43 protein-coding genes and 1 pseudogene (1 of these 44 running past the window's edge) are annotated in these 57,671 nt (G+C 67.0%); 16 read left to right on the top strand and 28 right to left on the bottom strand.

From position 1 onward, the window contains the following. The 6 genes and pseudogenes from G4G00_RS17885 to G4G00_RS17860 all read left to right on the top strand — a co-directional run. Positions 1–210: pseudogene (locus G4G00_RS17885) on the top strand (helix-turn-helix transcriptional regulator); it begins 572 nt to the left of the window's first position. A gap of 716 nt (positions 211–926) precedes the next feature. Further along, positions 927–2,312, top strand: a complete 1,386-nt coding sequence (locus G4G00_RS17880) for an NAD-dependent succinate-semialdehyde dehydrogenase (RefSeq protein WP_164275452.1) — start codon at positions 927–929, stop codon at positions 2,310–2,312. A 63-nt stretch (positions 2,313–2,375) separates the two neighbouring features. Beyond that, a complete protein-coding gene (locus G4G00_RS17875) occupies positions 2,376–4,016 on the top strand; it encodes an acetolactate synthase large subunit (protein ID WP_164275449.1) in 1,641 nt (546 codons plus the stop codon). A gap of 262 nt (positions 4,017–4,278) precedes the next feature. Further along, entirely contained in the window at positions 4,279–5,790 is a 1,512-nt protein-coding gene (lysS, locus tag G4G00_RS17870) for a lysine--tRNA ligase (RefSeq protein WP_108752989.1), read from the top strand. A gap of 201 nt (positions 5,791–5,991) precedes the next feature. Further along, positions 5,992–7,137 carry a two-component system response regulator gene (locus tag G4G00_RS17865; protein ID WP_108752990.1) on the top strand — a complete coding sequence of 382 codons (1,146 nt, stop codon included), beginning with the start codon at positions 5,992–5,994 and terminating at the stop codon, positions 7,135–7,137. Continuing rightward, positions 7,134–9,302 (top strand): response regulator, encoded by a 2,169-nt coding sequence (locus tag G4G00_RS17860; protein ID WP_164275446.1) that lies wholly within the window; start codon positions 7,134–7,136, stop codon positions 9,300–9,302. Before G4G00_RS17865 ends, G4G00_RS17860 begins: the two co-directional genes overlap by 4 nt. A gap of 140 nt (positions 9,303–9,442) precedes the next feature. Here the strand turns inward: G4G00_RS17860 and G4G00_RS17855 are convergent, their stop codons facing one another. The 7 genes from G4G00_RS17855 to G4G00_RS17825 form a co-directional block, all read right to left on the bottom strand. Then, positions 9,443–10,315 carry a crotonase/enoyl-CoA hydratase family protein gene (locus tag G4G00_RS17855; protein ID WP_164275443.1) on the bottom strand — a complete coding sequence of 291 codons (873 nt, stop codon included), beginning with the start codon at positions 10,313–10,315 and terminating at the stop codon, positions 9,443–9,445. Positions 10,316–10,475: 160 nt separating this feature from the next. Next, positions 10,476–12,152, bottom strand: a complete 1,677-nt coding sequence (locus G4G00_RS17850; RefSeq protein ID WP_108756093.1) for a long-chain fatty acid--CoA ligase — start codon at positions 12,150–12,152, stop codon at positions 10,476–10,478. 259 nt (positions 12,153–12,411) lie between these two features. Continuing rightward, positions 12,412–14,094, bottom strand: a complete 1,683-nt coding sequence (betA, locus tag G4G00_RS17845; protein ID WP_164275440.1) for a choline dehydrogenase — start codon at positions 14,092–14,094, stop codon at positions 12,412–12,414. A 29-nt stretch (positions 14,095–14,123) separates the two neighbouring features. Then, positions 14,124–15,596: a betaine-aldehyde dehydrogenase gene (gene betB, locus G4G00_RS17840; protein ID WP_108752995.1), complete on the bottom strand. Its 1,473-nt coding sequence runs from the start codon at positions 15,594–15,596 to the stop codon at positions 14,124–14,126. Between the two features lie 37 nt (positions 15,597–15,633). Next, positions 15,634–16,224: a transcriptional regulator BetI gene (betI, locus tag G4G00_RS17835; RefSeq protein ID WP_164275437.1), complete on the bottom strand. Its 591-nt coding sequence runs from the start codon at positions 16,222–16,224 to the stop codon at positions 15,634–15,636. A 440-nt stretch (positions 16,225–16,664) separates the two neighbouring features. Then, positions 16,665–17,297 carry an AAA family ATPase gene (locus tag G4G00_RS17830; protein ID WP_164275435.1) on the bottom strand — a complete coding sequence of 211 codons (633 nt, stop codon included), beginning with the start codon at positions 17,295–17,297 and terminating at the stop codon, positions 16,665–16,667. Further along, positions 17,297–17,671 carry a type II toxin-antitoxin system Phd/YefM family antitoxin gene (locus tag G4G00_RS17825; protein ID WP_108752998.1) on the bottom strand — a complete coding sequence of 125 codons (375 nt, stop codon included), beginning with the start codon at positions 17,669–17,671 and terminating at the stop codon, positions 17,297–17,299. Before G4G00_RS17825 ends, G4G00_RS17830 begins: the two co-directional genes overlap by 1 nt. Positions 17,672–17,849: 178 nt before the next feature. On the opposite strand from G4G00_RS17825, the gene G4G00_RS17820 reads away from it, so the two are divergent. After that, on the top strand, positions 17,850–18,302 hold the full coding sequence (locus G4G00_RS17820; RefSeq protein WP_108752999.1) for a hypothetical protein: 453 nt from the start codon (positions 17,850–17,852) through the stop codon (positions 18,300–18,302). A gap of 266 nt (positions 18,303–18,568) precedes the next feature. Here G4G00_RS17820 and acnA read toward each other — a convergent pair whose 3' ends face one another. After that, entirely contained in the window at positions 18,569–21,322 is a 2,754-nt protein-coding gene (gene acnA / locus G4G00_RS17815; protein WP_164275432.1) for an aconitate hydratase AcnA, read from the bottom strand. 289 nt (positions 21,323–21,611) lie between these two features. Between acnA and G4G00_RS17810 the strand changes: the two genes are divergently transcribed. Genes G4G00_RS17810 through acnB form a run of 3 tightly spaced genes read left to right on the top strand, consistent with a single transcriptional unit; the run spans position 21,612 to position 24,876 of the window. Continuing rightward, complete coding sequence (locus tag G4G00_RS17810) at positions 21,612–21,836, top strand: AbrB/MazE/SpoVT family DNA-binding domain-containing protein (RefSeq protein WP_108749517.1); 225 nt, start codon at positions 21,612–21,614, stop codon at positions 21,834–21,836. 6 nt (positions 21,837–21,842) lie between these two features. After that, positions 21,843–22,241 (top strand): type II toxin-antitoxin system VapC family toxin, encoded by a 399-nt coding sequence (locus G4G00_RS17805; protein ID WP_008267153.1) that lies wholly within the window; start codon positions 21,843–21,845, stop codon positions 22,239–22,241. Between the two features lie 43 nt (positions 22,242–22,284). Beyond that, complete coding sequence (gene acnB / locus G4G00_RS17800; RefSeq protein ID WP_108756099.1) at positions 22,285–24,876, top strand: bifunctional aconitate hydratase 2/2-methylisocitrate dehydratase; 2,592 nt, start codon at positions 22,285–22,287, stop codon at positions 24,874–24,876. Positions 24,877–24,949: 73 nt separating this feature from the next. On the opposite strand, the gene G4G00_RS17795 is transcribed toward acnB, so the two are convergent. After that, complete coding sequence (locus G4G00_RS17795; protein WP_159093956.1) at positions 24,950–25,330, bottom strand: hypothetical protein; 381 nt, start codon at positions 25,328–25,330, stop codon at positions 24,950–24,952. A 108-nt stretch (positions 25,331–25,438) separates the two neighbouring features. After that, the gene (locus tag G4G00_RS17790; RefSeq protein ID WP_164275430.1) at positions 25,439–26,686 is read right to left on the bottom strand and encodes a LysR substrate-binding domain-containing protein; all 1,248 of its coding nucleotides are present in this window, start codon (positions 26,684–26,686) and stop codon (positions 25,439–25,441) included. Positions 26,687–26,786: 100 nt separating this feature from the next. On the opposite strand from G4G00_RS17790, the gene G4G00_RS17785 reads away from it, so the two are divergent. The 6 genes from G4G00_RS17785 (at position 26,787) to G4G00_RS17760 (ending at position 33,171) form a co-directional block, all read left to right on the top strand. Then, positions 26,787–27,458, top strand: a complete 672-nt coding sequence (locus tag G4G00_RS17785; RefSeq protein WP_108749521.1) for a 4-carboxy-4-hydroxy-2-oxoadipate aldolase/oxaloacetate decarboxylase — start codon at positions 26,787–26,789, stop codon at positions 27,456–27,458. Then, the gene (locus G4G00_RS17780) at positions 27,451–28,506 is read left to right on the top strand and encodes a 4-oxalomesaconate tautomerase (RefSeq protein ID WP_164275427.1); all 1,056 of its coding nucleotides are present in this window, start codon (positions 27,451–27,453) and stop codon (positions 28,504–28,506) included. The genes G4G00_RS17785 and G4G00_RS17780 overlap by 8 nt, the downstream gene beginning before the upstream one ends. A 43-nt stretch (positions 28,507–28,549) precedes the next feature. Further along, positions 28,550–29,863 carry a C4-dicarboxylate transporter DctA gene (gene dctA, locus G4G00_RS17775; RefSeq protein ID WP_108756102.1) on the top strand — a complete coding sequence of 438 codons (1,314 nt, stop codon included), beginning with the start codon at positions 28,550–28,552 and terminating at the stop codon, positions 29,861–29,863. 88 nt (positions 29,864–29,951) lie between these two features. After that, a complete protein-coding gene (locus tag G4G00_RS17770; RefSeq protein ID WP_164275424.1) occupies positions 29,952–31,235 on the top strand; it encodes a carbohydrate porin in 1,284 nt (427 codons plus the stop codon). Positions 31,236–31,258: 23 nt separating this feature from the next. After that, complete coding sequence (locus tag G4G00_RS17765; RefSeq protein WP_164275421.1) at positions 31,259–32,281, top strand: amidohydrolase family protein; 1,023 nt, start codon at positions 31,259–31,261, stop codon at positions 32,279–32,281. Next, the gene (locus G4G00_RS17760) at positions 32,281–33,171 is read left to right on the top strand and encodes an amidohydrolase family protein (RefSeq protein WP_164275418.1); all 891 of its coding nucleotides are present in this window, start codon (positions 32,281–32,283) and stop codon (positions 33,169–33,171) included. The genes G4G00_RS17765 and G4G00_RS17760 overlap by 1 nt, the downstream gene beginning before the upstream one ends. Positions 33,172–33,259: 88 nt before the next feature. On the opposite strand, the gene G4G00_RS17755 is transcribed toward G4G00_RS17760, so the two are convergent. From G4G00_RS17755 to G4G00_RS22030, 18 genes are all read right to left on the bottom strand, one after another. After that, the gene (locus G4G00_RS17755) at positions 33,260–34,183 is read right to left on the bottom strand and encodes a hypothetical protein (protein ID WP_164275416.1); all 924 of its coding nucleotides are present in this window, start codon (positions 34,181–34,183) and stop codon (positions 33,260–33,262) included. 40 nt (positions 34,184–34,223) lie between these two features. Beyond that, the gene (locus tag G4G00_RS17750; RefSeq protein ID WP_164275413.1) at positions 34,224–35,798 is read right to left on the bottom strand and encodes a hypothetical protein; all 1,575 of its coding nucleotides are present in this window, start codon (positions 35,796–35,798) and stop codon (positions 34,224–34,226) included. A gap of 129 nt (positions 35,799–35,927) precedes the next feature. Continuing rightward, positions 35,928–37,520, bottom strand: a complete 1,593-nt coding sequence (locus G4G00_RS17745; RefSeq protein ID WP_164275411.1) for a hypothetical protein — start codon at positions 37,518–37,520, stop codon at positions 35,928–35,930. 93 nt (positions 37,521–37,613) lie between these two features. Next, positions 37,614–38,687: a chemotaxis response regulator protein-glutamate methylesterase gene (locus tag G4G00_RS17740; protein WP_108753011.1), complete on the bottom strand. Its 1,074-nt coding sequence runs from the start codon at positions 38,685–38,687 to the stop codon at positions 37,614–37,616. Beyond that, positions 38,684–39,280: a chemoreceptor glutamine deamidase CheD gene (cheD, locus tag G4G00_RS17735; protein WP_079221788.1), complete on the bottom strand. Its 597-nt coding sequence runs from the start codon at positions 39,278–39,280 to the stop codon at positions 38,684–38,686. The genes G4G00_RS17740 and cheD overlap by 4 nt, the downstream gene beginning before the upstream one ends. Further along, positions 39,277–40,146 carry a CheR family methyltransferase gene (locus tag G4G00_RS17730; RefSeq protein ID WP_108749530.1) on the bottom strand — a complete coding sequence of 290 codons (870 nt, stop codon included), beginning with the start codon at positions 40,144–40,146 and terminating at the stop codon, positions 39,277–39,279. Before G4G00_RS17730 ends, cheD begins: the two co-directional genes overlap by 4 nt. Before the next feature lie 33 nt (positions 40,147–40,179). After that, positions 40,180–42,450, bottom strand: coding sequence for a methyl-accepting chemotaxis protein (locus G4G00_RS17725; RefSeq protein WP_164275408.1), 2,271 nt, complete (start codon positions 42,448–42,450; stop codon positions 40,180–40,182). Positions 42,451–43,860: 1,410 nt separating this feature from the next. Beyond that, entirely contained in the window at positions 43,861–46,230 is a 2,370-nt protein-coding gene (locus G4G00_RS17720; protein WP_164275405.1) for a methyl-accepting chemotaxis protein, read from the bottom strand. Positions 46,231–46,327: 97 nt separating this feature from the next. After that, a complete protein-coding gene (locus G4G00_RS17715; protein ID WP_234412378.1) occupies positions 46,328–46,633 on the bottom strand; it encodes a hypothetical protein in 306 nt (101 codons plus the stop codon). 217 nt (positions 46,634–46,850) lie between these two features. Then, on the bottom strand, positions 46,851–47,342 hold the full coding sequence (locus G4G00_RS17710; protein ID WP_108749534.1) for a chemotaxis protein CheW: 492 nt from the start codon (positions 47,340–47,342) through the stop codon (positions 46,851–46,853). A 150-nt stretch (positions 47,343–47,492) separates the two neighbouring features. Then, positions 47,493–48,266: a flagellar brake protein gene (locus tag G4G00_RS17705; RefSeq protein ID WP_108753014.1), complete on the bottom strand. Its 774-nt coding sequence runs from the start codon at positions 48,264–48,266 to the stop codon at positions 47,493–47,495. A 105-nt stretch (positions 48,267–48,371) separates the two neighbouring features. Next, positions 48,372–50,564: a methyl-accepting chemotaxis protein gene (locus tag G4G00_RS17700; RefSeq protein WP_164275402.1), complete on the bottom strand. Its 2,193-nt coding sequence runs from the start codon at positions 50,562–50,564 to the stop codon at positions 48,372–48,374. Positions 50,565–50,567: 3 nt separating this feature from the next. Then, complete coding sequence (locus G4G00_RS17695; RefSeq protein WP_159093959.1) at positions 50,568–51,041, bottom strand: hypothetical protein; 474 nt, start codon at positions 51,039–51,041, stop codon at positions 50,568–50,570. Between the two features lie 164 nt (positions 51,042–51,205). Next, entirely contained in the window at positions 51,206–53,449 is a 2,244-nt protein-coding gene (locus G4G00_RS17690; protein WP_164275400.1) for a methyl-accepting chemotaxis protein, read from the bottom strand. Positions 53,450–53,819: 370 nt separating this feature from the next. Continuing rightward, entirely contained in the window at positions 53,820–55,814 is a 1,995-nt protein-coding gene (locus tag G4G00_RS17685; RefSeq protein WP_164275397.1) for a chemotaxis protein CheA, read from the bottom strand. A 53-nt stretch (positions 55,815–55,867) separates the two neighbouring features. Then, positions 55,868–56,233, bottom strand: a complete 366-nt coding sequence (locus G4G00_RS17680; protein WP_038688521.1) for a response regulator — start codon at positions 56,231–56,233, stop codon at positions 55,868–55,870. Continuing rightward, entirely contained in the window at positions 56,230–56,538 is a 309-nt protein-coding gene (locus tag G4G00_RS17675) for an STAS domain-containing protein (RefSeq protein ID WP_108749540.1), read from the bottom strand. Before G4G00_RS17675 ends, G4G00_RS17680 begins: the two co-directional genes overlap by 4 nt. Positions 56,539–56,740: 202 nt before the next feature. Further along, positions 56,741–57,671, bottom strand: a 931-nt coding sequence (locus tag G4G00_RS22030; protein WP_164275394.1) for a chemotaxis protein CheW, incomplete at its 5' end; no start/stop codon positions are given.

Here is a 57,671-nt window from a genome sequence, read left to right as displayed (position 1 = left end):
AAGGCGCCGTTCCTGGCACTGGTCGAGGACCTTGCTGCACACAGCGAGGAGTTCCGGCTGTGGTGGCCGGAGCACGATGTGCGCCGTTTCGACGAGGGTGCGAAGAAGCTGAACCACCCCGTGCGTGGGTTGCTGGACCTGCAGTACGTGGCGCTGGTGCCGGAGAGCCGCCATGACCTTTCGCTGGTGACCTACCTGCCGCGGAAGTAGGGGGTGTTCGGCAGGGCTTGCAGCCCTGCACCTGCTGCGATCAACGTCAAAAGCCAGAGCGGGTTTCCGTGGTTGGGCGGGGCGGTGTCGGATTGCGGGGACGCCGCAAGTACGTCCTTGTAGGCTTGGCAGCCGCATCCATGCGGCTGACACCCCGCAATCCGACACCGCCCCACCTTCGACAGGTTCACGCGGCTGTTGGTAGGTGTCGACCTTGGTCGACACATCTGTCAGGTATCGAATGGATTCATCCGTGTCGACCAAGGTCGACACCTACCGGATCAGAGCGCCATGCGTGGATGAATCTGTCAAACATAGAAATCGATCCGGGGTCAGAGCCCGTTGCGCAGCAACGGGATCCGACCCCATGCCGTTCCGACAGATCGCGAGGAACTGTCAAAGGCGGGGCGGTGTGGGTAGGCAGGACCGCAGGCGCCATGGATGGCGCCTACGAGCCCCCATGGATGGGTTAACGGCGTGTCCTGCCTACCCACACCGCCCCGCCAACCCACGGAATGCCCGCTGTTGCTGTTGCTTCAGTCGAGCATGGCTCGACTCTACAGCAGGTGCAGGGCTGCAAGCCCTGCCGCACCCCCCTATACAGGTAAGTGCAGGTCACAGGATAAGCAGACGCCTTGTTGCTGCCCTCGAACAGGTCCACATTCCTGTGCAGGACACGGGCTGCCCGCCCGCTGTCGAGACAACAGGAGACCTGCATGTCCGCTGCCCCCACCACCGCCACCTCCCGCGACCCGGCCACCGGCCAGGTGATCGCCGAGCACCCCTTCGCCAGCGCCGCCGAACTGGAAACGATCCTGCAGCGCGGCCAGGCCGGCTTCGCCGCCTGGAGCGGCTACACCCTGGAACAGCGCGCGGGCGTGCTGCGTGCCATGGCCGCGGTGCTGCGCCGTGATCGCGAACCGCTGGCCGCGCTGGCCACCGCCGAAATGGGCAAGGTGCAGGCCGAGGCCTTGGCCGAGATCGAGAAATGCGCTGTGCTGTGCGACTGGTACGCCGACCATGGCGCGCCGTTCCTGCGCGATGAACCGACCCTGGTGCCGGGCGACCAGGCCTATGTGTCCTACCTTCCGCTGGGCGTGGTGCTGGGCATCATGCCGTGGAATTTCCCGTACTGGCAGGTGATGCGCGCGGCGGTGCCGATCCTGATGGGCGGCAATGGCTTCCTGCTGAAGCCGGCCGAGAACATCGTCGGTACCGCGCTGCTGCTCGACGCCGCCTGGCGTGAGGCCGGCCTGCCCGAGGGCACGTTCATCGCCGCCAACATCAGCCGCGACGGCACCAGTGCCGCGATTGCCGACGACCGCATTGCCGCCGTCACCCTGACCGGCAGCGTGGCCGCCGGCCGCAGCATCGCCGCCCAGGCGGGGCAGGCGCTGAAGAAGGTCGTGCTGGAGCTGGGCGGCTCGGACCCGTTCATCGTGCTGGCTGACGCCGATCTGGACGCTGCAGTCGATGCGGCCGTGGCTTCGCGCTTCCAGAACACCGGGCAGGTCTGCATCGCCGGCAAGCGCATCATCGTTGAAGAGGCGGTCTACGACCGCTTCGTCGCGCAGTTCTGCCAGAAGGTGCAGGCGCTGACCATCGGCGATGGGCGCGAGCCGGGCAACCGCATTGGCCCGATGGCCCGCCAGGACCTGCTGGACCAGCTGCATGCGCAGGTGCAGGCGTCGGTGGACGCCGGTGCCCAGCTGCGGGTGGGTGGCCATCAATTGGATCGCCCCGGTGCCTTCTACGCGCCGACGGTGCTGGTGGACGTCGAGCCCGGCATGCAGGCCTTCGATACCGAAACCTTCGGCCCGGTGGCTTCGATCAGCCGCGCCCGCGATGCCGACCATGCGGTGGAACTGGCCAACCAGAGCGAGTTCGGCCTGAGCGGCAACCTGTGGAGCGCCGACCGTGCGCGCGCCATGCAGCTGGCGCGCCGGCTGCAGACCGGGGGCGTGTTCGTCAACGGCTTCTCGGCCTCCGACCCGCGCGTGCCCATTGGCGGGGTGAAGAAGAGTGGCTTCGGCCGCGAGCTCTCGCACTTCGGCATCCGTGAATTCGTCAACGCGCAGACGGTCTGGTTCGACAAGCGTTGACACCCGGCTCCCACCCCACCTGCAACCATTCCCCCCACAGTCCAGCGAAAGGACGGCATTCCGATGTCCAAGGGTTCAGATCTGCTTGTCGCCGCACTTGAGAACGAAGGCGTCGAGCGTATTTTCGGTATTCCCGGCGAAGAAAACCTCGACGTGGTCGAGTCGCTGCGCCATTCCAGCATCGAGCTGGTCATCACCCGCCACGAACAGGCGGCGGTGTTCATGGCCGCCACCTACGGCCGCCTGACCGGCAAGCCGGGCGTGTGCCTGGCCACGCTGGGGCCGGGCGCGCTGAACTTCACCACTGGCGCCGCCTACGCGCTGCTGGGCGCATGGCCGGTGATCATGATCACCGGGCAGAAGGGCATCGTGGCCAGCAAGCAGGCGCGGTTCCAGATCGTGGATATCGTCAGCACTATGAAGCCGCTGACCAAGCTGGCGCGGCAGATCGTGTCGGCGCGTACGATCCCGACCATCGTGCGCGAGGCCTTCCGGGTGGCCCGGGAAGAGCGCCCCGGCCCGGTGCTGCTGGAGCTGCCCGAGGACATCGCCGCCACCGAGGTGGAAGGGGTATCGCTCATTCCCACCCATGCGGTGGATCGGCCCATTGCCAGCCCCGAAGCGCTGGACCGGGCGGCGCAGCTCATCCGCGCGGCGAAGCGGCCGCTGCTGATGATCGCCTCGGCGGCCTCGCGGCCGCAGTCCAGCGAGGCACTGTCGGCCTTCGTGCTGCGTGCGGGCATTCCGTTCTTCACCACGCAGATGGGCAAGGGCGCGGTGGCCGGCGGCTCGGGCCTGTACATGGGCACGGCCGCGCTGACCGAGCGCGACTACGTGCACATGGCCATCGACCAGGCCGATGTGATCGTGACCATCGGGCACGAGGTGACCGAGAAGCCGCCGTTCGTGATGCGTCCCGGTGGCCCCACGGTCATCCATATCGGCTATTCGCAGGCGGCGGTGGAGCAGGTGTACTTCCCGCAGGTGGAAGTGATCGGTGACATCGGCCGCTCGCTGACCCAGCTGGCTGATCGCATCGAAGGCCAGGTGCCCCATGCCGATGCGCTGCTGCCGCTGCGCGCGACCATCCTGGACCATCTGGCCGACCGTGCCGAGGAGCCGGGCTTCACCCCACAGCGGCTGGTGCATGACGTGCGCCAGGTGATGCCGCCGGACGGCATCGTGGCGCTGGACAACGGCATGTACAAGATCTGGTTTGCGCGCAATTACCGCACCCAGGTGGCCAATACGCTGCTGCTGGACAATGCGCTGGCGACCATGGGTGCGGGCCTGCCGTCGGCGATCATGGCGTCGATCCTGTATCCGCAGCGGCGGGTGCTGGCGGTGTGTGGCGATGGCGGCTTCATGATGAACAGCCAAGAGCTGGAGACCGCGCGGCGGCTGGGCCTGAACCTGGTGGTGCTGATCCTCAACGATGGGGCCTATGGCATGATCCGCTGGAAGCAGGCGGTGGATGGTTTCACCGACTACGGTATGACCTTCAGCAACCCCGATTTCGTGAAGTACGCGCAGGCCTATGGCTGCCAGGGCCATGAGGTGACGGCCATCGAGCAGTTCATTCCGACCCTGGAAGCGGCCTTCAACGAGGGCGGGGTGCACCTGGTATCGGTGCCGGTGGATTACTCGGAAAACCAGCGGGTGCTGGTGGACGAGCTGCGGCAGGCGTTTCCGGGGAACGGTTGACGATTACCGGCGCCCGGGATCTGGTAGGTGTCGACCCCGCGGACTGGTAGGTGTCGACCCCGCGGACTGGTAGGTGTCGACCTTGGTCGACACAGAGAACGCCAACCAAGGTTGGCGGCTACCAGGACGAGGAACGCCAACCAAGGTTGGCGACTACCAGGGCGGGGGCGCTGCCGGGGCCGGGGCAGGGCGGTTTTGGTATGCTGTGCAGCCGGCTGTGCCGGCGCAGCATCCCCCCTCACTACACGATTCCCGCAGATCCATGAGCGAAGCTACCGATACCCCCCCCGTCGACGAAAACAAGTTGATCGCCGAGCGCCGTGAGAAACTCAAAGCGCTGCGTGGGCAGGGCATCGCGTACCCGAACGATTTCCGTCGCCAGGACTTCGCCGGGCGCCTGCAGGAAGAATTTGCCGATGCCGAGCAGTGGACCGCCGAGGCGCTGGAAGCCACCGGCCGCACGGTGAAGATGGCCGGCCGCCTGATGGCCAAGCGCATCATGGGCAAGGCCAGCTTCGCCCAGATCCAGGACGAATCCGGCCGCATCCAGCTGTTCCTGCAGGGCGCCGTGCTGGGCGATGCCTACACTGCCTTCAAGGGCTGGGACGTGGGCGACATCATCGCCGTGGAAGGCGGCCTGACCCGCACCAAGACCGGCGAACTGTCGGTCAAGGCCGAATCGATCCGCCTGCTGACCAAGTCGCTGCGCCCCCTGCCGGACAAGTGGCACGGCCTTTCCGACGTGGAACAGCGCTACCGCCAGCGCTACGTCGACCTGATCGTGACCCCGGAATCGCGCGCGGTGTTCATCAAGCGCTCGAAGATCATCCGTGCCATGCGTGCCTGGCTGGACAACCGCGACTTCCTGGAAGTCGAAACGCCGATGATGCATTACATCCCCGGCGGCGCGGCGGCCAAGCCGTTCACCACCCACCACAACGCGCTGGACCTGGACCTGTACCTGCGCGTGGCGCCGGAGCTGTACCTGAAGCGCCTGACCGTGGGCGGCCTGGAGCGGGTCTACGAGATCAACCGCAACTTCCGCAACGAAGGCGTCAGCACCCGCCACAACCCGGAATTCACCATGATGGAGCTGTACGAGGCCTATGCCACGTACAACGAGATCATGGACCTGACCGAGGGCGTGATCCGCGATGTGGCGCAGACCGTCAACGGCGGCACCACGGTGGAATGGGACGGCGCCAACATCGACCTGGGCCCGGCGTTCCGCCGCTGGCGCATGGACGAGGCGGTGCGCCACCACAATCCGGAAATCTCCGCGGCCGACTGCACTGACCGCGAGGCCCTGCTGCGTCATTGCGAGCGCTTGAAGATCCGCGTCAAGCCGTCTTACGGCTGGGGCAAGCTGCTGCTGGAAATCTTCGAGGCCACCGTCGAACACACCCTGATCCAGCCGACCTTCATCACCGATCACCCGGTGGAGGTTTCGCCGTTGGCCCGCGCCAACGACAACGATCCGGGCTACACCGACCGCTTCGAGCTGTTCATCAACGGCAAGGAGCTGGCCAACGGCTTCTCCGAGTTGAACGACCCGGAAGACCAGGCGCAGCGCTTCCAGGCGCAGGTGGCCGCCAAGGAAGGTGGCGACGACGAGGCCATGCACTACGACGCTGACTACATCCGTGCGCTGGAGTACGGTATGGCCCCGACCGGTGGCCTGGGCATCGGCGTGGACCGTCTGGTGATGCTGCTGACCGGCAGCAGTTCGATCCGTGACGTCCTGCTGTTCCCTTACATGCGTCCGGAGCACTAAGCTCGGGTTCGCACTCTGCATGTGCGCGCCGTCCCGGAATGAGATGGCGCGATTGACGCTTTCCGCACACGGCGTATGGTGATTGCACCGCCTTGACATCCCCTGTGGCAAACAGGGGCTGGGGTGGAGGCAATGCGAAGGACCGGCTTCACATTGTGATGACGATCATGAACCGGCGACATCGTGACGGGAGTGGGGCCGATGCAGGGTGCCAGTGTGCACAGCGGCGGAGTATCCTCGCCGGCTGAGTTTCCAGCGTGGTCGAGAAGGAAGGCAGAGAGCGCGTTGAATATCGTCATTGTCGACGACCAGACTTCTGCACGGACGATGTTGCGGCATGTCATTGAAGACATCGCACCAGAACTGTCCGTGTACGACTTTGGCGATCCGCTTACGGCCCTGGCCTGGTGCGAAGCGCACCCGGTCGATCTGTTGCTGCTGGATTACCGCATGCCGGAAATGGACGGGCTGGAGTTCGCCCGCCGCTTCCGCCGCCTGCCCAAGCATCGCGACATTCCGGTGATCCTGATCACCGTGGTGGGCGATGAACCGATCCGCCAGGCCGCACTGGAAGCCGGGGTGATCGATTTCCTGGTCAAGCCGATCCGCCCGCGTGAACTGCGCGCACGCTGCTACAACCTGCTGCAGCTGCGCCAGCAGAGCGAGAACGTGAAGCAACGTGCCCTGTCGCTGGAGCAGCGCCTGCTGGCCAGCATGCACGAGGTGGAAGAGCGCGAGCGCGAAACCCTTTCCCGGCTGGCGCGGGCGATCGAGTTCCGTGATGCCGGCACCAGTGCCTATCTTGAGCGCATGGCGCGCGTGGCCGGGCTGATTGCCGAGCAGCTGGGCCTGCCCGAAGACGAAGTGAAGCTGATCGAGATGGCCGCGCCCCTGCACGACATGGGCAAGATCGCCATTCCCGATGCGGTGCTGCTGAAACAGGGCAAGCTGACCGATGACGAGCTGGCGATCATGCGCCGGCACCCGCGTATCGGCCACGAACTGCTGAGCGGCAGCCAGAACCGCTTCATCCAGGTCGGCGCGCTGATCGCGCTGCGCCACCACGAGCGCTACGACGGCAGTGGCTACCCCGACGGCCTGGTGGGCGACGCGATTCCGCTGGAGGCGCGCATCGTGGCCGTGGCCGATGTATTCGACGCGCTGATTTCGCCGCGCCCGTACAAAGAGGCGTGGACCTTCGAAGCGACCCTGGCCTATCTGTACGCCCAGCGCGGGCGCCTGTTCGACCCGCGCTGCGTGGACGCGCTGCTGCGCGGGCGCAATCAGCTGGAACAGATCTGCGCCGAGCACTCCACCGCCTCGGCGCGGCCGGGGATGGGCACGTGAAGCGGCTGCTGTCGCGGCTGCGCCAGCGCCTGTCGAACCGGCAGGACAGCGAGCATGGGCAGCAGATCGTCCGCATCGTGCTGATCAGCTTGATCCTGGGCTACGTGCTGCTGCCCAGCGTGCGTTTCGACCTGCCGCATGACCAGTACGTGGGCGTGCTGGCCATCGTGCTGACCGGTCTGAGCCTGTCGCTGCTGGCGTTCGGCTGGTTGCTATGGCGGCCCGGCCGCTCCGACCCGCGCCGCGTGCTGGGCATGCTGGCCGACTACGGGTTGATCGCCGCCGGCATGATCCAGATGGGTGAGCCGCTGTCGTGGGTCTACATCGTGGTGATGTGGGTAACCGTCGGTAACGGCATGCGCTTTGGCAATACCTATCTTTACGTGGCCGTGGCGATGGCCATGGTCAGCTTCGGCGCCACCGCGCTGCTGACCCCGTACTGGCAGCAGAACCTGCGCCTGGCCATTGGCCTGTGGCTGGGCCTGGCGGCGGTACCGCTGTATTTTTCGACGCTGCTGCGTCAGTTGACCCATGCGATGGCCGAAGCGCGCCGGGCCAGTGAGGCCAAGAGCCGCTTCCTGGCCAACATGAGTCACGAATTCCGCACCCCACTCAATGGATTGAATGGCATGACCGAAGTGTTGGCGACCACGCGCCTGGATGAAGAACAGCGCGAGTGCCTGAATACCATCCAGGCCTCTTCCCGCAGCCTGCTGGCGCTGGTGGAGGAAGTGCTGGACATCTCGGCCATCGAGGCCGGCAAGCTGCGCGTGGTGGCCGAGGATTTCGTGCTGTCCGACGTGATCCAGGCCATCGGGCTGATCCTGTTGCCGCAGGCCAAGGCCAAGCGGTTGGATTACCGGGTGAAGGTGGCCGCGACCGTGCCGCAGACCCTGCGGGGCGACGTGGGCCACCTGCGGCAGATCCTGCTGAACCTGGCCGGCAACGCGGTGAAGTTCACCGACCAGGGCCGGGTGGAGATCCGGGTGAACGTGGTGCACGCCGACACCCACGGTGCGGTGCGCCTGCGCTTTGACATCATCGATACCGGCATTGGCGTGCCGGTGGCCATGCGCCCGCGCCTGTTCGAGGCCTTCGAGCAGGCCGACGTGAGCATGGCCCGCCGCCACGAAGGTACCGGCCTGGGCACCACCATCGCCAAGGGTCTGGTCGAGGCCATGGACGGGCAGATCGGCTACCTGGACAACCCGCCGCAGGGCAGTCACTTCTGGGTGGAACTGCCGTTCGCGCCGCCGCAGCCGGTCGAGCCGGGCCTGGTGCCCAGCGTGGCCGCCGGCGAGGACATCGGCCCGGGCGGCAACGTGATCGCCTTCGCCGATCCGTTCCTGCGCCACCGTGCGCGCGTGCGCAGCATGCAGATCCTGGTGGCCGACGACCACGAAGCCAATCGCATGGTGCTGCAGCGCCTGCTGCAGAAGGCCGGCCACCGGGTGATGTGCGTGGACGGCGGCGAAGCGGTGCTCGATGCGCTGGCCGAGAGCGAATTCGATGCGGCCATCGTCGACCTGCACATGCCCGGCATGAGTGGCCTGGACATGCTGAAGGAACTGCGGGTGATGCAATCCGGTGGCGGCCCGCGCACGCCGGTGATGGTGCTCAGTGCCGATGTCACCCCCGAAGCGATCCAGCGCTGCACACAGGCCGGCGCACATGCCTTCCTGGCCAAGCCCGTGGTGGCCGCGCGCCTGCTGGATACGCTGGCGGAGATCGCCAACAACGCGAACCTGAAGAATGCCGCGCCGCTGGTGGTGCGTGCGCCGGTACAGCTCGATGGCGTGCTCGATACCGGTGTGCTGGACGAACTGGCATCACTGGGCATGGGCGATGGCTTCGAGCGTGAGTTCATCCGCCAATGCCTGGAAGATGCCGAGGCCTGCCTGCGCAAGGCAGAGGCCGATGGCGAAGCCGGCCGCTGGGGCCAGTTCCGCGAGCAGTCGCATGCGATCAAGGGTGTGTCCGGCAACCTGGGGCTGGTGCGCGCGGCCAACCGTGCCGGTGAGCTGATGCGCATGGCCGACTGGCAGTTGAAGGCCGAATGGCAGGCGCGACTGTCGGTGCTGCAGGGGGCGGTCAAGGAAGGCCGGCAGGCGCTGGACGCACGCGCCGAACGCAAGGCGCGCGGCGCGGCCGACGACGCGCCGTAGCGTCGAGCCTCAGCTCCGTCGAGTCGAGCTTGCTCGACTGCCGTCGATAGTCGAGCAAGCTCGACTCTACGGGGTAGCGATCGCGCGAAAAAAAGCCCGGTGGCCAGCCGGGCTCCAAGCCAGCAGGGGGAGGGCTGGAATCAGGCCGCATCCATCGACGCACGACGCGTCTGTGCCTTGATCAATCGATCCATCGTGCGCAGCGAGCGGTCGCCCAATGCCAGCGCCGAATCCACCCAGACCTTGGTGATTTCCAGCAGCTCGTCGTAGCTCACCGCCTGGGCCAGGTTGCGTGCGGCGTTCATGGCCAGGTACGACTGCGGCAGGCGCTGCTGGTAGCGGATCATCTCCTGCACGGCGGCACGGCCTTCGCCCTTCTTCACCAGCACGTCCACCACCCCCAGCGCATGCATTTCCTCGGCACTGTAGATGCGGCCGTCCAGGATGATCTTTTCGGCCAGCTGCGGGGCCACGCGGCGGCACAGGAACGAGTACGCGCCCATGCCCGGGAACAGCCCGAACAGCACTTCGGGCAGGCCCATGCCGCTGCCTTCCTCGGCCACGATGGTGTGGCAGGCCAGGGCCATTTCCAGGCCGCCGCCCAGGGCATCACCCTGGATCAGCGCGATGGAGCGCACATCGCCGCCAAAGCCGGTGTGCAGGTGGTGCACGCCTTCCACGCAGCGTTGGGCGTAGGTCAGCAGCAGGTCGCGGTTGCCTTCGCGGATCAGGCGGGTGAACAGGTCCAGGTCACCGCCCAGGTTGTAGGCGATGGCGTCGGAGGCCAGCACGAAGTGCCGCAGTTGGCCGCTGTGACGCTGGGCCGGGCTGCGGGTGATGGCGTTCATGTAGCTCCACATTTCGTCCAGCATGTCCTTGCGGCAGCACGGGCGGATGCCCGTGGACGCATCGGCATGCATGAACAGCCAGTGGGCAGCGCCGTCGTCGCTGTCTTCGGTACGGATGGCGGCAAACGGTGAACCGCTGGTCGGCAGTTTTTCGATGGTGCTCATGGAAGGGTCCTCGGCAGGCGGCCCGCGTGAAAACGTGGTGGCCGGCGGGCCGAACGGTCCACACACGACGCGATGCTACAACGGGTGCAGCCTTTCACATGCGAAAAGGCCCGGGGCGTTTCCGACCCGGGCCTTGCGGCGTTGAAACCTGTGGAAACCCTTACGTGGCGGGCGTATCGCGCAGCTCGCGACGCAGGATCTTGCCGACGTTGGTCTTCGGCAGCTCTTTTCGGAATTCTACGATTCTGGGGTGCTTGTAGCCGGTCAGGTTGGCCCGGGCGTGTTCCTTGACCATTTCGGCGGTCAGGTTCGGGTCCTTCTTCACGATCACGACCTTCACCACTTCGCCGGACTTTTCGTCCGGAACGCCCACGGCGGCCACTTCCAGCACGCCCGGCATCATCGCGATCACGTCTTCCACTTCGTTGGGGTACACGTTGAAGCCGGACACCAGGATCATGTCCTTCTTGCGGTCGACGATGTAGAAGAAGCCCTGCTCATCCATGCGCGCCATGTCACCGGTGTGCAGCCAGCCGTCGGCGTCGATGGCCTGGCGGGTTTCGTCCGGGCGCTGCCAGTAGCCCTTCATCACCTGCGGGCCCTTGATGCACAGCTCGCCCACTTCGCCCAGCGGCAGGGTGTTGCTGTTGTCGTCCTTGATGCAGGCATCGGTGGACGGAATCGGCAGGCCGATGGCGCCGTTGTATTCCTTCAGGTCCAGCGGGTTGATGCAGGCGGCCGGCGAGGTTTCGGTCAGGCCATAGGCCTCCACCAGGGTCACCCCGGTCACCTTCTTCCAGCGCTCGGCCACCGCACGCTGCACGGCCATGCCGCCGCCCAGGGTGACCTTCAACGAGGAGAAATCCACGGTGTCGAAGCCGGGGGTGTTCAGCAGACCGTTGAACAGCGTGTTGACGCCGGTGATGGCGGTGAAGCGCACCGACTTGAGCTCCTTGACGAAGCCCTTCATGTCGCGCGGGTTGGTGATCAGGTGGTTGCAGCCACCGAACTTCATGAAGACCAGGCCGTTCGCGGTCAATGCGAAGATGTGGTACAGCGGCAGGGCGGTGATGATCCATTCCTTGCCCGGCTCGATGCCCGATGCGCCGATCCAGGCCGAGGCCTGCTGCATGTTGGCGATCAGGTTGCGGTTGGTCAGCATGGCGCCCTTGGCCACGCCGGTGGTGCCGCCAGTGTACTGCAGGAATGCCACGTCATCGTGGTCGATCTCGACTTTGGGCAGGGTGTGGCGGCTGCCCAGCTTGAGCGCCTGCTTGAAGCGGATGGCGCCCTTCAGATGGTAGTTGGGCACCATCTTCTTGACGTACTTCAGTACGAAATTGACGATCGCACCCTTGGCGCCGAGCAGGTCGCCCAGGCCGGTGGTGATGACCTGCTTGACCTGGGTTTCGGCGATGACCTGCTGCACGGTGTCGCCGAAGTTGTCCACGACCACCAGCGCGGTGACACCGGCATCGACCAGCTGATGCTTCAGCTCGCGGGCGGTGTACAGCGGGTTGACGTTGACCACGGTGAGGCCGGCGCGCAGCACGCCGAAGGTCGCGATGGGGTACTGCAGGCAGTTGGGCATCATCAGGGCAACGCGGTCACCCTTTTTCAGCTTCAGTTCGCCCAGCAGGTAGGCCGCGAACTGCTCGACCAGAGCATCGGTTTCACCATAGGTGAGCACCTTGCCGAAACTGGAGTAGGCGGGGCGGTCGCGGAACTTCGCCACGGAGGCGTCGAAGACCGAAGCTACCGAATGGAACTCGTTGACGTCGATTTCGGCGGGAACGCCTTTCGGATAGCTCTGCAGCCAGGGACGATCCAGACTCATATTCCCCCTCCAGGAATCGTTGTGATGGGTGCGGCGCGGACAGTATCCGCCAGAACCGCTCGCAGCAGCATACCGTTCCGTAGGGAAAACGCGAAGAGGGCGTGACGGTCAGTGCGCCGGCGGCTGGTAGCTGCCGACCTTGGTCGGCAGGATGGGATGGCGCGTGCCCACCAAGGTGGGCACCTACCGGGCATTGGGATGGGATGGCGTGTGCCCACCAAGGTGGGCACCTACCGGGCGCACGGGCGTGGCATTCGCGTCAGCGCTGGCGGCGTACCGGGGCGCCGTTGGCCTGGTAGTACGGGGCCGTGCTGCGGGCCAGCGCGGGGCGGCCGCGGATCACGTCGGCCAGCTTCTCGGCCATCATGATGGTCGGCGCGTTGAGGTTGCCGGTCACCACCTGCGGCATGATCGAGGCATCGACGATGCGTAGGCCGTCCAGGCCGTGCACGCGGCCCTGGCCATCGACCACCGCCATCGGGTCGTCGGCGTGGCCCATCTTGTTGGTGCACGAGGGGTGGTAGGCGGTCTCGGCATGCTCGCGCACGAAGCCATCGATCTGTGCATCGGTCTGCAGCTCGCGGCCGGGCGAAATCTCGCGGCCGCTGTAGGGGGCCAGCGCCGGCTGCGCGAAGATCTCGCGGGTGATGCGGATGGCGGCGCGGAACTCGCGCCAGTCCTGTTCGTGCGACATGTAGTTGAACAGGATGCTGGGATGTTCGCGCGGGTCCTTGGAACGCACGTGGATGCGGCCGCGGCTGGGCGAACGCATCGAGCCCACGTGCATCTGGAAGCTGTGCGCCTTGATCGGGTTGGAGCCGTTGTAATTGATGGCCACCGGCAGGAAGTGGTACTGCAGGTTCGGCCAGTCGAATTCGGCATCGCTGCGGATGAAGCCGCCGGCCTCGAACTGGTTGCTGGCGCCGATGCCGGTGCCCAGGAACAGCCACTCCGCGCCGATGGCCGGCTGGTTGTACAGCTTCAGTGCCGGCGCCAGCGATACCGGCTTCTTGCATTCGTACTGCAGGTACATTTCCAGATGGTCCTGCAAGTTGGCGCCGACGCCGGGCAGGTGGTGCACCAGGTCGATGTCCAGGCTGCGCAGCAGGTCGGCCGGGCCCACGCCCGAGCGCTGCAGGATCTGCGGCGAAGCAATGGCGCCGCCGCAGAGCAGCACCTCGCGGCGGGCGGTGGCGCGCTGCGGCTGGTCGTTGTACAGCCACTGCACGCCCACCGCGCGCTTGCCCGAGAACAGGATGCGGTCGGTCAGCGCGTGGGTGACGATGGTCAGGTTCGGGCGCGGCTTGGCCTGGTCCAGGTAGCCACGGGCGGTGCTGGAACGACGGCCCTTGGCGGTGACCGTGCGGTCCATCGGGCCGAAGCCTTCCTGCTGGTAGCCGTTCAGATCATCGGTGCGCGGGTAGCCGGCCTGCACGCCGGCTTCGATCATGGCGGCGAACAGTTCGTTGTTGCCGGCCTTGGGCGTGGTGACCTGCAGCGGGCCCTGGTCGCCGTGGTAGTCGTTGGCCCCGATGTCGCGGGTTTCGGCCTTGCGGAAATAGGGCAGGCAGTCCAGGTAGGTCCAGTCTTCCAGGCCCGGCATGCTGGCCCAGTTGTCATAGTCCATCGCGTTGCCGCGGATGTAGCACATGCCGTTGATGAGCGACGAGCCGCCCAGGCCCTTGCCGCGGCCGCAGTCCATGCGCCGGTTGTTCATGAAGGGCTCCGGGTCGGTCTTGTACGCCCAGTTGTAGCGCTTGCCCTGCAGCGGATAGGCCAGTGCGGCCGGCATCTGCGTGCGGAAATCGAGCCGGTAGTCGGGGCCGCCGGCTTCCAGCAGCAGAACGCGCACATCGGCGTCTTCGGTCAGGCGGGTGGCCAGCACGTTGCCGGCCGAACCGGCGCCGATGATGATGTAGTCGTACTCGTTGGTGGTGCTCATGGTTGTCTCCTGCGGTCGGGGCGCGCTGCTCAGAACACGCTGGCGAAGTCGCCCAGTTCCACCTGGACCGATTTGATGCGGGTGTAGTGGCCCAGCGTGGACAGGCCGTTCTCGCGGCCCACGCCGGATTCCTTGTAGCCGCCCACCGGCATTTCGGCCGGCGATTCGCCCCAGGTGTTGATCCAGCAGATGCCGGCCTGCAGGCGGTGGATGATGCGGTGGGCGCGGCTGATATCGCCGCTGACCACGCCGGCGGCCAGGCCGAACGGGGTGTCGTTGGCGCGCCGCACCGCTTCGTCTTCATCGTCGTAGGCCAGGATGCTCATCACTGGCCCGAAGATTTCCTCGCGCACGATCTTCATGTCGTCGCGGCAGTCGGAAAACACGGTGGGCTGCACGTACGCGCCCTCGGCCAGCGCACCCTCGGTGGCGCGGCCGCCACCGGTCAGCAGGCGGGCGCCTTCGGCCTTGCCGCTGTCGATGTAGCGCAGCACGTTGTCCATGTGCGGGAAGCTGACCATCGGCCCGAAGTTGGTGTCCTGGGCGGTCGGGTCGCCCATGCGGATGCGCTGCACGCGCTGCACCACCGCCGCTTCGAAGGCTGCCAGCATGGCGCGCGGCACGAACACGCGGGTGCCGTTGGTGCAGACCTGGCCGGAGCTGAAGAAGTTGGCCATGACCGCGATATCGGCGGCACGGTCCAGGTTGGCGTCCTGACAGATCAGCAGCGGCGACTTGCCGCCCAGTTCCATGGTCACTTCTTTCAGTGACGAGGACGCAGCGGCCGCCATCACCTTCTTGCCGGTGGTCACGCCGCCGGTGAAGGAGATCTTCTCGATCACCGGGTGTTCGGTCAGCCAGTTGCCGATCTCGCCACCGGGGCCCTGCAGCACGTTGAACACACCGTCGGGCACGCCGGCTTCGGTGTAGATCTCGGCCAGCTTCAGCGCGGTCAGCGGGGTCACTTCGGAGGGCTTGAACACCATCGCGTTGCCCGCGGCCAATGCCGGGGCCGATTTCCACAGCGCGATCTGGATCGGGTAGTTCCAGGCGCCGATGCCGGCCACCACGCCCAGCGGTTCGCGGCGGGTGTAGAAAAAGCTCGATTCGCGCAACGGCAGCTGGATGCCTTCGATGGCCGTGGCCAGGCCGGCGTAGTACTCCAGCACGTCCGCGCCGGTGACGATGTCCACGGTGGTGGTTTCGGCCAGCGCCTTGCCGGTATCCAGGGTTTCCAGATGGGCAAGCTCGTCATTGCGTTCGCGCAGGATCTCGACCGCGCGGCGCAGGATGCGCGAGCGTTCCATGGCGGTCATCGCGGCCCACGCCTGCTGGCCTTCGCTGGCGCTGCGTACGGCGCGCTCCACATCGGCCTGGCTGGCAATCTGCACCTCGGCCAGCACCTGGCCGTTGGCCGGGTTCACGGTCTGGAAGGTCTTGCCGCTGGTGGCGTCGACCCGGCGGCCATGGATGTAGAGCTGTTGAACGGGCAGGGTGGGCATGGGGGTACTCCTTGGAAGGGGCAGGGTCCTGCAGCGCTTATAGCGCGTTGGGCTGCAACTGGAAGTCGATGTAGGCGTAGGCGATGTGACGGGCGTTGTCGCCGTTGATCTGGCCGCCGACCAGGCTGCCGCGCAGCCACAGGCCGTCGATGAGTGCGGCAAGGCCGCGGGCGGCCTGGCGCGCGGGTTCGGCCGGCAGGCTGCGGTGGAACTGGTAGGCCAGGTTGGAATACAGGCGCTGGTCGTTGATGCGCTGCAGTCGGGCCAGTTCGGGCTGGTGCATGCTGGCTGCCCAGAAGGTCAGCCAGACGCGCATGGCCGGCCCGCTGGTCTGGCTGGGGTCGAAGTTCGCATCCACCAGTGCGCGCAGTTGTGAGCGCGGATCTGTGGCGGCCTGCCCGCGGTGCTGGGCGAAGGCATCCTTGAGCTGGCTCAGGATCTGCCGCATGGCGGCGTTGAGCAGACCGGCCTTGTCGCCGAAGTAGTGGGCGACGATGCCGGTGGACAGGCCTGCCTTGCGCGCGATGGTGGCTACGGTGGCGTCGGCCAGGCCGATCTCGTGGATGACCTGGAAGGTGGCGTCGATCAGCTGTTGGCGGCGCAGGGATTCGATGCCTTTCTTGGGCATGGGCCGGGTGGCGTAGGGGGAAAGGCGACCAGTATGCGGGTTATTGATTGAACGTCCAATCAATAAAAAGTGAAGGCCGCGTCATCGCGCGGTCTGGTGGCGTCGAGCTTGCTCGACGAGCCTTTGGGATCGGGGTCTGAGCCCTTTCCCCTGGAAAGGGATCCGACCCCTGGCGAGGGCTTTGGTAGCGTCGAGCTTGCTCGACGAGCTTTTGGGATCGGGGTCTGAGCCCTTTCCTCTGGAAAGGGATCCGACCCCTGGCGAGGGCTTTGGTAGCGTCGAGCTTGCTCGACGAGCTTTTGGGGTCGGGGTCAGAGCCCTTTCCTTCGGAAAGGGATCCGACCCCTTGGCGGGGGCTTTGGAAGCGTCGAGCTTGCTCGACGAGCCTTTGGGGTCGGGGTCAGAGCCCTTTCCTCTGGAAAGGGATCCGACCCCTTGGGTCACAGGCGCAATGCGGCTTCCAGCAGGGGCGTGGCCCAGGCCGGGGTGGCGGCCAGCTGTGTCAGATCGTCCGGCTGCGGGAAATGCACCTGGCCATCTTCCATCTGCAGCAGCAGCCGGGGGTCGGGCACGGCTTCGCCGGGGGCGGCTTCGGCGCTGTTGTCGTAGACCTGCAGCTGGGCCAGCACCGGCATCAGCCGGATCAGGTTCTGCTGCGCCAGTGGCCAGCGGCGTCGGATGTCGGCTTCGTTGATCGGGTGCCCGCCCGAGCGCACGCGGGCCTGGACCCGGGCGATGTGCTGTTCCGGGCTGGACAGGCCGCAGAACCACATCAGCACATCGTGGCTGTGGCTGGCTTCATGCAGCAGGGCGGCGATTGAATTGCCGCCCAGGGTGGTTTCAAAGGCGTGGTTGCGGCGCCGGTCCAGCGCATCGCGGATGCGGTTGACGCCTTCCTGCCAGGCCTGGGCATTGGCCTCGGCCTGCGACAGCCCGGTGATGCCGCGCAGATCGCGGGCGAAGGTGTCGGGGTTGAACCAGTTCAGCCCGGCCTCGCGCAGCACATGGCCGCCCACCGAACTCTTGCCGGCGCCATTGACGCCGGCAAGGACGTACAGGAATGGCCGCGCCATCAGTGGCCGGTGCCGGCCTTGACCTGCCCGCCAAGGCGGGCGGGGCGGCGCAGCAGGTCGCGTGCGCTGCTGCCGGCCTGGGCCTGCTGCAGTACCGCCAGGCGCTGGTCGAAGCCGGCACGCAGTTCAGCCAGGCCCGGGGCCTGGTCGCGCAGCTCCTCAAGCGAGGCTTCCAGCGCCTCCACGCGCGCCTGCAGGGCGCGGTACTGCTCGATGGAGACGATGACCGCCTGCGGTTCGTTATGGTTGGTGACCACCACCATGCGCTGGTCGCGGACCTCCTGCATGACCTTGCGCCAGTGTTCCTTCACCGACGAGGCGGTGGTGTGGGTCAGCTCGTTGATGGGGTCGAAGCGGACGGGCAGGTGAAGCATGGCGGGCTCCAGAAGGGGTGACCTGTGGCGCCAGCCTACACCGGATGTGGACGAATTTCATGAATGATGAAAAACATCATAAATATGAAAAATAGAGGCGGGTATTTCGTGTCATTCCTAAAGACGCCATACGCCGCCGTATTGCACCATCACGGGCCATTCCGTAAGGGAGAGTGCGATGCGCATTGTCGTGAGTTGCCTGCTGTTCTGTAGTTCCGCCGTGGCCATGGCGCAGACGCCGCCACCGATGCAGCAGTTGGATTACCCGGTGCTGGCGATCGGCGACACCGGCCAATTCCGGGTACAGGTGCCGGCCTACGCCGGCGGCCAGGGCCGGGTGTCGTACGCGGCCCGCGCGCTGATGCCGGGCAGCAGCGAGGACCGGGGCTACCGGTTCGTGGCCGTGCACTGCGAAGATCCCGGGTTCACCCCGGTCGTGCACTACGAGAATCGTGGGGTGGTGTGTTCGCGCATTGGCCAGGCGCCGCACCCGGCGTTCGAGATGGTGGTGACGGTGGTCAATACCGGCGCCGCTGAGGGCGAGACCGTGATGGAAGAGGGGCTGCGCGGGCTGGTGTACGACGTGGGGCCGACGGCGGCCCCGTGGCGGATCTATGGCGTGCGGCCGTAGCGGCTGACGCCCTGGTGGGTGCCAACCTTGGTTGGCACTCCATGCCTTGGTAGGTGCCAACCTTGGTTGGTACGCCATGCCTTGGTAGGTGCCAACCTTGGTTGGCACGTTGGGATCAGTCGAGCATGGCTCGACTCTACAGAGGGCGGCCCGTTGCCTTGGTAGGTGCCAACCTTGGTTGGCACGCCGTGCGTCGACCAAGGTCGACGCCTACCAGGGCAAATTGCCGCCCCGACGCCCGGTAGGTGTCAACCCTGGTTGGCACATTACCGGCTGGCGAGCTGGCGCAGCACGTACTGCAGCAGGCCGCCGTGGCGGAAGTACTCAACCTCCTTCGGGGTCAGCAGCATCACCGACACGTCGAAGGTCTTCTGGGTGCCGTCTGCCTTGGTTGCGGTAACGGTGGCGCGCTTGCTTGCGCCATCCTGCAGGCCGGTGATGTCGATCACTTCCGAACCGTCCAGGCCCAGCGATTGTGCGTTCTCGCCGTTGCGGAACTGCAGCGGCAGCACGCCCATGCCCACCAGGTTGGAACGGTGGATACGTTCGAAGCTTTCGGCAACCACGGCCTTCACCCCCAGCAGCAGGGTGCCCTTGGCCGCCCAGTCGCGCGACGAGCCGGTGCCGTATTCCTTGCCGGCCAGCACGACCAGCGGCACCTTGTCGGCCTTGTACTTCATCGCCGCATCGTAGATGGCCAGCTTTTCCGGCTGGCCGCCAGCGGCGGGATAGTACAGGGTGTTGCCACCTTCTTCGCCACCGAACATCAGGTTCTTGATGCGGATGTTGGCGAAGGTGCCGCGCACCATCACATCGTCGTTGCCGCGGCGGCTGCCGTAGCTGTTGAAGTCGGCCGGCTGTACACCGCGTTCCTGCAGGAAGCGGCCAGCAGGCGAATCCTTCTTGATGTTGCCGGCCGGGGAGATGTGGTCGGTGGTGATCGAATCGCCGAACAGGCCCATCACGCGTGCGCCGTGCACGTCGTCGATGCTGCCGGTCTGCATGGTCATGCCATCGAAGTAGGGCGGGTTCTTGATGTAGGTGGAAGCATCGCTCCACTCGTACAGATTGCCGTCCGGCGAGGCGATGGTGTTCCAGCGGCTGTCGCCCTTGAACACGTCGGCGTAGTTCTGCTTGAACATGTCCGGGCCCAGGGTGGCGGCGATGACATCGCCGATTTCCTTGTTGCTGGGCCAGATGTCGCGCAGGTACACCGGCTGGCCATCGCTGCCGGTGCCCAGCGGTTCGGTGGTCAGGTCGATGTCGGTGGTGCCGGCGATTGCATAGGCCACCACCAGCGGCGGGCTGGCCAGGTAGTTCATCTTTACTTCAGGGTGCACGCGGCCTTCGAAGTTGCGGTTGCCCGACAGCACCGAGGTGACCGCCAGGTCGCCCGCGGCGATACCGGCGCTGACTTCGGTCGGCAGCGGGCCGGAATTGCCGATGCAGGTGGTGCAGCCATAGCCGACCACGTAGAAGCCGATCTTCTCCAGCTCCTTCAGCACGCCGGCCTTTTCCAGGTAATCGGTAACCACGCGCGAGCCCGGGCCGAGCGAGGTCTTCACCCACGGCTGGCGGTTCAGGCCCTTGGCCGCCGCGGTGCGCGCCAGCAGGCCGGCACCGATCATCACCGCCGGGTTGGACGTGTTGGTGCAGGAGGTGATGGCGGCGATGACCACCGCGCCATCCTTCAGCCGCACCTTGCGACCTTCGATCTCGATGTCGGCCTGGCCCTTGGCCAGTTGCTCGTTGCCGACCGCCGTGCCGCCACCTTCATTGGTGAAGTTGGCGATGGCCGCGTCCTTGCGGTCGCGGTTGGCGGTCAGGCCGACCAGGGCTTCGCGGTAGTTCTTCTGCACGTCTTCCAGCAGCACGCGGTCCTGCGGGCGCTTGGGGCCGGCCAGCGACGGCTTCACCGTGCCCATGTCCAGCTCCAGCGTGGTGCTGTACTGCGCCGGCGCGCTGCCCGGTTCGTGCCACAGGCCCTGCGCCTTGGCATAGGCTTCGACCAGGTTGATCTGTTCTTCGCTGCGGCCGGACAGGCGCAGGTAGTTCAGCGATTCGTGATCGATCGGGAAGATGCCGCAGGTGGCGCCGTATTCGGGGGCCATGTTGCCGATGGTGGCACGGTCGGCCAGCGGCAGGTGCTGCAGGCCGTCACCGAAGAATTCGACGAACTTGCCGACCACGCCCAGCTTGCGCAGCATCTGGGTGACGGTCAGCACCAGGTCGGTTGCGGTAGCGCCTTCGGGCAGCTTGCCGGTCAGCTTGAAGCCGACCACCTGCGGAATCAGCATGGAGGAGGGCTGGCCGAGCATGGCCGCCTCGGCTTCGATGCCGCCCACGCCCCAGCCGAGCACGCCGATGCCATTGATCATGGTGGTGTGGCTGTCGGTACCGAAGACGGTATCGGGGTAGGCCACGTCCTTACCGTCCTTCTGCGCGGTCATCACCACGCGGGCCAGGTTTTCCAGGTTCACCTGGTGGACGATGCCGGTGTTGGGCGGCACCACCTTGAAGTTGTCGAACGCCTTCTGGCCCCAGCGCAGGAAGCCGTAGCGTTCCTGGTTGCGCTGGAATTCGATCTTGCCGTTCAAGTCCAGCGCGTCGGGCTTGCCGAACACATCCACCTGCACCGAGTGGTCGATGACCAGTTCGGAGGGGATCTGCGGGTTGATCTGTTCCGGCTTGCCGCCCAGCTTGACCACTGCGTCGCGCATGGCGGCCAGGTCGACCACGCAGGGCACGCCGGTGAAGTCCTGCAGCACCACGCGTGCGGGCATGAAGGCAATTTCGGTGTCCGGCTCGGCGCTTGGCTGCCAGCGGGCGACCGCTTCGATGTGCTCGGGGCCCACGGTGGCGCCACCATCCTCGTGCCGGAGCAGGTTCTCCAGCAGGATCTTCATCGAATAGGGCAGGTGGGAGATGTCGAAGCGCTGGCCCAGCTTGGGCAGGCTGAAGTAATCGTAGGCCTTGCCGCCAACATCGAGCTGGCTGCGGGTGGAGAACGAATCGCTCATGCGGATGACTCCTCTTGCGGATGGCTTGCTCTGGCCCGTGCGTATACGGGCCTGCTTGCGGTCGCCGCGGGCCTGCTGGCCCCGGTGCACTCCAGTATGAACGCATTCACCTGGGCGCGGGCCGGCCTGCGGCATCGGGTCCAGACTACAGCGGCAGTTGTATGGCGTATGTCATGAATGTGGCGGATCCTTTGCGGCTGTAGGGGCCGGGGCGGGCCCGGCCGGGTTCGGGGTGGAAGTATGCCCGGCAAAGTATGTATAATTTGTGCATACCGAAGAGGGCCTACCGATGGAAGCCACTGTTGCAGAGCGCGGACAGATCACCCTGCCCAAGGCGGTGCGTGATGCCCTGGGCCTGACCAAGGGCACCCAGTTGAAGGTGGAGCTGGACGGCAGCCGTATCATCCTGCGCAAGAGCGTGGACGATGCGATCTCCCGCGCCCGCGGCAAGTTCGCGCTGGACGGCTTCGAGTCGGCCGAATCGGCGGTACGCGCGGTGCGCGACGAGGAATAAGGCGTGATGATTGCCGTCGATTCACCGGTGCTGGTGGAACTGCTGAGCAACGGCCCGCAGGCCGATGCGGTCGAAGCGATCCTGCGGCAGAGCCTGGTCGGTGGCCGCGTGGTGGTCTGCGGTGCCACCCTGGCCGAAGTCTGCGCATCGCTGCGCGGCGGCGCCGAAGTGCTGGAAGCGCTGGAAGAAATGGGCGTGCACTTCAACCCGATGGAAGCCAAGTCGGCCCTGCGCGCCGGCGAGATGCACCGCCGCCACCGCCAGCGCAGCGGCAGCCGCCGCAGCCTGGACGAATTCATGGTCGGCGCCCACGCATTGCTGCAATGCGACGGCCTGATCACCTGGAACGACACGTTTTACCGCGACTACTTCAAGGGCCTGAAGCTGATCGTGCCGCAAGCCTGAGCCCACTTTGTTTTTTCAACCTACGCATTACCCGGGAGTTGTCATGTTGGAAGCCTACCGCCACCACGTCGCCGAGCGCGCTGCGCTTGGCATCCCGCCGCTGCCGCTGAGCGCGCAGCAGACGGCCGATGTCATCGAACTGCTGAAGAACCCGCCGCAGGGCGAGGCCGAGTTCCTGCTCGACCTGCTGACCCACCGCGTGCCGGCCGGCGTGGATGACGCTGCCAAGGTCAAGGCCTCGTACCTGGCCGCCATTGCGCTGGGCAGCGAGCAGAACCCGCTGATCAGCCGCGAGCGCGCCACCGAACTGCTGGGCACCATGCTGGGCGGTTACAACGTGGCCCCGCTGGTGCAGCTGCTGGACGACGCCAGCGTTGGCACCATCGCCGCTGACGGCCTGAAGAAGACCCTGCTGGTCTTCGATGCCTTCCACGATGTGCAGGAAAAGGCCAAGGCCGGCAATGCCAACGCACAGTCCGTGCTGCAGAGCTGGGCCGATGCCGAGTGGTTCACCAACAACCCGGAAGTGCCGCAGAGCCTGACCGTCACCGTGTTCAAGGTGCCGGGCGAAACCAACACCGACGACCTGTCGCCGGCGCCGGATGCAACCACCCGCCCCGACATTCCGATGCACGCCCTGGCGATGCTGAAGAACAAGCGCGACGACGCGCCGTTCACCCCGGAAGAAGACGGCAAGCGCGGTCCGATCCAGCAGATCCTGGACCTGAAGGACAAGGGCCACCTGGTTGCCTACGTGGGCGACGTGGTCGGTACCGGTTCCTCGCGCAAGTCGGCCACCAACAGCGTGCTGTGGTGGACGGGCGATGACATTCCGTTCATCCCGAACAAGCGCGCCGGTGGCGTCTGCCTGGGTTCGAAGATCGCCCCGATCTTCTACAACACCATGGAAGATGCCGGCGCACTGCCGATCGAGCTGGACGTGTCGAAGATGGAGCACGGCGATGTGGTCGAGCTGCGTCCGTACGAAGGCAAGGCGCTGAAGAACGGCGAAGTGATCGCCGAATTCCAGGTCAAGTCCGAAGTACTGTTCGACGAAGTGCGCGCCGGTGGCCGCATTCCGCTGATCATCGGCCGCGGCCTGACCGGCAAGGCGCGTGAAGCGCTGGGCCTGGCCCCGACCGATCTGTTCCGCCTGCCGGTGCAGCCGGCCGACACCGGCAAGGGCTTCTCGCTGGCACAGAAGATGGTCGGCCGCGCCTGTGGCCTGGCCGAAGGCCAGGGCATGCGCCCGGGCACCTACTGCGAACCGAAGATGACCTCGGTCGGCTCGCAGGACACCACCGGCCCGATGACCCGCGACGAGCTGAAGGACCTGGCCTGCCTGGGCTTCTCGGCCGACCTGGTGATGCAGTCGTTCTGCCACACCGCCGCTTACCCGAAGCCGGTGGACGTGAAGACCCACCACACCCTGCCGGAGTTCATCTCCACCCGCGGCGGCATCTCGCTGCGCCCGGGCGACGGCGTGATCCACAGCTGGCTGAACCGCATGCTGCTGCCGGACACCGTCGGTACCGGTGGTGACTCTCACACCCGTTTCCCGGTGGGCATTTCGTTCCCGGCCGGCTCGGGCCTGGTGGCCTTCGCTGCCGCCACCGGCGTCATGCCGCTGGACATGCCCGAATCGGTGCTGGTGCGCTTCAAGGGCCAGATGCAGCCGGGCGTGACCCTGCGTGACCTGGTCAATGCCATTCCGCTGTACGCCATCAAGTCGGGCCTGCTGACCGTGGCCAAGGCCGGCAAGAAGAACATCTTCTCCGGTCGCATCCTGGAAATCGAAGGTCTGCCGGAACTGAAGGTCGAACAGGCCTTCGAACTGTCCGATGCGTCGGCCGAACGTTCGGCTGCCGGTTGCTCGGTGCGCCTGAACAAGGAACCGATCATCGAGTACCTGACCAGCAACATCACCCTGCTGAAGTGGATGATTGCCGAGGGTTACCAGGATCCGCGTTCGCTGCAGCGCCGTATCGAAAAGATGGAAGCGTGGCTGGCCAACCCGGAGCTGCTGGAGCCGGATGCCGACGCCGAATACGCTGCCGTCATCGAGATCGACCTGGCCGACATCCACGAGCCGATCGTGGCCTGCCCGAACGACCCGGACGACGTGAAGACCCTGTCCGAAGTGGCCGGCGCCAAGATCGACGAAGTGTTCATCGGTTCGTGCATGACCAACATCGGTCACTTCCGCGCCGCGGCCAAGCTGCTGGACGGCAAGCGTGATCTGCCGACCCGCCTGTGGGTGGCCCCGCCGACCAAGATGGATGCTTCGGAGCTGACCAAGGAAGGCGTGTACGGCACCTTCGGCGCCACCGGCGCACGCATGGAGATGCCGGGCTGCTCGCTGTGCATGGGCAACCAGGCGCAGATCCGCGAAGGTTCCACCGCGATGTCGACCTCGACCCGCAACTTCCCGAACCGTCTGGGCCGCAACACCAACGTGTACCTGGGTTCGGCCGAACTGGCCGCGATCTGCTCGCGTCTGGGCCGCATTCCGACCAAGGAAGAGTACATGGCCGATATTGGCGTGATCGCCAAGAGCGGTGCGGAAATCTACCGCTACATGAACTTCGACCAGATCGAGGAGTACCAGGACGTGGCCAAGACGGTCGCTGCCTGATCCTGCTGATCGGTTGATGCGGTAAACGAAGAACCCCCGGTGCGAGCCGGGGGTTTTTTGTGCGCGGAGCCCGTTACTGCCTGGTCCAGTCTGCGTTGCCTTGCAGCCGACGGCCGCCGATCAGCACGTTGCCGCGCTTTCCAGATACGTCCATTTCAAACCATGGCAGTCCGTCGCGGCGGAGCGGACGCACATAGGCCTGGCGGCGGGCGCGGTCGAATTCGATGTAATAGCGGCGCTGCACGTTGGGAGGCTGCGGAATCGACAGGCCTTTCCAGCTGACCTCGACCGCGCCGGGATCCTCACGGCCGATCAGCATCAGCGTAAAGACCACGTCCCCCTGACCGGCCTCGAAGTAGAACAGATCGCCGCTGGCGTTGGCCGGTACCAGGGGCAGTGACAATAGTGCGGCCGCCAGCGCGGCCTTCCAGTTCCTTCTGATCATGCGCGGCATTCCTTGTGCAGTGCTGACATCAAAGCACACTGTAGAGCCTGGTCGATGCTTGGCGACTTGTTGGCTCGATGGGGCAGCCGAGCGTGGGCAAGGGCGCCCCACGCGGCTTCAGCGATAGCGGAATGGCCAGGCGTCAGGGCCATCGCTGCTGCGTTCGGCGCACACCTCGCGGAAGACCTGCAGGAAGGCCTGCTGCGGCCGCGTCGGGTGCCAGTCCGCTCGGGTGGTCAGGCCGATGCGGCGGCGCAGGGCCTGACCGGCCAGGCCCAGGTCGGCCAGCAGGCCAGCCTGGCGTTCGATCAGGAACTGGTCGCGTGACATCAGGGTCAGCCAGTCGTCTTCCAGCAGCAGCCCGCGGGTGATCACCAGCGAGCCACATTCAATGCGCAGCACTGGCGGTTCGTGGCCGTTGTCGCGGAACATCCGTTCCCAGCGTGCGCGCACCGGTGCGCCGGTGGCCGGGATCACCCAGGGGTAGTCGAGCAGCTGCGCAAAGCGCCACGGCTGCTGTGCCGCCAGCGGATGACCGGCGCGGCCCACGATCACCGGATCATCGTCGAACAAGCCTTCCTGCACCACGTCGGGCACCGCGCTGAGATCGCGCATGGCGCCCACCAGCAGGTCCAGGCTGCCTTGGCGCAGGTCGGACAGCAGTTCCGAGAACGGGCCTTCCACCACGTTCACCGTGGCGCCCGGCCAGGCCCGGGCGAAGCGTGCCAGTGCCTGTGGCAGCAGCAGTGCGCGGGCCAGCGGCATCACCCCGATGGCCAGGCGCCCGCCATGCTGGTCGCGCAGGGCGGCCAGCTCGTCCACGCCGGTGGCCAGTTCGGACAGCGCCAGCCGCACCCAGCGCAGCAGGCGGGTGGCGGCCGGCGTGGCCAGCAATGCCTTGCCGCGCCGCTGCAGCAGTGGCATTTCGATCACCGCTTCCAGCTCGCGCACGGCGCGATGCATGGCCGGTTGCGAGACACCGGCGCGCGCTGCAGCCAGGGTGAAGCTGCCGGCGCTGTCGACCGCAGTGAGTGCGCGCAGCTGGCTGAGGGTCAGCCGGCGCTCGACCGCGGCCAGTGCCGGAAGCCGTGCGGCGCGACGGGCGGCGCGCACGCCGCGGGCCAGGTAGGCCAGGGCACGCTCGATGCGTGGCACCAGCAGCACCGTGGCCTCGGTGGCGACCATGCCGCCGGGCTGCCGGTCGAACAGCGCTGCATCCAGTTGCCGCTCCAGCCGTGCGATGGCCTGGGTGAGCGCCGGCTGGGACAGATTGATGTGCGGCGCCGCCGCGCTGATGCCGCCGTGGGTGTGCACCGCCAGCAGCGCGTGCAGATGCTTCAGGTTCAGCTCGGGCAGCGCGTTCATGGCACAACTATATCCAGATTGAATGGCATGGACGAAAAACGATCTTGAGTGGCTGTGGGCCGCGGAACAGACTGCGCCATCGCCAACGAAGGATGGATGGATGTCCCGCGTCATCACCCGCATCGAGCGCGCCGCACCGGCGCTGATCCAGTCACTGGCCGAGGCCGGCGTGGCCACCGTGCACGAGGCGCAGGGCCGCAGCGGCCTGCTGCACCCGCGGCTGCGCCCGATCTACAGCGGCGCGCGCATTGCGGGCAGCGCAGTGACCGTGTCGGTGCCGCCGGGCGACAACTGGATGATGCATGTGGCCATCGAGCAGCTTGGCGAGGGCGACATCCTGGTGGTGGCGCCGACCAGCGACTGCAGTGATGGCTACTTCGGCGATCTGCTGGCCACCTCGGCACAGGCGCGCGGTTGCCGCGGCCTGGTGATCGATGCCGGGGTGCGCGATGTGCGTGAGCTGACCGCGATGGGCTTCCCGGTCTGGAGCCGCGCGATCCATGCGCAGGGCACGGTGAAGGAAACGCTGGGCTCGGTGAACGTGCCGCTGGTCTGTGGTGGCGCCTTGGTGAACGCCGGCGACGTGGTGATCGCCGACGACGATGGTGTCTGCATCGTGCCGCGTGCCGAGGCGGCACGGGTGGCTGCCGAGGCGCAGGCCCGCGAAGCACGCGAGGCCGACAAGCGCGAGCGCCTGGCCCGTGGCGAACTGGGCCTGGACATCTACGCGATGCGTGAGCGCCTGGCAGCCAAGGGCCTGCGCTATGAGTAAGGGCGTGCGCGCGATGTGGATGCGCGGTGGCACGTCCAAGGGCGGGTTCTTCCTGGCCCAGGACCTGCCGGCGGACACTGCCGCGCGCGATGCCTTCCTGCTGCGCGCCTATGGTTCGCCGGACGTGCGGCAGATAGATGGCATGGGCGGCGGCGACCCGCTCACCTCGAAGGTGGCGGTCGTATCGCCCTCGCAGCGCGAGGATGCCGATGTTGATTACCTGTTCCTGCAGGTCTTCGTGGACCAGGCGCTGGTAAGCGACGCCCAGAACTGCGGCAACATGCTGGCCGGCGTGGGCCCGTTCGCGATTGAACGCGGGCTGGTGCCGGCACGCGATGGGGTGACCGAGGTGCGCATCTTCATGGCCAACACCGGCACCCTGGCCACGGCCAGCGTGCAGACACCGGGTGGCGTGGTGAGCTATGCCGGTGACGCGCGCATCGACGGGGTGCCGGGCAGCGCCGCGCCGGTACCGCTGGCGTTCGAGGACACCGCCGGTTCCAGCTGCGGCGCGCTGTTGCCGACCGGCAACGCGGTGGACCAGATTGACGGTGTGCCGATGACCCTGATCGACAACGGCATGCCCTGCGTGGTGCTGCGGGCCTCCGATCTGGGCATCAGCGGGCATGAGGACCGCGCCACGCTGGATGCCGACGACGCACTGAAGGCGCGGCTGGAGGCGATCCGCCTGCAGGCGGGGCCGAAGATGAACCTGGGCGACGTGGCGGAAAAGTCGGTGCCCAAGATGATGCTGGTGGCCGCACCGGCCGACGGCGGCGCGATCTGCGTGCGCTCGTTCATTCCGCACCGCTGCCACGCCTCCATCGGCGTGCTGGGCGCGGTGACGGTGGCCACGGCCTGCCTGTTGCCGGGTTCGCCGGCCCACGCCCTGGCCCGCCTGCCGGGTGGGCAGGTGCAGACGCTGGCGGTGGAGCACCCCAGCGGGGCGACCGCCTGCGTGATTGAACTGAAAGAGGACGGGCAGGTGGCCCGCGCGGCGATGCTGCGCACCGCACGGAAGCTGTTCGACGGCGAACTGTTCGACTGAACAGGCGACGCCTTTCTATTCTCTGCGACCTGGGAGGGTTGTTATGACCGTGGTAGGGAAGCGGCCGGGCCGCTTTGGAATATTGGGCCAGTTGTGGTTCCAGGTGTTGGCCGGCACCGTGATCGGCGTGTTGCTGGGCTGGCTGCAGCCGGACCTGGGTTCGGCGATGAAGCCGCTGGGTGATGGCTTCATCAAGCTGATCCGGATGATGATCGGGCCGATCATCTTCGTCACCGTGGTGCACGGCATCGCCGGCATGCGCGACATGCGCAGCGTGGGCCGGCTGGCGCTGAAGTCGCTGATCTACTTCGAGGTGATCACCATCCTGGCGCTGATCGTCGGCCTGGTGGCGGTGGATCTGTGGCAGCCCGGCGCCGGCATGAACATCGATGCGGCGACCATCGACATGGCCAGCATCCAGGGCTACGTGCACACCGCCCACGACCAGTCGATCGTGGCCTACATCATGGCCATCATTCCCAACACCCTGGTCAGTGCCTTCACTGAAGCGCATGTGCTGCAGGTGCTGTTCGTGGCGGTGCTGTTCGGCGTGGCACTGGCCGCCGTCGGTGAACGCGGCAAGCCGGTGATGGACGTGATCGAGAGTGCTTCCGGCGCGCTGTTCAAGATCATCGGCTACATCATGTATGTGGCGCCCATCGGTGCATTCGGCGCCATCGCCTTCACCGTGGGCCAGTTCGGTGCCGCCTCGCTGCTGTCACTGGGCGAGCTGATCATCGAGTTCTTCGTGGTCTGCGGGCTGTTCACCGTATTGGTGCTTGGCACGGTGTGCTGGTGGACCGGGGCCAGCCTGTGGCGCCTGCTGGGCTACCTGCGCGACGAGATCATCATCGTGGCGGCCACCACCAGCACCGAGACCGTGCTGCCGCGCCTGATCGAGAAGATGAAGAAGCTGGGCTGCGAGGAAGGGGTGGTCGGTTTCGTGATTCCTGCCGGTTACTCGTTCAACCTGGATGGCACCTGCCTGTACCTGACCACGGTGGCGATCTTCCTGGCCCAGGCCACCAACACCGAACTGACCGTGTGGCACCAGCTGGGGCTGATCGCCGTGCTGCTGTTGACGTCCAAGGGCGCGGCCGGCGTGGCCGGCGCGGCATTCGTGGTCCTGGCGGCCACTCTGGGCACCACCGGCACCATTCCGGTGGCCAGCATTGCCCTGATCCTGGGCATCCACCGCATCCTGGCCGAAGGGCTGACCTTCGTGAACCTGATCGGCAACGCGATTGCGGTGCTGGTGATCGCCAAGTGGGAAGGCAAGCTGGATGAAAAGACCATGGCGGCGCAGATCGGCACCCGCCGCACGCGCCAGCGTCTGCTGGGCGCACAGCCTGCCTGAGGCCATGGCCTGAGCCCTGACGGCCACCGCGGGTGGCCTCCATCGAATGCAACACCCTGGCGCCGGCGGCGCCGGGAAGGGAGAGAACATGTCGCAGTTCCTGCGTACCCCGCTGTACCTGCTGCTGGCCAGTGTGCTGGCCGCGCCGGCCTTCGCCGCTGAACGCAGCGTGCCCGAGGGCATCGACCTGACCCTGGACCTGGTCGGCAACGTGGCCCACAACCCGGTGGGCGGTGTCGAACAGGGTACCGAAGGCTCGTACTGGGTGATGGCCCAATCGAAGTTCGACCTGGACAAACTGTTCGGCGTACACGGCACCGAGGTCGACGCACAGTGGGCCTGGTTTGCCGGGCGCAACCTGGCGCGCGAGAAGATCGGCAATTCGATCAGCGCGCAGCAGACCTGGCGGCCCGTGGCCGGCGGCCGCCTGACCCGGTTGACCCTGCGCCACCGCTTCGACAACGGGTTGAGCATCACCGCCGGTCGCGCGCCGGTGAACAGCTACTTCAACAACTCGCCGCTCAACTGCGTGTTCATGAGCAATGCGATGTGCCTGACCCCCTACGGTGCGATCACCGACCTGGGCATCACCGCCTATCCGAATTCTTCGTGGGCGGGCATCGTGCGCTACGACGTGGATGATCGCTGGTACGCCCAGGCTGGCGTGTTCGATTACAACAACACGCTGAACGAGGCCGGCAAGAACGGCCTGGATTTCTCGGTGGGCGAGGGCACCGGCACGATCAGTGCCTACGAAGTGGGTTACCAGACCAGCTTCGCCAACGATCGCCTGCCGCGCGCGTACCGGCTGGGCATGTACCGCAACAGCGATGGTGGCAAGAGCCCGTACTTCGATGCCAACGGCAACTCGGCGGCGCTGACCGGCAAGCCGACCGCGGCGCAGGATGGCGCACGCATGGGCTGGTACGCGATGGGCGACCAGACCGTGTGGCGCGGCGAGGGCAAGCGCAACCTGGCGGTGTTCGGGCGTGTCTACCTCAACACCGGCAACGAGGCGCCGGTCGATCATTTCGTGTCGGCCGGCTTCGTCAAGACCGGCACGTTTGCCAGCCGCGACCAGGACACCCTGGCCCTGTTCGTGTCCAACACCCACTTCAGCGACGAACAGATCGGCTTCCTGCGTGATCGCCGCAGCCGCAATGGCGGCACGGGCGCGCCGCATGCCGATGAAATCATCACCGAACTCAGCTACGGCTGGGCGGTGAAGAAGGGCATCCGACTGATGCCCAACCTGCAGTACGTCATCAACCCCGACCCGATCTACGCGCCCACGCGCACGACCAACATTCCCGATGCGCTGATTGTTGGCCTGCGCGTGGATGTGCATTTCGCCCAGCTGTTTGGCTGGTGATCCATCGCCCCAGGAGATCCCCCATGATCATCGACTGCCACGGCCACTACACCACGGCCCCGACCGGCCACGATGCGTTTCGCAAGGCGCAGGTGGCCCACTACAACGATCGCTCGCTGCCGGCGGCGGTCTATCCGACCATCAGCGACGATGAACTGCGCGACAGTGTGGGGGCCAACCAGCTGCGCCTGCTGCGCGAGCGTGGCGCGGACATGACCATCTTCTCGCCGCGTGCCAGCACCATGGCGCACCACATCGGCGATGAGCAGGTAAGTGCCGAGTGGACGCGGCACTGCAACGACCTGATCGCGCGGGTGGTGCAGCTGTATCCCGAGCAGTTCATTGGCGTCTGCCAGCTGCCGCAGTCGCCGGGCGTGCCGATCGCCCACGCGGTGGCCGAGCTGGAGCGCTGCGTGAACGAGCTCGGTTTCGTCGGCTGCAATCTGAACCCCGATCCGTCCGGCGGCCATTGGGATGGCCTGCCGCTGACCGACCGTTCCTGGTACCCGTTCTTCGAGAAGATGGTGGAGCTGGACGTGCCGGCCATGGTGCATGTGTCGGGCAGCTGCAACGCCAACTTCCATGCCACCGGCGCGCACTACCTGAACGCCGATACCACCGCCTTCATGCAGTTCCTGCAGGGTGACCTGTTCCGTGACTTCCCCACGCTGCGCTTCATCATCCCGCATGGCGGCGGTGCGGTGCCGTACCATTGGGGGCGCTTCCGTGGCCTGGCGGACATGCTGGGCAAGCCGCCGCTGGCCGAGCATGTGATGAAGAACGTGTACTTCGATACCTGCGTCTACCACCAGCCCGGCATCGACCTGCTGTTCGAGGTGATCGACATCGACAACATCCTGTTCGGCTCGGAAATGGTCGGCGCGGTGCGCGGCATCGACCCGCAGACCGGCCACTTCTTCGATGACACCCGCCGCTACGTCGATGCCCTGGCGATTTCGGCGCAGGACCGTTACAAGGTGTTCGAAGGCAATGCACGCCGTGTCTACCCGCGGCTGGATGCCCAGCTGAAGGCCAGGGGGCTGTGATGGCCGCATTCCAGAAAGATGCCGACTGGCTGGATTACTGTGCCCACCCGAGCCGCCCACAATTCGTGCCGCCGCCCGGTGCGGTGGATGCACACTGCCATGTGTTCGGGCCGGGCGATGTGTTTCCGTATGCGCCCGAACGCAAGTACACCCCTTGCGACGCCGGCAAGGCGCAGCTGTTCGCGCTGCGCGATTTCCTGGGCTTCAGCCGCAACGTGATCGTGCAGGCCACCTGCCATGGCGCCGACAACCGTGCCCTGGTGGACGCGCTGCAGGCCAGCGACGGCCTGGCCCGGGGCGTGGCCACGGTGCGCGACAGCGTGAGCGATGAGGAACTGCAGCTGTTGCATGCCGCCGGTGTGCGGGGTGTGCGCTTCAACTTCGTGCGCCGGCTGGTCGATCCGAAGCCGGATGCCTATTACCACGCGATCATCGATCGCATCGCGCCGCTGGGCTGGCATGTGGTGGTGTACTTCGAAGCGGCCGATCTGGCCGAGCGCTGGAGTTTCTTCACCACGTTGCCGACCACCGTGGTGGTGGACCACATGGGCCGCCCCGACGTGAGCCAGCCGGTGGATGGGCCGGAGTTCCAGCGCTTCGTGCGACTGATGGCCGAGCACGGCAACGTGTGGAGCAAGGTCAGCTGCCCCGAGCGGCTGTCACGTGTGGGGCCGCCCGGGTACGCCGATGTGGTGCCGTTCGCCCGGCACCTGGTGCGGCAGTTCCCGGACCGGGTGCTATGGGGGACCGACTGGCCGCACCCGAACATGAAGGGCCACATGCCCGACGACGGCCATCTGGTGGACGTGATTCCGCACATCGCCCCCACGCCCGAGTTGCAGCGCAGGCTGCTGGTGGACAACCCGATGCGGCTGTACTGGGGCGAGTAGATCCACGCCATGCGTGGATGGCGGCGCGCGCGATGCACCCGGGGTCAGAGCCCTTGCCTGCGGCAAGGGGTCCGACCCTGGGCTGGGGTCAGGCCTGGGTGACGGCGGTCGCGTGTTCGGCTAGCGCCGGCGCGTCTGCCGGCGGCTCCGGTTCGGCGGCGGTCTCCGGCAACACGCCATGGTCGGGGAACAGGCGCGGCAGTTCGGCAACGAAGCGGGCGATGCAGGCCTCGGCGAAGTCGCGCGAGGCGGCTTTCGCCTTGGCATAGTCGTCGGCCTGCCAATCCTGCAGCGGGGCCACCTGTGCCTCGTCCTGGCAGTGCACGCCCTGGCCGCCGCTTGCGCTGCGGAACATCCTGCGCACCACCGGGAAGCCGATGGTGGCGTCGTGGCGCAGCTCGTACGGCGTGTCCGCATCACCGAGCTTCTGGTACACCAGCGACCACTGACCGGCGCTGGCTTCGACGGTGCGCTCGTCGCTGGGGATGGCGCCGGGATGGGCGGCGAAGTAGATCGCCAGCTGTTCGCGGATCATGGCCGGCAACAGCCCAAACGCGGGGCTGGGCACGGCACCGATGCTGTCGCCGCGCACGTTGTTCTTGCTGAAGGTGCTGGTCTGGCCACCGATGCCGGCCAACGTGCCCAGCGCAAACAGACCGACCTTGGCGGCGGTAGCGCCGGCGGTGTCACCGCGCATCACCAGGCGCAGGGTCGGATCTCCGTAGCGATTGCCGTCGGGCCCGGTGCCCAGCCCGGAGGTGATCTTGATGCGCTGCAGGCTGCTGTAGTCCAGCACGGCGGCCGCAACCGGCGCAGCAACGGCCTGGGCGGCCGGTTCCGGCATGGCCTCGGTTGCCGGTTCGGCCGCGGGTTCGGGCGTCGCCACGAGGGTGGTTGCCGCGGTGGTGTCGGACGCGGGTGCTGGGTCCCTGGCATGGGCCGATGCGGATAGCAGGAGGCTGGCGGCGATCGCGGCGATCGCGGCGGTGAGACAGGCGGGGCGTACTGCCATGGTGATACTCCTTGGAAAAGCGGAACGGGCGCGCTGCGGCTTACTGCCCAGCGAACTCTTTGATCGGGAAGGCCTTGCAGCGTTCGACGGCGGCGGTGATATCAACCGGCGCATCGGCGGCGGCACCACGGCGCTGGTTCACCGACGCGGTCTCTTCCCACAGGCTGGGCAGCACCTGCGGCGCGTCCAGCACGCGTTCGCGCACGGCATCGTGCAGCACGCTGCTGTAGTCCGATGACGGCGCCACCACGCACAGGCGGGTGCCGGGCGTGCTGCTGGCCTGCTGCAGCATCTGCTGCAGTGCTTCGCTGCTGCCTGCTTCGTCAGGCAGCTGCTGTGCGGCACTGCCTTGGCTCGCGTCCTGGATCTGCAGCTGGCCGGGGTTGAACAGCAGGACCTGCATCTCCTGGCGTGGCTCGATGCGCACCGGCGCACGCGTGCGCTCGCAGATGGTGGGGGTGGGTCGGGCCTGCTGCGGCGTCACGCTGCCATCGGCGTGAACCTGGCGGACATGCAGCCGGCACATCTTGTCGGCCACTTCAAACTCCACTTCATAGTCCTGGCCCGGCTTGGGCACGAACTGGCCGGACAGCGTGCCCGTGCAGTACAGGCCGCTCTTGGGATCAAAGGCCGCCTCGAAGATCAGCGGCTTGCCACCTGGGACTTCGTATTCCTGGTAACTGAGCGTGGAGAACCGTTGGCTCTGCTTGCTGCGCAGCGCTTCGGTGCTGGGAATGCCGAGCAGGCCCTTGTCACCGGCATTGTTGTACTTGACGTCGATGCGGTCGCGGTAGTCGTCGCGGCACGAGGCATCGGTAAGCAGGGTGGTGGTCCGGCCGAAATCGGCGTACACGCGCACCCGTGCCGGCGGCACGACACCACCGGCGTAGGCGCTGAGATCTTCAGCCGCCAGCGGGCGCGGATACATGGCCGGAATGCGCTTGATCAGCTTTTCGATGCACTTCATGGTGATCATCTGCGCGGCGCTCTTCAGCCGGGCGTAGTCGTTGGCCTGCCAGTTGCCCAACGTCGCGCGTTCGTCGCTGTCGCTGCAGCGGATGATCTCGGCCAGGCTGCCATCGGCGCGGCGCTGCTGGATGGTGCTGGTGTGGTTGAGCCGGTACAGCGGATCCTTGCGGGTGTTGCCCTGGTGTACCAGCGCCCAGGTTTCGGCATTGAAGCGCAGGGTGCTGGTCTGGGTCGGTAGTGCGTCGGGCGCATAACGGAAATAGCCGCCCACCAGCGCCTTGGCCACGTTCGGCATCAGCGTGATGGCCGGGCTGGCCTGGCCTTCGATGATGGTGCCGGGCAGCTGGTTGCGGCGGCTGTAGTCGGGCTCGTTGCCACTGAACAGCAGGGACAGTCCCTTCGGCGTCAGTGCCTCGCTGTCATCGGGGGTGACGATGCGCAGCGCCACGTCCGGTGCGTGCAGCGGCTTGGCGGCGGTGTCCGGACCGCTGAGGATCTGCACGCGTTCGCTCCACGCATCGGCAGCGTCGGTGGCGGGCGAGGGCGCCTGCGGAGATGCCGGCTGGGTGGCCGCGGTGGCCAGCAGCGGTGCAAGCAGGGCCGCTGCCAGCAGCGTGGTTCGGGAGGGGAAGCGGCGCAGGGCCATGGTCAAGCTCCTTGAGAAACAGAAACAGCCATGCCGGCCCTTCCGGTGCCGGCATTCGAACGAGGTGTTGTCGAGGGGGTGCTGCGGTCCGGTCAGTCCTGGGCCAGCCCTACCGTCGCAGGCGATGGGTTACTGCACGCGGAAGTCCAGGCGGGGCAGGGTCTGGCAGTGCTGCACGGCGGCCTGCAGATCCAGCGGTGCTGCCGGGGCTGCGTGGCGCGCCTGATTGACCGTCTCGGCGGCCTCCCACAGGCCAGGCAATGCCGCCCCACGCTCGAGCACGTAGTCGCGCAGCAGCGTGTTCAATGGGCTGGCGTGATCCTGCGCAGGCACGATCACGCAGGCGCGGGTTCCCGGCGTGGCCACCATCTGCTGCAACAGCGTCTGCAGTCGCGCAGCATCGGCAGGACCGTCGGCCAGCTGCAGCGGTGGACTGTCCCTGTCTGCGGGTTGCACCTGCAACGCGTTGTCGGTGAACAGAAAGACGCCCATGGCGTCCAGCGGCTCGCGCGGGGTCTTCGTGGTGAGGTTGGTGTAGTCCACGTCAGGACGCGTGCACGTCTCCGGCGCGCGCCGGGCTGGCACTGCGAGCCGGACACCTTCGGCATCGACGCTATGGACGTTCAACCTGCAGACCTGGCCGACGATATCCATCTTCACTTCGTAATCCACACCGGTGACCGGCACGATCTGTACAGCCAGCGTGCCGGTGCAGAACGCGCCGCGGTGGCGGACGTCCGCGTCGAAGATCAACGGCTGCCCGGCCTGCACGGCATATTCGCGATACTTCGGCGACTTCAGGCTACGCAGGGTTTCGGTTTCGGCGATGCCGAGGCTGAGGTTGCCCGCCTCGCTGTCCAGCGCATTGGCGTTGCTTTCGGCTGGCCAACGCGGGTCATCGAAGCGTCGGCTGCCGTCGGCCAGGCAGTAGGCATCGCCGAGCATGGTGACCCGTTCTGTTGCCGAGTTGAAAACCCGCACGCGTGCCGTGCCGTCACCGCTGCCTGCGGTGGGGAGCGGCTGCGGGAAGAACTGTGGCAGCTTGCTGACAAAGCGCTGCACGCAGGCAGCGGCCAGTTCGCGGGCACTGGCGCGCAATCGCGCGTAGTCATTGGCCTGCCATTGTTCGAGCGTGGCCTCGCGCCCGGGGTCGTTGCAGTACGCAGCGTCCACCGTGCTGCCGTCCGGTTGCTGCAGGCGCAGGCGGGTGAAGTGGCTGAGCTGATAGAGCTGTTGCCCTGCCTTGGGCTTCTGGTAGACCAGGGCCCACTCATTCGCCTCTACCTTCAACAGCGTGCGGCCCTGGGGAATCGCACCGGGGAACAGGGTGAAGTACTGCTGCAGCCAGTCATTGAACAGGCTGGGCATGAGGTCCATGGCTGGGCTGGGTACTGCCTGGACGTCGGTCCCGCGCAGATGCTTGGGATCCAGCCGGGTAGTGGAGCTGGCGCCGAAGACCTGGCGTACAAACTGCCCGGCCTTGGCCGCGCCGGTGATGCGCTCGCCATCTTCGGGGGTGACGATGCGCAGTACGACGTCCGGGTGGTGATCGTGGATGTGCTGACCGGCGCCGGCGCTGATCGCCACGTGCTCTGTCCAGCCTGCGGGGGGCAGTGTGGGTGCCGCTGGCGGAGCATCGGTTCGACCGGTGCCGCTGGCGAGCATCGGCAGCAGGCAGGTGGCGGCAAGCGCGCCGCGCAGTGGAATCAGGCGTAATGCCATGGTGAAACTCCTTGAAAGTGGAACAGCACAGGCGGCCCTGGGCGGGCCGCCTGTGGATGACGTTGCATTGTGAGGGGGAAGGCGCTTGCGCGGTCAGCCGCGGGCCAGCGCCAGCAGGCGCTCGGCGATACGCTCCAGCGGCACCTGCTCTTCGGCGGCGCCCAACTTGAACGCGGCACCGGGCATGCCCCAGACCACGCTGGTGGCCTCGTCCTGCACCAGCGTGGGCGCGCCGGCCTGGCGCATTTCCAGCAGGCCGCGCGCGCCGTCGTCGCCCATGCCGGTGAGGATGGCGCCGATGGCATTGCCACCGGCGCTCTGCGCGACCGAGCGGAACAGCACATCCACGGCCGGCTTGTGCCGGTTCACCGCCGGGCCGTCGTCGATGCGGCAGCGCCAGCGGGCACCGTCGCGGATGATGCGCAGGTGCTTGCCGCCCGGCGGCAGGTAGGCGTGGCCTGGCAGCACGGCTTCGCCATCGCTGGCCTCGCGCACGGCCATGGCCGAATGGCGGTCCAGGCGTTCGGCGAAGGCGGTGCTGAAGCTGGCCGGCAGATGCTGGGTCATCACCACGGCCGGGGCATCGGCGGGCATGCCTTCCAGCACCACGCGCAGCGCCTCGGTGCCGCCGGCCGAGGAGCCGATGGCAATCAGCCGGTCGGTGGTGCGGAACTGCGGTGCGGCCGGGCGCAGCGACGGTGCCGCGTCCAGCAGCACCTTCGGCGCCGCCGCACGCACCAGCGGTCGCACCCGCGAGCGCGCGGCCATCTTGACCTTGCCGATGATCTCCTCGGCGTAGCCCTGCAGCCCACGCGCCACGTCAAGCTTGGGTTTGGAAACGAAATCCACCGCGCCCAGTGCAAGCGCCTGCAGCGTGGTGTCCGCGCCGCGCTCGGTCAGCGAGGAAATCATCACCACCGGCAACGGATGCAGGCGCATCAGGTTTTCCAGGAACGCCAGGCCGTCCATGCGTGGCATTTCCACGTCCAGGGTGATCACATCCGGGGCCAGGCGCTTGATCTTCTCGCGCGCCAGCAGCGGGTCGGCGGCGGTGCCGACCACGTCGATGCCCGGATCGCTGGACAGGATTTCGGTGAGCATCTGCCGGACCACGGCAGAGTCGTCGACGATCAGTACCCGGCAGGGGGCGTTGCCGGGCGCGTTCATTCGAACAGCTCCACGCCGCCGGTGACCGGGGCCTTGGACAGGCGGGCACGCACGGCCGATTCGGTGGCGGCCACTTCGGCCTCGTGCGCGTGCGGCAGGCGTTGCACCACCACGCGGCCGGTATCGGCGAAGAACCAGATCTTGCGCGGATGGATGCCGCACAGGTCTTCGGCAATGATCGGAATGTGTTCGGCCTGCAGGTACTGGCGCACGAACTCGGCGTTGCGGGTGCCGACCGGGTTGCTGGTAAAGCCTTTCAGCACGTTGGCGCCGCCGAACACCTTGGCCTCGATGCGCTTGCGGTGGGCGCCGCGCTTGAGCATGTCGTTGATCAGCAGTTCCATGGCGTAGCTGCCATAGCGCGCGGGGGCGCCATCGCCGGCGTTGCCTTCGGGCAGCAGGAAGTGGTTCATGCCGCCGATCTTCAACACCGGATCGCGCAGGCAGGCGGCAACGCAGGAACCCAGCGTGGTGGTCAGCGCGGTGGTGTCGTCCACCACCAGGTACTGGGTGGGCAGCAGCTTGGCCGCCACGGTCTTGAAGCGTGCGTCCTGGTAGCGCATCACATCGTCGGTGCGCAGAGATGCATTCATGCGCCGGCTCCCTGTGCGCGTCGGTACAGCGTGCGGCCACACGGCTGGATCAGGTCGGCCGCGTGCAGATAGTTTTCCGAATGCCCGGTGTAGAGCAGGCCATCGTCAGCGAGATGGTTCACCAGCCGGCCCAGGATGGCGCGCTGGGTCGGCTTGTCGAAGTAGATCATCACGTTGCGGCAGAACAATGCGTCGAACGGACCGCCCACGTCGTAGCGCGGTGCCAGCAGGTTGAGCGGGCGGTATTCGATCAGCTCGCGCAGGGCCGGCAGCACGCGGCACTGGCCTTCGTTGGGGCCGCTGCCGCGCTGGAAGTACCGGCGGCGCAGGTCCGGGTCCAGGCTGGCCACGCGGTCGATGTTGTAGACGCCGCGGCCGGCGGTGGCCAGCACCTGGGTGTCCACGTCGGTGGCGATGATGCGCACCGGCGGCTTCAGCGTACCGAAGGCCTCGCACGCGGTGATGGCCATGGAGTAGGGCTCTTCACCGGTGGACGCTGCGCAAGACCACAGCAGCAGCGGTCCGCGGCCGGTGCGCTTCTGCAGTTCTTCGCGCAGCTTGTCGAAGTGGTGCGGCTCGCGGAAGAACGAGGTGAGGTTGGTGGTGAGCGCGTTGGTGAACGCCTGCCATTCCTCGCCTTCGCCCTGTTCCAGATGGTCCAGGTACTGCTGGAAGCTGCGCATGCCCAGTGCGCGCAGGCGCCGCGACAAGCGCCCGTAGACCATGTCCCGCTTGGCGGGGGCCAGGGCGATGCCTACGCGCTGGTAGATCAGGTCGCAGACGCGGCGGAAATCACGGTCGGCGAACTCGAATTCGCGGGGGCCGGTCACGATGGGGGTTGGGCTCTGCACGGGGGAGGTGTCCATCGGGTGGGCGGCGGCCGAAGCCGCCGCGGGGGATCAGAATTCCTGCCAGTCACCGTCGCTGGAAGCGACCGGGCTGGAAGGCGTGCGCGGTGCCGCGGTGCGCACGGCCTGCGGGCGGGCAGGGGCGCGCACGATGGCGTGCGCGGGCGGGGCGACGCGGGCGGCCACGGCCTTCACCGCCGCCGACACCTGGTTGTCCAGGCGGAAGATGGCCACTGCATCGGCCAGCTGCGCGGCCTGGTCTTCCATGGCGCGTGCGGCAGCGGTGGCTTCTTCCACCAGCGCGGCATTCTGCTGGGTGGTTTCGTCCATCTGCACCACGGTCTGGTTGACCTGCTCGATGCCGGCGCTCTGCTCCTGCGACGCCGCGGAGATCTCGGCCATGATGTCGGTCACGCGCTGCACCGAGGCGACGATCTCGCCCATGGTGGCGCCGGCCTGGTGGACCAGTGCCGAACCTTCGTTGACCTTGCCGACCGAGTCGTCGATCAGGCCCTTGATCTCCTTGGCCGCTGCAGCCGAGCGCTGCGCCAGGGTACGCACTTCGCTGGCGACCACGGCAAAGCCACGGCCCTGCTCGCCGGCACGCGCGGCTTCCACCGCAGCGTTCAGGGCCAGGATGTTGGTCTGGAAGGCGATGCCATCGATCACGCTGATGATCTCGGCGATCTTCTTCGAAGACGCTTCGATGGCCGACATGGTGGTGACCACCTGGCCGACCACTTCGCCGCCCTGCGAGGCCACGCCGTGCGCGCCGATGGCCAGCTGGTTGGCCTGGCGGGCGTGTTCGGCGTTCTGGCGCACGGTGGAGGTCAGTTCCTCCATCGACGCAGCGGTTTCTTCCAGGTTGGCAGCCTGCTGTTCGGTGCGGCGCGAGAGATCGCTGTTGCCCGAGGCGATTTCGCCGGCGGCCAGGGTGATGCTGGAGGTGCTGGCCTGGATCTGGCCGACGATCTGGGTCAGCTGCGCGACGGTGCTGTTTGCATCGTCGCGCATGCGGGCGAACACGCCCTGGTAGTCACCGTGCATGCGGGTGGTCAGGTCGCCTTCGGCGATGGCCGACAGCAGCTGCGAGAGCTTGCCCAGGTTGTCATCGCTGACCGCCATCATGGCGTTGAGGTTTTCCAGCATCACGCGGAAATCGTGATTGAAGCGCTGGGCATCGCCACGCTGGCTGAAATCACCGGCGGCGGCGGCGGCGGCCAACTGCTTGATTTCGGCGTTGATGCGACCCAGGTTGGCCTTGACCGTATCGACGGTGGTGGTCATGGCGGCCTTTTCGCCGGGGTAGCGCGCCACGTCGCGGCTGAGGTCGCCCACGGCGTACTGCTGCACCACGTCCAGCACATCGTGCAGGGTCTGCACGTGGCTGCCGACCAGGGTGTTGGTTTCCTGCACCATCAGGCCGTATTCGCCGGGGAAGGCGGCGGCGTCGATGCGGTAGCTGAGTTCACCGCCATCGTGGCGGCGGGCCATTTCGCGCTGGGCGGTGATGACCGCGTGCAGCTGCTGCTGCATGCGCGACATCGATTCGAGCAGGCGGCCCGGTTCGTCGTGCGGCTGCGGGCCGATATGGCTGTCCAGCTTGCCGCGCGCAATGCCTTCGGCCACCGCGGTGGCCTGCTTCAGCGGTACGGCGATGCGGTTGCCGATGATCCAGCTCAGGCCCAGCACGATCAGCACCATCAGGCCACCGGACAGCGCCATGATGCCGGTGAAGGCCCAGGCGTCGCTCTGCACGTCGTCCATGTAGACGCCGGTGGTGACCACCCACTTCCAGGGTTCGTACATGCCGGCGTAGGTGATCTTGTCGATCAGGCCTTCCTTGCCGGGCTTGGTGGTCTGGTAGTAGGTGTAGCCGCCGCCGAGGCGGGCCATGCCGACCTGCAGGTAGTAGATCGGCACGCCGTCATCGGAGGTGTAATCCTTCTGCACGGTGCCTACGCGCTTGGGCGCGAACGGGTGCATCAGCACGCGGTACTGGGTGTCCAGCACGTTGTAGTAGTCGGCATCGTTGTTGGCGCGCATGACTTCCAGCGCCTGCAGCGCGGCGGCCTTGGCGGCCTCTTCGGTCAGTTCGCCGGTGCCGGCCAGGCGCTTGTAGTGGTCCAGCACGCCGTAGGTCAGTTCGACCTGGGTGCGCAGGGTGTCCTTGCGCGTTTCGGTCAGGTCCAGGTACTGCATGCGGGCGGCGATCACCGACAGCGCGATCACGCCGATCGCGATCATCAGCGTGAGCAGGTTGAGCTTGCGCCGGACGGAAAGGTTGCTGAAGTAGTGTTGCCAGCGATGCAGGAGGTTCATGAAGCGGGACCAGGTCGAGACGGGCGGGCGGCGCCAGTACCGGTGACGGCGCGACCGGCCGTGACAGAACGGTTATCGGCCGGGGGCGGGGAGATTTGAGGGTGGCGCTATGAGCGCATTCAGGTTCCCTTGCAGCGGCGGCTGCGGCGCTGCTTGCAGCAGGCGTTTGAAGCAACAGCCGAAGCAACAGCAAAAGCAACAGCGGTCGGTCGGATGTTTGTTGCTTTGGGGGAGGCGGGTCGGGGTGGGCAGGCAGGACACGCCGTTAACCCCCCTCCGGGGTCCGGCCCAGCCGCTGGCGGCTGCGCGTTCGGGCGCTTGCGAAGCAGTGCTTCGCAAGCAAAGCGCCCTCACCCATGGGGGCTCGTAGGCGCCTTGCTCGTGTGCGCTTTCCTGCGCACACGGCAAGACCGGGGTTGGGCGTCCTGCCCAACCCGCCCGAGGCATGCCTCGGGCCCTTGGCGCCTGCGGTCCTGCCTGCCCACCCCGGCCCGCCTCTTCATGCATCGCGTCGGCGGACGGCAAGAGCGTTGTTTCTATCGGGCGGGGAATTGGGGTCAGAGCCCTTTTCCGTTAGAAAAGGGATCCGACCCCTGGGGCGGGATGCAGGGTGAGTGGGGTCAGATCCCTTTTCCAGCGGAAAAGGGATCTGACCCCGCAGAAGCCTCGCGGCGTGCAGCTGTTGCTCTTGCTCTTCCTTCTTCAATCCGGGGTGGACGCGCGGGGAACTGTCCGGGGCCGGGTGGGTGGGTTGCGCAGGGGCGCAGGCGCCATGGATGGCGCCTACGAGCTTACAAGGACGTACTTGCAGCGTCCCCTGCGCGGCCCACCCACCCGGCCACCCAACGGAACCCGGCAGAAGCGCGTCCACCCCGAGGGGCTTCGCCGTTGGCTGGATCTACGGATACCCCGGAAACGAAAACGCCCCGGCACGTGCCAGGGCGTCTTGGGAAGGCTAGGGGTCAGAGCCCTTTTCCTTTGGAAAAGGGATCCGACCCCGGGGCGGGATGCAGGGTGAGTGGGGTCAGAGCCCTTTTCCTTTGGAAAAGGGCTCTGACCCCGCAGAAGCCTCGCGGCGTGCAGCTGTTGCTGTTGCTCTTCTTTCTTCAATCCGGGGTGGACGCGCGGGGAACTGTCCGAGGCCGGGTGGGTGGGTTGCGCAGGGGCGCAGGCGCCATGGATGGCGCCTACGAGCTTACAAGGACGTACTTGCAGCGTCCCCTGCGCGGCCCACCCACCCGGCCACCCCACGAAACCCAGCACGAGAGCGTCCACCCCGAGGGGCTTCGCCGTTGGCTGGATCTATGGAAACCCCGGAAACGGAAACGCCCCGGCACGTGCCAGGGCGTCTTGGGAAAGCGCGGGTCAGAGCCCTTCTCCTTTGGAAAAGGGATCCGACCCCGGCAGGGATCAGAACTCCTGCCAGTCGCCGTCGGCCAGTTCGGTGGCCATTGGGCGACCGCCGGTGCTGCGACGGGCCGGTGCAGCGGCTGCAACCGGTGCGGCCGGCGCTGCTGCACGCGGTGCCGGGGCGCGCGGGGCGGCCACGGCTTCGGCTTCGTCCAGCACGAAGATCGACACGGCTTCGCTCAGGTGGCCGGCCTGTTCTTCCATGGCACGGGCGGCAGCGGTGGCTTCTTCCACCAGCGCAGCATTCTGCTGGGTGGTTTCGTCCATCTGCACCACGGTCTGGTTGACCTGTTCGATGCCGGCGCTCTGCTCCTGCGAAGCGGCGGAAATCTCGGCCATGATGTCGGTCACGCGCTGCACCGAGGCGACGATCTCGCCCATGGTGGCGCCGGCCTTGTGGACCAGGGCCGAGCCGTCGTTGACCTTGCCGACCGAATCATCGATCAGACCCTTGATCTCCTTGGCGGCAGCGGCCGAGCGCTGGGCCAGGGTGCGCACTTCGCTGGCGACCACGGCAAAGCCACGGCCCTGTTCGCCGGCACGGGCGGCTTCCACCGCAGCGTTCAGCGCCAGGATGTTGGTCTGGAAGGCGATGCCATCGATGACGCTGATGATTTCGGCAATCTTCTTCGACGAGGCTTCGATGGCCGACATGGTGGTGACCACCTGGCCGACCACTTCGCCGCCCTGCGAGGCAACGCCGTGTGCACCGATGGCCAGCTGGTTGGCCTGGCGTGCGTGTTCGGCGTTCTGGCGCACGGTGGAGGTCAGTTCCTCCATCGATGCAGCGGTTTCTTCCAGGTTGGCGGCCTGCTGTTCGGTACGGCGCGACAGGTCGCTGTTGCCCGAGGCGATTTCGCCGGCGGCCGAGCTGATCGCACGGCTGGACTGCTTGATGCGGGTGACGATCTCGCTCAGCTGCGCGGCGGTGGCGTTGGCGTCGTCACGCATGCGGGCGAACACGCCCTGGTAGTCGCCGTGCATGCGCACGGTCAGGTCACCCTGCGACAGAGCAGCCAGCAGGCCGGAAATCTGCTCGATGCTGCCGGCGTTGGCGTCCAGCAGGCCGTTAATCTGCTGGGCCAGCTGCAGGAAGAAACCTTCCTTGCCGTCGGCGTCGATGCGGCCGGACAGGTCGCCGGCGGCGGCCTGGGCGATCACGCGCGCCACTTCGGCTTCCACCTGCGATTCCTGGGTGCGGTCACGCCATTCCACCACGTAGCCGACGGTGTCGCCGTCTTCGTTGCGGATGGTCGACACCACCTGGGCGAACTGCGCATCGCCGTACTGCATCGGGCGACGGGCCACGCCGTGCTGCTTCAGGTTGGCCAGCAGGGTGTGGTCCATTTCGCCGCGGTGTTCCAGCACGGTCACAGGCTTGCCGATCAGCGAGGCCTGGGCATCGAAGTCGGGCAGGTCGCGGCGCAGCTCGTCCTGGTACTGCGACAGCGTCTGCTGCAGGGCGCGGTTGCTGTAGACGATGGTGTTGTTCGGGTCGGTCAGGTACACGCCGGTGGAGCTGTAATCCAGGGCGGTACGGATACGCAGGTTCTCGCGGGCCACGGCGGCATCGGTCTCGATGCGCTCGCGCAGGTCGCGCTGCATGCGCTGCATGGCCTGCATCAGCTCGCCCACTTCGTCCTGGCGGCTGACATCGATATGGCCGTCCAGCTTGCCGCCGGCCACGTCGTTGGCGACCGAGACGGCACCGCGCACGCTGCCCACCAGGGCACGGGCAAACAGCCAGACCAGGACCAGGCCCAGTGCGGCGCCACCCAGCAGGGCGACGACGGTCAGCACGGCCGAGGCCGAGTAGGTGCTCGATGCCTCTTCGCGGGCGGCGCGGGCCAGACGGTTGTCTTCGGCAATCAGCGCTTCCAGCGAGGCGGTGGCCTTGCGGTGCTTGGTGCGGGTTTCGCCGACGAAGGTATCGATGGCGTCGTCCGGCAGGTCCAGTTCGAGCATTTCAGACACGCTGTCGTAGGACGTCAGGGCGTCCTTCCAGTCGTTGGCGAACGTTTCGAACAGCTTCTTCTGCTGCGGGTTGTCGATCAGCCCCGGATAGGTCTTGATCGCCTTGTCCAGGTTGGTGCGCAGCTCGGCCACGCGCGCATGGGCATCGGCCTTCACTTCGGCGCTGGCGCGTACCAGCTGCTGGTATTCGGAGTTGCGGATTTCGCCGATCATGCCGCGCATCTCGCCGGCCAGGCGGATGCTCTCCATGCGCGAGCCGGCCAGCTCGGTGGTGACATTGTTGAGCGAGTGCAGGCCGCGATAGGCGACGATGCCCTGCAGCAGCATCACCAGCAGGAGGACACCGAAGGTCAGCATCAGCTTCGGCATCAGTTTCAGATTGTTGATCCACGGCATGGGCGTTGCGATCTCCATAGGCAGACGCGCGCGGGCATCGGGCCCGCTTGCAGCAACCACGCCGACCGGCGGCCGGCGTGGCAGGACGGACAGCGGATTACTTGATGTTGGCCAGCTTCAGGCTGGACGGCGAGCTGACTTCGATTTCAGCGCGCGAGGCGTCGCGCTGGATCTTGCCGATCACGCAGACGGTCTTGCCTTCCAGCGATTCCAGCGGGAAGTTGAACTTGCCGCGGTTCTCGCCGGCGATGCGCGCCGAGAAGGTGTGGCGCGGGAAGGCGCCGCCCATGTACAGGAAGGTCGGCTGGCCTTCGGAACCTTCGGCGAAGCGGGCCTTTTCCACCTTGCCGCAGACCATGCCGTCCTTGCCGACCTGGCGCGGGGCCAGTTCCGGCGGAATCATATCGGCCGACTGGGCGAAGGCAGAAGCAGCAGTGGTGGCCAGCAGGGCAGCCGAAACGAACACAAGCAGGGACTTCATCGAGGTGATTCTCCGGGGATGGTGTGGACAGTCGATCCGGGCTGATGCGCTCCTGCGCACCCGGCTTCTGTCCCCCTATCGGCAAGCTGACGGGGAACTGAAGGGGACCTTTGTCGAAGTGTGAAAAAAGTCCGCCTGCTCAGGCGGCAGCGTCTTCCAGCAGGGCCGCCTGGCCCATGTCGGCGCTGTCGAGCAGGGTTTCGATGTCCAGCAGGATGAGCATGCGGTCGTCCTGGGTGCCGATGCCGGAAATGAAGCGGGTGTCCACGGCGGCGCCGAATTCCGGGGTCGGGCGGATCTGCTCGGCGGCCAGCGGAATGACGTCGGAGACGCTGTCCACCACGATGCCGACCACGCGGTCTTCCACGTTCAGCACGATCATCACGGTGAAGGCGTCGTAGCGCGCGTTCTCCAGGCGCAGCTTCAGGCGCAGGTCGATGACCGGCACGATGGTGCCGCGCAGGTTGATCACGCCCTTGATGTAATCCGGCGCGTCGGGCACGCGGGTGACCGCGTCGTAGCCGCGGATTTCCTGCACCTTGAGGATGTCAACGCCGTAGTGCTCGGCGCCGAGGGTGAAGCTGAGGAATTCGCCACCGGCGCTGGCGGTGGAGCTGGTCTTGTCGTTCATCGAGGGTCCTGGTTCGGCCGGTAGTCCCGGTGTCAGCCTCGATATCGGCCCCGCGGCGGGGGACTTTAGGTGGGGTTCGCGGCATCCACGCATGGCGTGGGAGCATCGGTAGCGCCGGGCCATGCCCGGCGCTACCGCACCCCTGCGGCGCTACAGCTCGCCGTTCTGGCGCGCCTTGCGCTGGCGGTCGATGCGGAAGATGTAGCGCTGGATGGCGCTGTCGCCGCCGCGCGGCAGGTCGTCGAAGCGCATGCCGATCCGCTTCACTTCGATGCCGTTGGGCTGGCGCTGCGGCAGCATGTTGCAGACCACCAGGCTGATCGGCAGGTCCGGGCCGTCGGGCATGGACAGGGTGGCGGCGTAGCGCTTCTGCAGGGTGAACAGCGCACAGTCGCTGGGCACGGTGATTGCCAGGCCGCCGCCGCTGATATCCACCACGCGCATCGACAGTGCGTCGGCACCGGCTTCACCGGCGGCCAGGCTCAGCTGCGGCGAGTCGGTGATGGGGGTTTCCAGGCGGTACAGTTCGCGGCGCTGCAGATGCACCAGCTCCTCGGGCAGGTGGGCGCGGAAGGCAACGTGGCCATCGTTGTCCACGCGCTCCAGGGCCTGCAGCCGGAACCGCACCAGCACCCGTTCCAGCTGGGCGAAGCACAGCAGGTGGTCGGCCTGTTCGGCGGCGCGGTTGGACGCCTCCTGCGGACTGCCGTCCAGCAGCAGGGTGTCCTCGTCCTCGTCGAGGTCGAGCAGGGCCGTGGGGAAGGAGCGATCGCGCCCGTCGATATGGGCGTTGATAAGGGAACGCTGGTCGATCAGCGAGCGCAGCAACTGGCGCAGCTGGCGGGGGTTGCGAACCAGGAACCGCTCGTCGGCGGCGTCGGCCGCGTGGGTGTCACTCAATGCAATGTCGTGGCCGTCGGACATGGAATCTTGGGTCTGGGGCGGGCGCCAGCGCGTGTTGGCGCGCGGCTTACTGGGGTTATCGACCGCGCGCCGGAAATATGTAGCCCGACAAGCCCCATGCGGTGCTCAGCCGGGCAGGCGGGACACCGGCCGTGGCCCGCGTTCGACGCTGCGCAGGTGGCGGCCGTTGTCCAGATGGAAGCGCGCCACCGCCTGCGCCAGCACGGTTGCCTGCTCACCCATGCCCTGGGTGGCGTGGGCCGAAGCTTCCACCAGCGTGGCGTTCTGACGGGTGTTGGCATCCATCTGCGCGATGCTCTGGTTCACCTGTTCGATGCCGGCGCTCTGTTCCTGCGAGGCGGCCGAAATCTCGCCCATGATGTCGGTCACCCGCTGCACCGAGGCGACGATCTCGCCCATGGTGTCGCCCGCGCGCCGCACCAGGGTGGAGCCTTCGTCGACCTTGCCAACCGAATCGTCGATCAGGCCCTTGATCTCCTTGGCCGCCGCTGCCGAGCGCTGGGCCAGGGTACGCACCTCGCTGGCCACCACCGCAAAGCCACGGCCCTGTTCGCCGGCACGCGCCGCTTCCACGGCGGCATTCAGGGCCAGGATGTTGGTCTGGAAGGCGATGCCATCGATGACCGAGATGATGTCGCCGATCTTTCGTGATGCGGCCTGGATCGCGCCCATGGTGCTGACCACCTGGCCCACCACGTCGCCGCCCTGGTGGGCGACGGCGGCGGCGCCGCTGGCCAGCTGGTTGGCCTGGCGTGCGTGCTCGGCATTCTGGCGCACGGTGGCAGTCAGCTCCTCCATCGTGGCGGCGGTCTCTTCCAGGCTGGCCGCCTGCTGTTCGGTGCGGTCGGCCAGGTGGTCGTTGCCGCGGGCCAGGTCGGCGGCGGCACCGGTCAGGCTGCCCGAGGCGGTCTGGATGCTGCCGACGATGGCGGTGAGCTGGGCGATGGTGGTGTTGGCATCATCGCGGATGCGGGCGTACACACCGTGGAAATCGCCCTGCATGTGCGCGGTCAGATCGCCGCGCGACAGCGCCGCCAGCAGCTGCGAGATCTGCTCGATGCTGTACGCGTTGGCGTCCAGCAGGCTGTTCAGGCGCTGCGCCAGCTGCAGGAAGAAGCCGTCCTTGTCCGCAGTGCCCACGCGCTGGCTGAAGTCGCCCTGGGCGGCCGCTTCAACGATACGCCCCAGCTCTTCTTCCACCTGCAGTTCGCTGGTGCGGTCGGCCCATTCCACCACGAAGCCTTGGCGCTGGCCGTCGTCGCCGATGATCGGATTGATGATCAGGCGCATGCTGCGGCCGCCGACGCGGATCTGCGCGCGCCAGGTGCCGGTCAGCGTGTCCAGCAGCCGGGCCTGGTGGGCGGGATTGCGATGGAAGATGTCGATGCTGCGGCCGATCAGGTCGGTGGCGCTGAACTGCGGCAGGTCGCGGCGCAGGTCCGCTTCGGCCGCGGCCAGCATGTGCTGCAGCGGACGGTTCACGAACACGATGTTGCGGTCGCGGTCGGCGATCATCACGTGGGTGGTGACATCGTCCAGCGCGGTGCGGATGCGCAGCGATTCGCGCGTGGTCTGCTGCTCGCTGTCGCGCCGCTGCAGCAGGCGGTCACCGGTCTGCACCAGTGCCGCCGCCAGAGAATCCGGCGGGAAACGGGCGTTCTGCAGGTGCTCGGGCACCGGCTGGTCTTCGGCCAGGCCGCGCGCCAGCTGTGCCAGCTGCTGCGGGTCGTGGCCCAGCAGCAGCAACTGACGGCGCATCTGCACGGCCATCAGGCTGAGCAGGCCGGCTTCAACCACTACGTACAGGGCGTGCAGGGCGAGGGTGCCCAGCCCGCTGCCGGCCGCAAACACCGGGTAGGGCAGGCCTTGCACCTGCAGTGCGTAGAACAGCACGTGATGGACGGCAATGGCGCCGGCGGCCACCACGATCGGCAGCCAGTCGCGGTAGTACAGCAGCAGCGCGATCAGCACGATCACCGTGAAGTGCGTTTCCAGCTGCCCGTGGGTCTGGTGGATGAGCGTGGCCGACAGCACCATCCAGGCCAGGGCCACGGTGCAGCGGCTGAGACGGGTGCCGGGCAGCCAGTGGACCTGCAGCGTGGTGACCAGCAGTGCCGGCAGTGCGACCCCCAGCCATGGCGCCCAGGCACCACTGCGTAGGGCCAGCACCAGCGAGGCCAGCACCAGGCCGGCGGTGACGACCAGGAACAGGCGGTCGGCGGTGGTGGACAGTGCGCGCAGGAAGGGCAGCGATCCGGCGCGGACGGGCGTTGCCTGGGGGGCAGGGGATGCGTGCATGCACTATTCCTTGAGGCATGGGCATGGGGTGGCGAGGATCACGGCTGCCTGCGGCTGTGCCAGCAGATGGTTCACCAGGCGCGCGGCCGCAGGGCCGACGCCGCCGCAGCCGGGGTCGAGCCGGGCGGGGCCGGCATAGACCAGTTGCTGCTGGTGCAGGACCAGCCAATCGAACGGCAGGGCCAGGGCGCTGGTCTGCACCGCGCTGCCGCTGGGCAGTACATCGTGCCCATCGCAGGGGCAGCGGTCGGGCAGGCGCAACAACAGGGGGTGCTGGGCGCTGGCGGCCACCAGATCATGCGGCAGCTGCGCCAGCAGATCGGTGGCACGCCAGCGGGCGGGTTCAGGGGCCGCGGCGCGCGATTGCGTCCACAGCAGGGGCAGGGTCCAGCCCAGCCACAGCGAAAGCAGCAGCACCCCGGCCAGCGGGCGCCAGTCTCGAACCGGTTTCGCAGGGGCGGTGGGGCGGGCGGACATGGGCGTGCACGCGTTGGGCCGTAGTTCGTTAGCGGCCGGTATGGCGTGAAGCTGAAGGGTGATCGCATCGCGGCGCCGGGGATTGCCCGGCGCCTTTTCCACGGGGAAGCCGAGCATGGCTCGGCTCTACAACACCGGCGCCGGGCAAACCCCGGCGCCAGCCCTCAGAACTCCTGCCAATCACCTTCACCGGCCAGGGCCGGCTGCGGTGCCGCCTTGCGCGCACGCGGCGCGGCCACGACCGGTGCGCTGACCGCCTTGCGCGGCGCAGACACCGCCGGCGCCGTGACACGGACCGGTGCGCTGGACAGGCCCGGGGTGGCAAGGCGGAAGCGTGCCACCGCTTCACCCAGCTGCGCGGCCTGGTCTTCCATGGCGCGTGCGGCAGCGGTGGCTTCTTCCACCAGCGCGGCGTTCTGCTGAGTGGTTTCGTCCATCTGCACCACGGTCTGGTTGACCTGCTCGATGCCGGCGCTTTGTTCCTGCGAAGCGGCGGAAATCTCGGCCATGATGTCGGTCACGCGCTGCACCGAGGCGACGATCTCGCCCATGGTCGCACCCGCCTGGTGCACCAGCGCTGAGCCTTCGTTGACCTTGCCGACCGAATCGTCGATCAGGCCCTTGATCTCCTTGGCGGCGGCAGCCGAGCGCTGGGCGAGGGTGCGCACTTCGCTGGCGACCACGGCGAAACCACGGCCCTGTTCGCCGGCACGCGCCGCTTCCACCGCAGCGTTCAGCGCCAGGATGTTGGTCTGGAAGGCGATGCCATCGATGACGCTGATGATCTCGGCGATCTTCTTCGACGACGCTTCGATGGCCGACATGGTGGTGACCACCTGGCCGACCACTTCACCGCCCTGCGAAGCAACGCCGTGAGCGCCGATGGCGAGCTGGTTGGCCTGGCGGGCGTGTTCGGCGTTCTGGCGAACGGTGGAGGTCAGTTCCTCCATCGACGCGGCGGTTTCTTCCAGGTTGGCGGCCTGCTGTTCGGTACGGCGCGACAGGTCGCTGTTGCCCGAGGCGATCTCGCCGGCGGCCAGGGTGATGCTGGAAGTGCTGGCCTGGATCTGGCCGACGATCTGGGTCAGCTGGGCGACGGTGGTGTTGGCATCGTCACGCATGCGGGCGAACACGCCGTTGAACTGGCCGTCCATGCGTGCGGTCAGGTCGCCTTCGGCGATGGCCTGCAGCAGGGTGGACAACTGGCCCAGGTTGCCGTCGGCCACCTGCATCATGGTGTTCAGGTTGTCGATCATGGCGCGGAAGTCATGCGCGAAGCGATTGGCGTCGCCACGCTGGCTGAAATCGCCCGCGGCGGCGGCGCTGGCCAGCTGCTGGATCTGCGTGTTGATGGCCAGCAGGCTGGACTTGGCCGCATCCATGGCTTCGTGCAGGAAGGCGCGGGTGCCCGGCAGGCGGCGCGCATCTTCGGTCAGGTTGCCGGCGGCGTACTGGTTCAGCACGTCGATGGCATCGCGGATGGCATCCAGGTGTTCGAAGATGACGGTGTTGATGCCGCCGGCCAGCTGGCCGTACACGCCGGGGAAATCTTCCGGAATGCGATGGCTGATATCCGGGCCGGCGTGCATCTGTGCCATCAGCTGGGTCTGTTCCGAGAAGCGCCGCAGCATGGCCGTCATCTCGCTTGTGGCGGCCAGCATGCGCCCGGCTTCGTCCTTGCTGGTGGCCTGGGTGGTTACGCTCAGGTCGCCGCGCGAGACGGCCTGGATGGCCTGCACGGCCTTGCCCAGCGGGCCGGTGACGGCGCGCGAGATGACCACGGCCAAGGCTGCGGCGACCAGCGACAGCAGCACGATGCAGCTGATGATGGCGATCAGGCTGTTGCGGTGGGTGGCGTTGGCGGCGTCGATCTTGCCCTGCATCTGCGAGCTGAGATACGCGCTGAGCGCCTTCATGTCTTCGAAGGCCTTGCGGCGCAGCGGGCGCGACTGCTCGTCGGACACCTGCTGGGCCAGCGCGGCGTCACCGGCGGTGGCGGCGTCACGCAGTTTTGTGTTGGCGGCGAAGTAGGCATCCACGTCGGCCTGCACCGGCTGGTACAGCGCGCGCTCCTTGTCGCCCGACGGCAGGGCGGCATAGGCGGCCAACTGCTCGCGCACGATCTTGGCGGTGTCGGCCATGCGCGTGTTGTACTCGGCCACCTTTTCGGGCTTGTCCAGCATGCTCAGCTGGGCCAGCTCGTAGGTGCGGAATTCGCCCAGCTGCGAGCGCACTTCGCCCAGGTACTGCACGGACGGAATATCGTTGGTGGCCATGGCGCGCAGCTGCGCGTTGGCTTCGGACAGGCGCACCAGGGCGAACACGCCCAGGATGACGGTCATCAGGGTGGTCAGGGTGAACCCCACCGCCAGCTTGCGGGCGATGGGCAGATCGTGGAACCACTTCATGCAGGGTGCTCCGGATGGGCAGGTGCCGGCGCGGGTGCGGCGGCGTAGGGGGTGGTTGCAGGAGGGAACGGTCGTGCCGGTGGGGGTTCGGTGAAAGCCGTCAAAGCGAGATAGCGGCGCTGCGTGCGGGGACTTTATGGACGGATGTCACATTCGCTGGCGTAGGGATGGGCGCCTGCAGGCCTTGTGGGGCGGTGGCTTTGGGGAAATTGGATGGTTGCGGGGGAAGCCAGGCGTTCGACCGGTGTCACAGTGCTGGGGTCAGAGCCCTTTCTGCGAAAGGGATATGACCCCGGGGGTCTGGCCCCGGAAACAGAACCGCCGCCCAGGTGGGCGGCGGTTGGGTGGTGCACGGTGATGTAGGCGGCGGTCAGGCGGCCTGCGGCATGCGCAGCGAGCGCACCAGGCCACCGATGTCCACGATCAGGGCCACGCGGCCATCGCCGAGGATGGTGGCGCCCGATACGCCACCGATGCGGCGGTAGTTGTTCTCGATGTTCTTGACCACCACCTGCTGCTGGCCGACCAGTTCGTCCACTTCCAGCGCGATTTTCTGGCCATCGCCTTCCACCACCACCACCAGCGATTCGCTGTTGGCGCGACGGTTGCCGTAGCCGTAGTACTCGGTGAGCGACAGGATGGGCAGGTATTCGCCGCGCACGCGCAGCACGCGGCCTTCGCCGGCCATGCTGCGGATGTCTTCGGGCTGCGGCTGCAGCGCTTCCAGCACGTAGGCCAGCGGCAGGATCAGCGTTTCGCCGGCCACCGCCACGGTCATGCCGTCCAGGATCGCCAGGGTCAACGGCAGGCGGATCAACGTGCGGGTGCCGCTGCCCAGGCTGCTTTCGATCTGCACTTCACCACCCAGCGCCTGGATGTTGCGGCGGACCACGTCCATGCCCACGCCGCGGCCGGACAGGTCGGTCACTGCATCGGCGGTGGAGAAGCCGGGCTGGAAGATCAGGTCCCAGACCTGCGAATCGGTGGGGTTGTCCGGCACGCTCAGGCCGCGCTCGTGGGCCTTGGCCAGGATCTTGTCGCGGTTCAGGCCGCGGCCGTCGTCGCTGACTTCGATGACGATGTGGCCACCCTGGTGTGAAGCGGCCAGGGTGATGGTGCCGGTCTCGTCCTTGCCGGCGCCGCGACGCACGTCGGGCATTTCCAGGCCGTGGTCGATGGAGTTGCGCACCAGGTGGACCAGTGGGTCGGCGATCTTTTCGATCAGGCCCTTGTCCAGCTCGGTACCTTCGCCGATGGTGCGCAGGCGCACCTGCTTGCCCAGGCGGCTGGACAGATCGCGCACCAGGCGCGGGAAGCGGCGGAACACCGCGTCCACCGGCAGCATGCGCACGCCGATCACCGCTTCCTGCAGGTCGCGGGTATTGCGCTCAAGCTGGTCCAGGCCGGCGAAAAGGCGCTCGGCATGCACCGGATCAATCGCATGCGACACCTGCTTGAGCATGGCCTGGGTGATGACCAGTTCGCCCACCAGGTTGATGAGGGCATCGACCTTGTCCACGCTGACGCGGATCGAGGTCTCTGCTTCGGCAGCGGCCGGCGTGGCTGCAGCGGCAGCAGCAGGTGCGGCTGCAGGTGCAGGTGAAGCGGCCGCCGTGGCGGCGGGTGCCGGCGGTGCCTGGGTGGCCAGGCTGGGCGGCGCGGCCGGTCGGATATCCAGTTCGCAGTCGTCCAGTACCCAGGCGAAGGTGTCTTCGATCTTGCTGCGCGGCACCTTGCCGACCAGGCCCAGGTCCCACGCCAGGTGGGCTTCCAGCGGATCCAGCTGGGCAAAGCCCGGCAGGCGATCCATGCGTGCGGCCACCTGCAGCGAGCCCAGGTGTTCCAGCTCGCGGATGATGCGCAGCGGGTCGTTGCCGCTCATGAACAGCGACGGCGCCGGGGTGAAGCCGATCTTCCAGGCCTCGGGGGTGTCATCGACCGGGGCGGCCGCTGCCACCGGGGCGCTTGCCGCGGCCTGCCCGGACAGCACTGCTTCCAGGCGTGCCTTTACTGCGGCCACCGACGCCGGGTCGGCGGCCTGGCCATGTTCGGCTTCACGCAGCAGTGCACGCAGCACGTCCACCGAGGACAGCATGGCGTCCACGGCCGTGGCTTCCAGGGCCCGCTTGCCGGCACGCAGCTCGTCGAGCAGCGTTTCCAGCACGTGGGTCAGGCCGGCAATGGTGTCGAAGCCGAAGGTGCCGGCGCCGCCCTTGATGGAGTGGGCGGCACGGAACACCGAATTGATGATTTCCGGATCCTGCTGCCCCGATTCCAGGGCAAGCAGCCCGGCCTCCATGGCGTCGAGGCCTTCGCGGCTCTCCTCGAAGAAGGTGGCGTGGAAGCGTTGCAGGTCCATGCTCATGGCAGCGGTAATCCGGAAACGTGGGGAAGGGGCGGTTCAGTAGTGCCGGGCGATCAGCCCAGCACCTTCTGTACGGTGGCGACCAGCTGTTCGGGGTTGAACGGCTTGACCAGCCAGCCGGTGGCGCCGGCGGCCTTGCCTTCGGACTTCTTGTCCGCAGCCGATTCGGTGGTCAGCATCAGCATCGGGGTGAACTTGTAGTCCGGCAGCTGGCGCAGTTCACGGATCAGGCTGATGCCATCCATGTTCGGCATGTTGACGTCGGTGACCACCGCGTTGAAGCGCTGGCCCTTGGCGCGGCCCAGGGCCACGGCGCCGTCTTCGGCTTCTTCGACGGAAAAACCGGCCGAGGTGAGGGCGAAGGAAACCATCTGGCGCATCGACGCCGAATCGTCCACCACCAAGATACGTGCGCTCATGCAGCGTTCTCCACAGATTTCAGGTTGTCATGGGGTACGTCCAGGCCCAGGGCCTGGGTGACGCCCAACAGGCGTGCGGCGTCACGGAAGGTTGCGGTGCAACCGTGGAAGCCGGTGTCCAGCCCGGCCTCGCGGCGGGCCTGCACGAAGGCGCACAGCACCTGCACGCTGGCGGTGTGGATGCGGCCGACCTGGCTTGCGTCCAGGGTCAGCTCGCCTGCTTCCGCCACCAGGGGCGAAAGGCGGTTCTTGAGCTCGGTGCTGCTCTCGATGCCGAGATCATCACCCAGTTCGACAGTGCTCATGATTGCTCCGGACAAACGGTTCCGAGATCCATAACGGCACACCGGCGGGGTTCTTTAGGATTGTTTCGGGGGGAGGGGTATCCACGCGTGGCGTGGATCTACCGGGGGATCAGGGTGTTGATCGCCCCGGGCGATGCCGGCGTGTAGATCCACGCCATGCGTGGATGAGGTTCGGTAGATCCACGCCATGCGTGGATGGGCTTCACCCCAACAGACGGGTCGCGTCCAGCAGGATCATCGGCCGTTGGCCAATGCGGGCTACGCCGCGGAACAGGTCGTTGGAAATCTGGCAGATGCGCGCGGTGTCGGGCGGTTCAATCTGAGAATCGGTGAGGTTGGCCACGTCTTCCACGGCCGACACGCGCAGGCCCAGGATCTCGCCGTTCTCTTCCAGCACCACGATGCGCGTCTGCGCGTCGTCTTCGGCGGTGGTGGTGCCCAGGTGCAGGCCCAGGTCCATCACCGGCACCACCTGGCCGCGCAGGTTCATGATGCCCAGCATGGCGGCGGCGGTGCCGCGCAGGGGCAGCAGGGGCACGGGAAGCACCACTTCCTGCACCTTCAGCAGTTCCAGTGCGTAGGCCTGCACGCCGCAGCGCAGGCGCAGCCAGCGCGAGGTGCGTTCGCCGGCGCGGCGGGCCTGCGGGTGCGGGCTGCTGGCCGGCTGTTGGGCCTGCGATTGCAGTTCCTGCCAGCTGGACGGGCGGGCGCTGGCCGGGGCGTTCACTGCCACGCGCGGCGGCGGCGCCACAGCGGCGCGGGCGACCGGGGCTGCGACGGGCGCGGCGGCGGCCGGGAGCGCCGGTGCCACCGTGGCGGGGGCAGGCACGGCCACCGTTTCACCTTCTGCCGCAGCTTCGAACGCGGCCTGCAGGGCAGGGCTGTCGATGTGGGCCAGGGCGTGGCTGTCAGCGCTGTCGGTTTCGTAGATCACTTCGTCCGGCAGGTCGTCCCAGGTGGGCTCAGGGCCGGCCGGCGCGGCGGCGGGTTCGGGCGCCGCTGCGCTCGCCGGGCGTGGCCCGGCGCTACCGTCGGTGTCTCCGGTTTCGTAGATCACTTCGTCCGGCAGGTCGTCCCAGGTGGGCTCGCGTTCGGGCGCGGCGACGGCCACGGCGTCGAAGGCGGCCTCCAGC

The sequence above is a fragment of the Stenotrophomonas sp. B1-1 genome, from assembly GCF_010894375.1.
GTDB lineage: Bacteria > Pseudomonadota > Gammaproteobacteria > Xanthomonadales > Xanthomonadaceae > Stenotrophomonas.
The sequence above is the reverse complement of the archived record's forward strand: the minus strand, read 5'-3'. Positions and strand labels throughout refer to the sequence as shown.

Coding starts and splice junctions, on each gene's coding strand:
- G4G00_RS17795 (WP_159093956.1), bottom strand. CDS start 25,330: ATGCCGCGCATGATCAGAAGGAACTGGAAGGCCGCGCTGGCGGCCGCA.
- G4G00_RS17780 (WP_164275427.1), top strand. CDS start 27,451: ATGAGTAAGGGCGTGCGCGCGATGTGGATGCGCGGTGGCACGTCCAAG.
- G4G00_RS17805 (WP_008267153.1), top strand. CDS start 21,843: ATGATTGCCGTCGATTCACCGGTGCTGGTGGAACTGCTGAGCAACGGC.
- G4G00_RS17720 (WP_164275405.1), bottom strand. CDS start 46,230: ATGCCGTGGATCAACAATCTGAAACTGATGCCGAAGCTGATGCTGACC.
- lysS (WP_108752989.1), top strand. CDS start 4,279: ATGAGCGAAGCTACCGATACCCCCCCCGTCGACGAAAACAAGTTGATC.
- G4G00_RS17865 (WP_108752990.1), top strand. CDS start 5,992: ATGCAGGGTGCCAGTGTGCACAGCGGCGGAGTATCCTCGCCGGCTGAG.
- G4G00_RS17755 (WP_164275416.1), bottom strand. CDS start 34,183: ATGGCAGTACGCCCCGCCTGTCTCACCGCCGCGATCGCCGCGATCGCC.
- G4G00_RS17675 (WP_108749540.1), bottom strand. CDS start 56,538: ATGAGCACTGTCGAACTGGGTGATGATCTCGGCATCGAGAGCAGCACC.
- G4G00_RS17850 (WP_108756093.1), bottom strand. CDS start 12,152: ATGAGTCTGGATCGTCCCTGGCTGCAGAGCTATCCGAAAGGCGTTCCC.
- acnB (WP_108756099.1), top strand. CDS start 22,285: ATGTTGGAAGCCTACCGCCACCACGTCGCCGAGCGCGCTGCGCTTGGC.
- G4G00_RS17700 (WP_164275402.1), bottom strand. CDS start 50,564: ATGCACGCATCCCCTGCCCCCCAGGCAACGCCCGTCCGCGCCGGATCG.
- dctA (WP_108756102.1), top strand. CDS start 28,550: ATGACCGTGGTAGGGAAGCGGCCGGGCCGCTTTGGAATATTGGGCCAG.
- G4G00_RS17760 (WP_164275418.1), top strand. CDS start 32,281: ATGGCCGCATTCCAGAAAGATGCCGACTGGCTGGATTACTGTGCCCAC.
- G4G00_RS17790 (WP_164275430.1), bottom strand. CDS start 26,686: ATGAACGCGCTGCCCGAGCTGAACCTGAAGCATCTGCACGCGCTGCTG.
- G4G00_RS17770 (WP_164275424.1), top strand. CDS start 29,952: ATGTCGCAGTTCCTGCGTACCCCGCTGTACCTGCTGCTGGCCAGTGTG.
- G4G00_RS17785 (WP_108749521.1), top strand. CDS start 26,787: ATGTCCCGCGTCATCACCCGCATCGAGCGCGCCGCACCGGCGCTGATC.
- G4G00_RS17730 (WP_108749530.1), bottom strand. CDS start 40,146: ATGGACACCTCCCCCGTGCAGAGCCCAACCCCCATCGTGACCGGCCCC.
- G4G00_RS17825 (WP_108752998.1), bottom strand. CDS start 17,671: ATGCTTCACCTGCCCGTCCGCTTCGACCCCATCAACGAGCTGACCCAC.
- G4G00_RS17745 (WP_164275411.1), bottom strand. CDS start 37,520: ATGGCATTACGCCTGATTCCACTGCGCGGCGCGCTTGCCGCCACCTGC.
- betI (WP_164275437.1), bottom strand. CDS start 16,224: ATGCCCAAGAAAGGCATCGAATCCCTGCGCCGCCAACAGCTGATCGAC.
- cheD (WP_079221788.1), bottom strand. CDS start 39,280: ATGAATGCATCTCTGCGCACCGACGATGTGATGCGCTACCAGGACGCA.
- G4G00_RS17680 (WP_038688521.1), bottom strand. CDS start 56,233: ATGAGCGCACGTATCTTGGTGGTGGACGATTCGGCGTCGATGCGCCAG.
- G4G00_RS17725 (WP_164275408.1), bottom strand. CDS start 42,450: ATGAACCTCCTGCATCGCTGGCAACACTACTTCAGCAACCTTTCCGTC.
- G4G00_RS17810 (WP_108749517.1), top strand. CDS start 21,612: ATGGAAGCCACTGTTGCAGAGCGCGGACAGATCACCCTGCCCAAGGCG.
- G4G00_RS17750 (WP_164275413.1), bottom strand. CDS start 35,798: ATGGCCCTGCGCCGCTTCCCCTCCCGAACCACGCTGCTGGCAGCGGCC.
- G4G00_RS17715 (WP_234412378.1), bottom strand. CDS start 46,633: ATGATTCCGCCGGAACTGGCCCCGCGCCAGGTCGGCAAGGACGGCATG.
- G4G00_RS17705 (WP_108753014.1), bottom strand. CDS start 48,266: ATGTCCGACGGCCACGACATTGCATTGAGTGACACCCACGCGGCCGAC.
- G4G00_RS17820 (WP_108752999.1), top strand. CDS start 17,850: ATGCGCATTGTCGTGAGTTGCCTGCTGTTCTGTAGTTCCGCCGTGGCC.
- G4G00_RS17880 (WP_164275452.1), top strand. CDS start 927: ATGTCCGCTGCCCCCACCACCGCCACCTCCCGCGACCCGGCCACCGGC.
- G4G00_RS17685 (WP_164275397.1), bottom strand. CDS start 55,814: ATGAGCATGGACCTGCAACGCTTCCACGCCACCTTCTTCGAGGAGAGC.
- G4G00_RS17765 (WP_164275421.1), top strand. CDS start 31,259: ATGATCATCGACTGCCACGGCCACTACACCACGGCCCCGACCGGCCAC.
- betA (WP_164275440.1), bottom strand. CDS start 14,094: ATGAGCACCACCAACGAGTACGACTACATCATCATCGGCGCCGGTTCG.
- G4G00_RS17830 (WP_164275435.1), bottom strand. CDS start 17,297: ATGGCGCGGCCATTCCTGTACGTCCTTGCCGGCGTCAATGGCGCCGGC.
- G4G00_RS17740 (WP_108753011.1), bottom strand. CDS start 38,687: ATGAACGCGCCCGGCAACGCCCCCTGCCGGGTACTGATCGTCGACGAC.
- acnA (WP_164275432.1), bottom strand. CDS start 21,322: ATGAGCGATTCGTTCTCCACCCGCAGCCAGCTCGATGTTGGCGGCAAG.
- G4G00_RS17855 (WP_164275443.1), bottom strand. CDS start 10,315: ATGAGCACCATCGAAAAACTGCCGACCAGCGGTTCACCGTTTGCCGCC.
- G4G00_RS17710 (WP_108749534.1), bottom strand. CDS start 47,342: ATGAACGACAAGACCAGCTCCACCGCCAGCGCCGGTGGCGAATTCCTC.
- G4G00_RS17875 (WP_164275449.1), top strand. CDS start 2,376: ATGTCCAAGGGTTCAGATCTGCTTGTCGCCGCACTTGAGAACGAAGGC.
- G4G00_RS17695 (WP_159093959.1), bottom strand. CDS start 51,041: ATGTCCGCCCGCCCCACCGCCCCTGCGAAACCGGTTCGAGACTGGCGC.
- betB (WP_108752995.1), bottom strand. CDS start 15,596: ATGCCCACCCTGCCCGTTCAACAGCTCTACATCCATGGCCGCCGGGTC.
- G4G00_RS17690 (WP_164275400.1), bottom strand. CDS start 53,449: ATGAAGTGGTTCCACGATCTGCCCATCGCCCGCAAGCTGGCGGTGGGG.